Source organism: Nocardia uniformis NBRC 13702, from assembly GCF_001613345.1.
Taxonomy (GTDB): Bacteria; Actinomycetota; Actinomycetes; order Mycobacteriales; family Mycobacteriaceae; genus Nocardia; species Nocardia uniformis.
This window is the reverse complement of the sequence record NZ_BDCE01000043.1, coordinates 1-49789: the sequence shown is the minus strand read 5'-3', so window position 1 is coordinate 49789 and position 49789 is coordinate 1. Positions and strand designations below refer to the sequence as shown.

The following is a 49789-nucleotide window of genomic DNA, read 5'->3' as shown; positions in this document are numbered from 1 at the left end:
AAACACTGCCGCAGACGAATCCGTGCCGCACTCCGGAGAGCCACTCCGTGCCGGGATCGAAACCAGCATCGGACAGATATGGCAACAAATACTGGGCGGCGCTGTGCCCGGCCGAGACACCGGCTTCTTCGGCGTGGGCGGCGACTCGCTATCGGCCACCCGGCTGGTGAGCCGCCTCGAACGCGAACTCGGCATCACGGTGACCCTGCGCGAATTCTTCACCACCCCAACCATCGCCGGAATCACCCACAACCAACCTCAATCCGGAATCGATCTCGAAGAAGGTGCTTTGTGAACGTCACCGAACTGGTAACCGACCTGCGACAGCGCGGAGTTCACCTGTGGGTCGACGGTGAGCAATTGCGGTTCCGCGCCCCCCAGGGCGTGCTGACCGACGAACACCGTGCACAGTTGGTGGCGCACAAGCCCGCGGTGCTGGAATATCTCACCCGGGACCACGCGGCGATCCGTATCACCGCCGACACCGCCTCCGCGTACGAACCATTCCCATTGACCCCGGTGCAATCGGCGTACCTGATCGGACGCGACCCCACCTACCCCTTCGGCGGCGTCGCCTGCACCAGCTACCTCGAAATCTCCTACCCCGGTATCGAACCCGACAGCGTGGAGCGGGCGTGGAACGAACTCGTGCGCCGCCACGACATGCTCCGAGCCACCGTGCACAGTGACGGCTACCAGCAGGTTGCCGCCACCGCACCCTGGTACCCGATCCCGGTGACGGATGTGCGCGGCGCGGATACGGCAGGTATCGATGCCGTACGCGACCGGCAACGAGACGACCTGCTCGGCCCGTCCGGCTCCACCGAAACCTGGCCGCTGTTCGCCCTGCGCATCACCCGCACCGATCCCGGCTGCATTCTGCACCTGCTGCTGGAACTGCTGGTGCTCGACGCCGCGAGTGTGCAACTACTGCTGGCCGAACTCGGCGAACTCGTCCACGCACCCGGCGATGAGCCACGGCCCACGCCTGAAATCGGCTTCCGTGACTACGTTCTCGGTGTCCAGCGGCTACGCAACGGATCGCGGTACGACCGGGATCGCGACTACTGGCAGAACCGGCTCGACACCCTGCCCGCGGCACCCGAACTGCCCGTCGAGGCGGCCGACACCGCCGACCCCGCCTTCGACCGGCTGCACCATTGGCTACCCGCCACCGAGCTGGCCGGATTGACCGGCACCGCGAAAGCCAACGGACTCACCGCATCCGGCGCGGTGCTGGCCGCCTACGCCGAGGTCATCGGGCGCTGGAGCCGCAACCGCCGATTCACGCTCAACCTGCCGGTATTCAACCGGCTCCCGGCCCACCCCGATATCGATGCGGTACTCGGCGATTTCACCTCGGTCAACCTGCTCGGTATCGACCTCGACGAGCAGCACACCTTCCTCGACCGCGCCCGCGCCATTACCGCGCAGCTGTTCACCGATCTCGATCATCGACTGTTCGACGGTGTCGACGTACTCGGTGAACTGACCCGCCGTGCGGGCAGCCCGGTCCTCATGCCGGTGGTGTACACCAGCACCCTCGGCGCCGACGATGCGGGCGCGCGTACCGACCGGGGCCGCATTCTGCGCGGTATGACCCGCACCCCACAGGTGTGGCTCGACTGCCAGGTGACCCCGTACGAAGACGGATTGATGCTGTCCTGGGATGTGCGCCGCGGCGTGCTGGCCGACGGTGCCGCCACCGCCGCCTTCGCCGCCTTCACCAATCTCGTCTCCCGGCTCGCCGCCGACCCCGCCGCCTGGACCGAGCAGTATCCGGTGCCACTGCCGCCCGCACAGCGCAGCCGCCGCGACACCTACAACGACACCGCCGTCGCCATTCGACCACGACTGCTGCACCAGCCGATCCTGGATCGGGCCGACACCCATCCGGACGCCCCGGCCGTGCTCCACCGCGACGGCGCGCTGAGTTTCGCCGAGCTACGTCGCCGCGCAGCCGCCGCGGCGGTCGCTCTCCGTACGGCCGGAGTCCAGCCCGGCGACCTGGTCGGTGTTCTCATGGAGAAAGGTCCGGAACAGGTCGTAGCCGTACTGGCGGCACTGCTGGCCGGAGCGGCGTATGTGCCGATCGAGGCCACCCAGCCGATGGCGCGCAGGGAGCGGATCATCGACCGCGCCGGGATCGACGTCGTGCTCACCCAGCCCTGGCTACGTGACGCCGGTGAACTACCCGCGAATGTGCGCCCGGTCCCCGTGGACCTGGTGCCGGGCCCACCCGAATCCCCGACAGACTCCGCACCCATCTCGTCCAATGACATTGCGCCGCAGACTGATCCGTCGGCCCCGGCGTATGTCATCTACACCTCGGGTTCGACCGGAGAACCGAAGGGCGTCGTCATCGCCCATCACACCGCCGCGAACACCATCGACGACATCAACCAGCGCTTCGCCATCGGGCCCGGCGACCGGGTACTCGCCGTGGCGAGCCTGGCCTTCGACCTGTCGGTATGGGACATCTTCGGGGTACTCGCGGCCGGTGGTGCGGTGGTGCTCCCCGAGCAGGACCGCGCGGCCGACCCCTCGCATTGGGGTGAACTGGTGCAACGGCATTCGGTCACCCTGTGGAATACCGTGCCCGGGCAATTGCAGATGCTGCAGGACTTCCTCGACACCACGCCCGCCCGTACCGCCGACTCATTGCGGCTCGCCCTGCTGTCCGGTGACTGGATCCCCCTGGATCTGCCCGACCGGGTGCGCGCCAACCATCCGAACCTCGACGTGATCGGCCTCGGCGGTGCCACCGAGGCCGCCATCTGGTCGATCCACCATCCCGTGCGGCAAGTCGATCCGGCGTGGCGCAGTATCCCGTACGGCACCCCGCTACACAACCAGACCGTGCACGTGCTGGACAGCGCACTACAGGATTGCCCCGAATCGGTCACCGGCGAGCTCTATATCGGCGGCACCGGCCTGGCCGAGGGCTACCTGCGCGACGAGGAGTTGACGGCGCAGCGGTTCATCCACCATCCGCGCACCGGTGCCCGGCTGTACCGCACCGGCGACCTCGGCCGCTTCCACCCGGACGGCAGGCTCGAATTCCTCGGCCGCGAAGACACTCAGGTCAAAATTCGCGGACACCGGGTCGAACTGGGCGAAATCGAGTCGGCGCTGCGCCGCCATCCCGCCGTCGCCGACGCCGCGGTACTGATCGATAGTCAGGGCCCCGCCGCCCGATTGCTCGGATTCGCCGAAATCGCGACCGACGGGGTCACCGGCGACTCGACCGCGCGCGACGTGCTCGCCATCGCCGAGGACACCGTGGCCGCGGTACAGCGGGAACTCGATGGCGAGTCGTTCGTCGCATTGATGCGGGCGGTCGATGAGATGGCGATCGCGTCCATCGCGGCCCGGCTGCGCGCCGACGGCGTATTCGGCGATCGCACGCGCACGCACGACCTCGCCGAGATCGCCGCGGCCACCGGAGTTTCCGAGCGCCAGCACGGACTGCTGCGGCGCTGGCTGTCCGCCCTGGTGCACGCGGGAGCGTTGGTCCAGGATCCGGCAAGCGGGCATTACCACGATCTGATCGCCGCAGGACCCGACGCGGTCGCGAACGCGTGGCGGCGCATCGATGAGCTGGACGGCATCGTCGGCTACGGCAGTGAAACCCTGGCCTACATTCGCAGCTGCAGCAGCCGACTCGACGACCTGCTGCGCGGCGATCTCGATGTGCGCGAATTACTGTTCCCGGCAGGGAAACCCGGAGCGGCGCACGCCGTCTACCGGACCAATCTGGTCGCGCGCAGCGTACATCGCGTCGTTATCGACACCGTGCGTACGGTGGCCCGGCAGTCCCCGCACCGGCTGCGGCTGCTCGAGGTCGGCGGCGGTATCGCGGGCACCAGTACCGACCTGATTCCCGCGCTCGCCGAATTCGAACCGGACTACCACTTCACCGACATATCGGAATTCTTCCTCGGCGAAGCCCGCCAGAAATTCGCCGACCATCCGTGGGTGCGCTACGGCCGCTTCGATATCAACGCCGACGCGCTCGAACAGGGGTTGCGGCCGAACTCGGTCGACGTGATCGTGTGCGCGAACGTGCTGCACAATTCCCACAATGCCGACGAGGTGCTGGCACGGCTGCGTGACCTGCTCGCACCGGGCGGCTGGCTGGTATTCCTCGAACCGACCCGGCAGCACAACTACGCGCTGCTGGTATCGATGGAGTTCGAGTTCTTCAGCGAGCTCACCGCTTTCACCGATGTTCGAGCGGGTACCGGGCAGGCCTTCTTCACCCGTGACCAGTGGTTGCGGCAGCTCGACGACGCCGGTGCCGATCAGGTTCGCGTACTGCCCGCCGAAGACGACCCCCTTGCTGCCTCCGGACAGGGTGTCTTCCTCGCCCGATTCAAGGGCGAGCGACGCAGCGTCACCGAACAGCAGCTCACCGAGCACGTCGCGACACTGCTACCCGGCCATATGGTGCCCGACGACATGTCGCTGCTGGACGCGCTACCGCGATCCGCGAACGGAAAAGTGGACCGCGCCGCCCTGGCCGCTCGCGTTGCCACAACACCGTCCGAGGCCGTGGATCCCGCCTTCACCCCGCCCGCCGACGAGATCGAGCAGCGGATCGCGCAGCTGTGGCAGGAGATGCTCGGCGTACCGCGAGTGGGCCGCGACGAGAATTTCTATGCCCTCGGGGGCGATTCACTGCTGCTGTCGCAGATGGTCGGTCGGCTGCGGGAGCGGGTGCCCGAGATCGCCGACGTCGAATGGCAGGAACTCCTTCGCGACATGCTGCGAAATCCCACCGTCGCCGCGCTCGCCGCCCACCGCAGTCGCACCGAGGCGGATCCGGCGCGGGCAGAGCAGCGGACAGCGGTGCGGGCACTCGGCGGCGAGCCCGGCCACAGCAGCGGCACATGGGTGCTGGTGCACGGTGGCACCGGCACCCTGACGCCCTACAACGCGTTGCTTCCGCACCTGCGCTCCGCACATCCCGGCGCCCTGATCGGCCTCGAGGTCGTCGACCCGGGACGGTATCTGAATCTGCCCCCGGAAGCCGTAATCACCAAGCAGGCCGCCGATTACGCGACCGAACTGCTCGCCCACGACCGCCGCTTCCGCATTATCGGATACTCGGTGGGCGGCCTGCTCGCCGCCGAGATCGCACGCACCCTCACCGAGGCGGGCGCCACCGTGGACGACCTCACGGTGATCGGCTCCTACCAGCCACCCGCGGTCCACGACGAACTGATGATCGACTACATCTTCGCCCAGTCCATCGGCATCGACCCGGCGACCATCGGATTCCCCACCGACACAGCGGCATTCGATATCGCGGTGCGCTCGATTCTCGACCGCACCCCGGACCGGATTCCGGTGGGCGCCCTGACCGGGCTGGACGGTGACTCCGCGCCGCTCGCGGCGAAATTCCGGGAACTGGCCGCCATCCCACGCGCCGATCGTGTCGCTGCCCTGTACGCGGCCGCCACCGGCGGGGCAGGCCCCTACCACTCCGGTGCCGGGTCGCTCGACGAATTCCGCAGCCAGCTCGACGTTTTCGCGCAGAATCTGCGTGCCATGGGCGAACACCGTGCCGAGCCCTATTTCGGGCCGCTGCGGGTATTGCGCAATAGCGATTCCGCGACGCTGTTCGGCAGTCGGGCTGAGGTGGATCGGTTCTGGTCGCGGGTCGGCCTCGGATCGCTCGCCATCGAGGACCTCCCCGGCGATCATCTCAGCAGTATGGCCGCGGCCAATGCCGCGGCACTCGCCGAGCGGATAACCGCCCCGTTCCCGGACACCGTCGTCGAGGCGCGGCCGTGACCGACGTGGCAGGGCCGGTGGCGGTGCTCGGCGCCACCGGCGTGGTCGGCCGAGCGGCGGTGCGGATGCTCACCCGGCTCGGCATCGGCGAGTTGCGGGTCGGGGCGCGACATATGGATATGGACCGAGGTGCGGTCGACGCACTGCCGCCCACCGCGCGGCGGTACCGGGTGGACGCCGACGATCCGGACTCGCTGGCGAAGTTCTGTGCGGGAACAAGACTCGTACTCAACTGCGCCGGACCGTCGTATCTGCTGCTGGACCGGGTCGCGCGGGCGGCACTGTCGGCGGGCAGTGACTATGTCGACGTCTCCGGGGACGGGCCCACACATCACCTGCTCGAGGGTTCACCGCTGCTGACGGCCGGGCGGACCGCGGTGTTGTCGGCCGGCATGCTGCCCGGTCTGGCCAATGTCGTTCCCCGGCTGCTGGCCGACGACCTGACCGGGGCCCGGCTGATCGTCTACGCGGGCGGTATCGAACCGTTCGCGGCGGCGTCGGCCGGGGACCTCGCCTTATCCCTCGACAGTTCGGACAGTTCCGGTGCGGGACACTGGTACGGCGAAACCCTGGCCGCGTGGTCCGGCGGCCGTCGTCGGCGCCGTGCCCTGCCGGTGGGGGAGAACGTCGAGATCGCCGGGTTTCCCGGCCGGGTGACCACCATGCCGTTCCTCACCGCCGATGCCGAACGGCTGGCCCGCACAACCGGACTCGACGATCTGCACTGGTACAACGTCTTCGTCGGCAGTGCGCTGCGGCTGACGCTCACTCGGCTCCGGGGTCACGTCCGCGGCAGCGGAGAATCGGATTTCAGCCGCGGCAGCGGAAACTCGGACTTCAGCCGCGGCAGCGGAACACTCGGACCGATCGTCGAGCGGATCCGTGCGGCGGCCGAACTCGATCTGGTCGGACTCGACCCGTTCTACCTGATGGCGTTCACCGTCGTCCGGCCGGACGGCACCGACACCGCGGTGCTGCGCACCCCGAGCAGCTTCGAGCTCACCGCCGCCACCGCCGCGTGCGCGGTCGCCGCCGTGCTGTCCGGCGCGGTGCCACCGGGCCTGCACTATGCCGACGATGTCCTCGAACCCCGCCGGTTGATCGACGGCGTGATCGAGCTCGGGGCATTGCCCGTATGGCAGACCCACCGGAACGCCCACGACGAACCGATGTTGGAAGGCAGCCTGTGAACGACTCGACACGGACGCGGAGTGTCCGTCCGACACAGCCGCGGAGCGTCCATCCGACGCCGCCCCCCGCGCTACCGAAGGTCGTCGTATGCGGTACTTCGTTCGGCCGGGTGTATCTGCAAGCCGCGCACGAAGATCCGAACGTCGAACTCGCCGGTGTCGTCTCCCGCGGCAGCGCCGCCTCACTGGATTGCGCGAAAACCTATGGGGTACCGCATTACACCGGTATCGATGCGCTGCCCGACGATATCGACATCGCCTGTGTCGCCGTGCGCGCCGGTGTCGCGGGCGGCGACGGGGCGGCGCTGGCCCAGAGCCTGCTGGCCCGCGGTATCCATGTGCTGCAAGAACATCTGCTGCACCCCGATGAACTCGCCGAGTGTCTGCGGACCGCCCGCGAATATGGGGTCCGCTACCGGCTCAACGCGTTCTATCCGCAGCTGCGGCCGGTACAGCTGTTCCTGCGTGCGGCCGAGCTCCTGCGGGAGCGGCAGCAGCCACTGCACGTGGATGCCGTGGCCGGTGGGCAGATGGTCTATCCGCTGCTGGACATGATCGGCCGAGCGGTCGGGCGACTGCGGCCCTGGGCATTGAGCGAACCCGCGCCGGTACCGCCGGAGCTGGCCGCACTGGCCGATCGGCCGATGCCCTACACCCACCTGACGGGGGTGATCGGGGGTGTTCCGCTATCGCTGCGGGTGCAGAACCAAATCCATCCCGCCGATCCGGACAACCACGCACTGCTGTTGCACCGGTTGGCAATCGCCTTCGACAGCGGGGTGCTGACCCTGGCCGACACCCACGGTCCTGTGCTGTGGAGCCCGCGGCTGCATACCGGCCGAGACGAGGCCGGACGGCTGATCATGGCCGGACCCGGCACCGAACGGTTGGCGGTGCCGACCACCGAAGTGCTGGAACCGGCGGATATTCCGACGTTCCGGACGGTTTTCGACGAGCTCTGGCCGCAGAGCGTGCGTACCGCGCTGGCACAGTTGCGTGCCGATATCGCCGACCCGCGCCGATCCATCGGCGCCGGACAGTGGGCGGTGACCGTGACCGCCATCTGGCAGCGGCTCACCACCGCGATCGGTCAGCCGGAGCTGATTCGGCCGCCGGCACCGACGCCGGTACCGCTACCGGAGTTGCTCGCCGCCAGCCGTAGCGACTGCTTGCGGGTCGCTCGAAATGGACAGGCCGCGATGATCGGTGACCTCGTATGAGCGAGCACAGTGAGGCGACAATGAACACGGCCGCGAGTGCGCTCGTGCCGGAACCGAACATCGGCGGTGCGGGTATGGGCGCGGCCCGATCTGCGCGTGAAATATCCGACCTACAGGCGTTCTCGACCGATCCCTATGCGGCGATGCAACGGCTGTACCGGGACAACGGTCCGATCTCCCTGCTCGGGACTGCCCCGATGAGGTTCTGGCTCACGCTCGGGACCGAGGCGTGCGAATTCATTCTCGCGAACAGTCACCTGTTCAGCTGGGAACGGGCCTTCTCCGCGCTGGCTCCGCTGACCGGTTCCGCCGCCCTACTGGTCAATGACGGTGACCGGCATCGTCACCTGCGCAAGCTGGTCGCCCCGGCCTTCACCGCCCGCCGGGTCGCCGATCACCACGCGACGGTCACCCGCCACGTCGAGACGGCCGTCGCCGGGTGGGCCCGCGGCGATATCGTCGACGTGTACAACGCACTACGTCCGGCATTACGGCTGGCCACGGTGGAGAGCCTGTTCGGCGTGTCCGCCATGGCCCGCTCCGACGGTTTGGACGACTGGCTGCACGACATCCACCGAGCCATCGACACCGATGTGCTCGGCGGCACGCTCGAACGCGGATCGGGCTCACCGATCTGGCGTCGGGCACTGCTCGCGCGCTCCTCGGTGCACCGCTGGGTCGTCGCGGAGATCGAGCGTCGCGGTACACGGGCAGAGCCGGGCGCGGATGTGCTGGGCGTGCTGCTCCGCGGTGTCGACGGCACCCGGCTCACCGACGACGAGATCACCGATCAGCTGGTCAGCCTGCTCGAGGCCGGGGCGGAAACGACTGCGGCGCAGCTGTCGTGGACGCTCTACTGCACACTGCGGGACCGCGCGGTGTGGACCGGCATCACCGCCGCGCTCGCCGATCGGCCACCGGCCGAGGAACTCGACCACATCGTCTCCGAAACCATGCGGCTCTATCCGGCCACGGCCGTCATCTCGCGCACGGTAGCCACCGAATTCACCCTCGCCGGACAGCGATTCGCTCCCGGCGATCTATTGATCTTCAGCCCGTTCCACACCCACCGGCTGCCGTCGGTATGGCCGGATCCGGAGCGGTTCGAACCTCGGAGATGGGACCCCGGTTCCGAGTGGTATCGCCGTCCGGCGCCGTTCGAGTTCCTGCCGTTCGGGGGCGGTCCGCACCGCTGTATCGGCGCGGGCTTCGCGACGATGGCGGTCAAAGCCGCCTTCGTCGCCGTCGCACGGCGCATCGATGGCGAGGTGTTGACGACGGATGCGCGTCCGCACGGTTTGATCGGCATGCATCCGCGCGACGGGATCAGCGTGCGCATCGACGAAAAACGCTGAGGCACAGGCGGATGCGGATGCGCCCGCAGCGAGGACCGCGGGCGCGACTGGTGCCGTTATCGGGTTCGATATCGCGATGTCGTGTGGCCGCACTTCGTCATTCCGGGATGACGGGGACTATGTCGGCACCGTGCGTTCGAGTTCAGCGGTCGCGGGGTTTGCGCAGCACGCCGGTCTGTGCGGTGAGCTGTTCGCCGACGAGTCCGGTCTCCTCGGCGAGGTCGTCGATGCCGAATGTGTGCCACTGGCTGACATTGCGCACCATCCTGGTGGGCGCCGCACCGCCGCTGACCCGCCATGTCGAGGTCATTCGAAGGAGGTCGCCGCCGATCGGCACGGCCTCGATCGAGCCCTCGTAGACCAGATCGCCGATCTGCTCGCGCGCCAGTTCCATCTTGGGCAGCGAGGTGGGCCGGTTGATTGGCAGCAGTTCGACCAGCACCGGCGCGCCCGGCGCCAACCGAGGCAGGATTCGATCCCACAGTGCCCGACGGTCTTCCAGCGCGATATGACCGATCACGCCGAACAGCACCAACGCCGAGATCGAGTCGGGCAGCACCACAGATTCCGCCGACTCCGAGACGATGGTGACCCGGCGCCGCAGGTCCTCGTCGGCGATCACGTCGTGGGTCAGGACCGCCCGCATGGCCGGTGCGGGTTCGCAGGCCAGGATCTTCGCCGAGGGGAGCACCTCGGCGATGATGCGGCAGGTCCGTCCGGTACCCGCCCCGATGTCCACCACCGGGCCGGTGCTCGGGTCGACCTCGGCCAATACCTTGCGCAGGGCCGATTCGCCCTCGGCGTGTGCGCGGGGAACGAGATCGTAGAACTCGGCGACGGGCGAGTAGAAGTCGGCCATGCACCTCTCCTTCAATTGTGGTGTTGCGGTGTCGAATACCCTCTTATTGAAAAAGGTTATCATTAAGCCCGTTTGGTCGGGTAGCGGTAGAAGGGTTTGCGATGCCGTCGTTTCTGGAGTTGTCCATGCATTTCTTCCTGCAGATGGCGGTGATCCTCGTTCTCTGCGGGCTGCTGTGGCCGGCGTTTCGGCGCCTGGGTCAGGTGCGGGTTGTCGCGATCATGGCCGTCGGATTTCTGCTCGGTCCCTCGGCGCTGGGCGCTGTGTGGCCGGCCGCGCAGGAGTGGTTGTTTCCCACCATGATTCGTATCGGCGGCGAGCAGGTGCCGCATCCATCGCTCACCGTCATCTATGTGGTCGGCCAGCTGGGGCTGGTGCTCTACATGTTCCTTGTCGGAATATCCTTCGACACCGGTACTTTCGTCTCGCATGTGCGAGCCGCGGGTGTCACCGCCGCGGCCGGGATTGTGGTACCGATGTTGCTGGGCTGCCTCACCGGGTACGTGCTCGTCGCGCAGGGTGGCTACTTCACCGATAAGGTGGACCCCTGGCAGGCCGGACTTTTCACGGCCGCCGCCATCGCCATCACCTCGTTTCCCATGCTGGCGTGGATCGTTCAGGATGCCGGTCTGTATCGCTCCCGGCTCGGGACCATGGCCCTGTCGTGTGCTGCCGCCGATGACGCCTGTGCCTGGATCCTGCTAGCCACCGTGGTCGCCGGTGCCGACGACAGCATGGGCGGCGCCGTACTCGCACTGGTCGGCGCCATCGGATTCGTGCTGTTCATGTTCACCCTGGGGAAGCGGTTGCTCGGCCTGCTCGATGGCTGGGCCGAACGCGAGACACGCGGCGGACGCGGCGACGAACTGCCGGTCGGTCCATTGGTCGCGATACTGCTCACGGTGCTGCTGTGCGCCTGGTTCACCGATTTCGTCGGTATCTACTCGGTATTCGGCGCCTTCATCGCCGGAGTCGTCATGCCCCGGGGGTGGCTGCTGGACCTGGTACGCGCCCGGATCGAACCGCTGGTGGCCTACCTGTTGCTGCCCGCGTTCTTCGTCTTCGCCGGTCTCAATACCGAACTGAGCCTGGTGTTCGAGCCGTCGGTGCTGCTCGCGGCCGTCGCGGTATTGGTGGTCTCCTTCGTCGGCAAGTTCGGCGCGATCGCCGTCGCCGCCCGCGCCCACGGGATGAGCTGGCGTGAGGCGGGTTCCATGGGCACCCTGGCCAATGCGCGCGGACTGATGGAGCTGATCCTGCTGAACATCGGCCTCACGCAGGGGCTCATCACGCCCGCGCTGTACACCATCCTCGCCGTGATGGCCTTCGTCACCACCTTCGCCACCACTCCGATACTCCGGCTTTTCCAGCGCAGCGCACGCAAGAACGGGATGACCTTCGGAGCCGACGGCGAGATGCCCATTCCCGCAATGGAATCGATGCCGAGTGGCCAGCGGGGCACTGCGGCGGTCGGCTCGTGAGGTACGAGGCCATGCCGACCAGGGCGGAGCTGGGGACGGTCGACGGTGACCCGCGTAGGTTCCGGAATGTGCTGGGGCGGTTCTGCACCGGCATCACCGTGATCACCGCCATTGGGCCCGGCGGCGCTCCGGTGGGGTTCGCCTGTCAGTCGTTCGCCGCTCTGTCCCTGGAGCCGCCGCTGGTGCTGTTCTGCCCGGTCAAGGGTTCGCGCACCTGGGCCGCGATCGAACGGGCGGGGAAGTTCTGCGTGAACATCCTCGCCGAGGAGCAGCAGCGGGTGTGCGCCCGCTTCGGCTCCCGCGAGCCCGACAAGTTCGACGGAACAGGCTGGCGCACTTCCGAACTGGAGCTGCCGCTACTGGACAACGCACTCGCTGCGATCCAGTGTTCGGTAATGAGTGTCGTCGACGGCGGCGATCATCTCATCGTCGTCGGCCGGGTGCTGGCGCTCTCGGAATCCACCGATTCCGGTCGGCCGCTGCTGTTCTACCGCGGCCGGTACACCGCCATCGAACCCGCCGAGACGCTGCCCGTGCCGTGGCGCGCCGACCTGGAGCACTTCCTGACCACCACGACCTTCGACTCCTGGCTCTGAGCCCGCCGAGGTGCTGGCTTCACCGACCCTTGGGGAGGCCTGCGACGAGTCCGTCGATGATGTCGGCGACCGCTGTCTCGGTATGGAATTCGGCGCGGACATCCGCCCACTGCGGGAGTAGTCGAGCGGCAGTGGGGAAATCGGCGAGCTGATCGGCGGTGATCAGATCCGACCAGTAGGGGAGGGCCGGCTCGCCTTCGGTGTCGTGATGCGCGGCGGCGGCGCGGCGACTCATCAGTTCGCCCACCACGAAACGCCACACGGTGAGGTACATGTACCCGGCCTTCCGGTCGGAGGCGCCCAGTTTGTTCGCGGCATCGATGAATTCGTTGAGCATCCACATGGCGGAGCGTCCGGCGCTCTGACCGGTGACGAGAATGTCGGCCACCCACGGCAATTGGTGCAGGGTGTCGATGAGGTAGCCCACGATGGCGATCAGGCGTTCCCGGGGCGCTTCGGGTAGCTCGGGGGGTCGCAGATCGTCGGCGATGACGCCGAGTACCACCGTGAAAAGTGCTGCCTTGGTGGGGAAGTGGTGGTAGATCGCGGCGGTGCTGACCCCGAGGTCGCCGGCCAGGCGGCGCATGCTGAACGCCTCTGCCCCCTCGGCGGCGAGCAGTCGGGTGGCAGCGGTGACAACCGCGTCCCGCGGCAACCGGATCGGGCGTCCACGTCTGCGGCTCGGGGTATCGGACATCCGGTGATTCTCCGTCCGGTAGCTCTCGACAGTCGGGGTAAGGGTGTGCTAACCATATTAAAAATACACGTTACTAAATTTGGAGGTCGTGGTGTCCGCACCGACTACCACCCACCGGGGCGCCACACTGGCCGTCGTCTTCCTGACGATGTTCCTGGTATCGCTGGACCTGTCGATCGTCAATGTCGCGCTACCCGCCATGGATGCCGCGCTCGATCTCGGCCCCACCGGCCTGGCCTGGGTGATCAACGCCTTTCTGCTGCCCTACGCCGGATTGCTGCTGCTCGGCGGCAGGCTCGCCGACCTGGTCGGACGCCGCACCCTGCTGCTCGGCTCGCTCGGCCTCTTCGCCCTGGCAAGTCTGTCGGGTGGCGCCGCTCAGGAGGGCTGGCAGCTGATCGCCGGTCGCGGGCTACAGGGTGTCGCGGCCGCCGTGCTGACGCCCATATCCCTGGCGCTGGTGACCGCCGAATTCGAGGAGGGGTCCGCCCGTAACAAGGCGATGGCCATCTGGGGCGGCGCGGGCGCGGCGGGTGGCGCACTCGGGGTGGTGCTGAGCGGGTTGCTCACCGATCACCTGAATTGGCGCTGGGTCATGTGGGTGAACGTCGTGTTCGTAGCCGCCGCCATGGTTGCGGTCCTGCGCGGGGTGGACAACAGGGTGCCCGCCGGGCACCGGCGGCCCGACATCCTCGGTGGACTGCTCGTCACCGCGGGTGTCACCGCACTGGTGCTGGGTGTGATCGGTACCGACGAGTACGGCTGGGGCGCACCGCGGGTGCTGGCCTGGTTCGTCGCGGGCGCGGTCGCCCTGCTGGCCTTCGCGGCCGTCGAGGCCCGGGTCGCCGACCCATTGGTGCCGCTGGGTTTCCTGCGGCGGCGTTCGCTGATCGGTGCCGCGGTCTTCGGATTCCTGCTGACCTCGGCGCAGATCGCCAGCTTCTTCTTCGTCTCCCAGATCATGCAGCGCGTCCTCGGCTACAGCCCGACCGAAACCGGTCTGGCCTTCCTGCCCTTCTGTGTCGGCATCATGGTCGGGCTGCGCGCCGCGCAGTTGTTCGCTCGCGACCGCGGACCCCGGCCGGTACTGCTCGCCGGCGGCCTGGTCGGTGCCGCCGGCCTGCTGTGGTTCGGGTTCACCGATCCGTCCAGCGGTTTCGTCACCGGAATTCTGGGGCCCTCACTGGTCTGCAGTGTCGGCGTCGGTGCCGCGATGGTGGCGATGGGCCTCGCGGCCGCCTCGGGGGTGCCCGCCGAACAGGCCGGGCTGGCCTCGGGAATTCTCAACAGCTCCCGCCAGCTCGGTGGTGCCCTGGGGCTGGCGGCCCTGGTGACCGTGGCCAGCTCCGTCACCGGTGACTCGATGACGCCCGATGCGCTGTCCGATGGTTTCAGCACGGCCTTGCGCGTAGCCGCCGCACTCCTCGCCCTCGGCGCCATCGCGGCCACATTGATCGTCCCGGGCACTCGCCCGGAAGCACCGACCCCGGACACCGGCGACGCGCTGCCGCCACACCCGTCGACCGCGGCTGCCGACCGCATGGCCGAGTAGCCGCTGCCGTAGCCGAATCGGCGTTGGCAGTCGGCTCGTCCTCCGTCATCCCGGCCAAAAGCGGCCGGAATGACGGGGAGCGCCGTTGCGGTGATAACCGGGCGTTGAAGCCTGTCTGGCAGGGGCAGGCAGTTCGCGGTTGCCTCGTCGCTGACCCCCGCAGCCGGAACGGGCGGGGTGTGGCCCGGCCGCGCGGTATGGGTTTCGCTCGGTGATCGCCGTCGTGGGCGGGGTGGCGGCACTTGTCACTCGCTCGGCTGATTGCAGTCACGACAGGTCCCGTACACGTCGAGGCGATAGTTGACGTCGGAGAACTGGAATCGCTGAGCCACCCGCCCGGTCTGGTGTCCGAGACTCTCGACGGTGAACCGTTCGGCGTGGCCGCACCCCCGGCAGACGAGATTGTGATGAGTCGCGCTGCCGTCGTAGGCGCGGTAGAGCAGCTCACCGCCTTCGCCCCGCTGCGTCTCCACGAGTTGCTGTTCCTCGAGTTTGTGCAGGATCCGATACAGGGTGGTTACGCCCATGGAGACGGCGGCGGCGGAGCGCATTTCATCGTAGATCTGCTGCGGCGTACGGAAGCGGTCGTTGCGTCGCAGTGCCTCGAGTACGGCTCTGGTCCGTGTGGTCCAGCGGTGCCGCACCGCGGCGTTTTCCGCGGATCGATCGGAAGTCGGCATCGTATTCGCCTCGGGTGTCAGAGGATTCGCGTTCGAGGATGGGCGGTGTGGTGGGGCGCGTAGTCACGTTCGGCGGATTGCCCACACACTCAGTTGCGGGTCGACCGCTTCGGTGTGCAAACCGTGCTCGGCGGCCTCCGCGGTCAGTTGTTCGGGGGTGAGTACGTACCAGATATCGGACGCGGTCAGCCGGTCGCGCACGGTGTCGCCGTCGTGCACGGTGTAGCGCATCGTCCAGGTGACCGCATCCGGCCCGGTGGGTTCGGCCGCTGCCGTACCGGTGTAGCGGAAGCGACCGACGGACGCCTCGCTCATCGGCGTTTCGGCGATGAGCTCCGGCCGGGTCGGCGGTGCGAGCGTGACGATCGCGCGTGCGCCGCCTGCCAGGCGAGCGGCGATCAACTCCCACAGGCGATATCGCTCGGCCGCGGTGAAATGGCCGAGCACATTGGCGAGGACGAATCCGGACACCGTTTCCGGGAGGTCGTCGATGCTGTCCAGGGCGGTGCGACCGATGATGGTGACACGGTCGGTCAGGGCCGGGTCCCGGCTCACTCGCACGAGCAGTGCGGTCCGCAGCGCCGGATTCGGTTCGATGGCGATAATCGGCACCTCGGGAAACGCCTGTGCGAGCGCGGCGGTGCCATCCCCGACTCCGGCTCCGATGTCTACGAGAGGGTGGGCCGGGTCGATATCCGACAGGGCAGCGGTCACTGCCGGTCCGAGCGCGGTCCAGACATCGCGGAGCAGGACGCCTACGTATTCGGCTGTGCGGTCATAGAATTCGTCACTGCGGGTCGCGGACGTCATGATCGATTCTCCTCGGTCTGTGTGGATCTGGGAGCGCACCGCGTCTCCGGTCGATGGTGCCGGAATGTCATGGGCTCGATCCTGTTCTGCTGTCACGGGTTGGGTGGTGTCGCGCAATGGCACGCGACGCTGCCGCTGCCGCTGTGTGGACGATCTCACAGCGTCGAGCGGGCGCGGGCGATCGCGGGAGGGAGGTCGCGCAGTAGCGGGAAGCGTTCGAAGACCGGCAGACTCGCGGCGAGTGGGCCCCGGGAAGGACCATACGAGCGGACCGACACCGCCATCGCGCGGGGATTCCACGCGCGCAATGTTGTCGGGACCTGGCTGCGTTTGATGCCCCATGGCATCGGCGGAGCGGTGTAGTTCCGGGTTCTGTGGAAGCCGCGCAGCGTCTTTCGAGAGAACCATGGCGGAATGGTGTCGAACATCAACTCGACATCAGCGAAGCGATCGAAGATCGCCGTGCATATCTCGCGCACCTCGTCGGCGTCGAAATACATGAACAGGCCCTGGGCGCTGACGAAAACGCCCTCGGCGGAATCGACTTCGTCCAGCCACGCCGGGTCCAGTGCGCTCATCGGCAGATATCGGCACCGCTGACTCGACGGCAGAAACCTCTCCCGTAAGTCGATGGCCTCGGGTACATCGATACACAGCCAGCGCACCGCCCCATCGTCACAGCGCTGGAACTGGGTCTCGAGCCCGGCGCCGAGCTCGACGACGACCCCACCGGGATGTCCGGCCCGCCACTGCCGTAACGCCGAATCGAATCGCGCCGACCGCACCGCGTGCGTGCCATCGGGTGCGCCGAACATCCCCAGGTAGTCGAAGTCGATGGAGTCGTAGATCCGTACACACTCCGGATCTGACAGAACGCCGTCGGCCCGTTTGGCCTCGGACGCTCGATTATGCAGCGTCCACAGCATGGTCAGCGGGATGCCCTGCAAGCCGAGATCGGAGTCCATATGCCTGCCCTTCGGATGCGATGTGGTGTGCCGTCAGGCTATCGAAAACGGTTTCCATTATCCACGAATCGCGCGCAATCCCGTGGCGGCGGTGGGAGTTTCATCGAACGTGCGGCGGCCTGCCATCCTGCAGCGGGAGTACGGAGTCGAGGCGGGGTTCGGTGAGGTCCGCACGGCGCGCCAGGAGCGGATCGTCGGCACAGGACACGCGCCGGAGGTGATGAAGCAGGACGGCAACGAGTTCCTGGCCACGATCCGGTTCGGGTGGAGTCTGTGTCGGTCGGGTCGGGTGTGGCGTTCGAGCTGGAATGCGAGCGCGGGTCGATGCCGCCCGCGTTCTTCGACGCGGTCGAGGCCACCGTCCGCCGCGAGCTGGCGCGCGGGCCGCTGCGGTGGCCGGTCCCGACGGAGCACACCCGCTTCGAGCCGCTGCGGCAGCCCGCCCGAACGTGACAACGGCCCGATGGCGCGGCCGGGGCGGCGAGGCGCCAGCCATTCCGATCCGCGTCGAGGAGGTCGACCCGTCGCGGGGTCATCGCGGGGTCAGCACGGCCACCGGGATGATGCGTCCGGACTTGTCCTGGTACTTCGCGAAGAACGGCGCCTGTCGGAGTACGACGTCATACCACAGCTGGTCCCGGCCGGTGGCCTCGGGGACCAGCACGATGGCCGGCGTCGCCGCGGCCGACACCCGATGGGACGACGCCGCACAGCTCTGCGCCGCCCGAGAGGCGCTCCTGACTCGGATCAGCGCCGAGCTGGCACCACTGGATCCCGCCGGCTACCGACGCCTCCTCGAGAGCATCGACGGTGCGCTCGGGGCCGAGGCCGTGACAGCGGCTCGATGGGCCGCCGACCAGATGCCCCTCGCCGCCCTCGTCACGACGGCGCGGGACCAGGCGCAGGCGTGATCGGCGAGCGTGCGCATGGGAGATGGGGAATGACACGCAAGCTACACGGGAGCACGAGAAGCGGCGACCGGCGCTGCATAGGGTCAGGAGACGAAAGTTCAGGTCAGTCGCCGTTTCGGGGCATCTCAGCAGGTTGCGGGGGACCGGCGATTAGATGTCGTAGCAGAGCTCGAAGTCGGACCTGATCGACGGCCGGTGCTGGCCGCGTTGGAATCGTTGGAATCCAGCGGTTTCTGCGTTGGCCAGCGCCGGTCGGTTGGGGCGGCGGTCGGCCCAGTGCACGCCCAGCAGCGCACCGTAGGACCAGCCCGCCAACAGCGGCCGAGCCACCCCTGTGGCAGTGAGGACCGCATCGAGATCCCGGACGGCGGCCTCGAACGAGTAGTCCACGGACCGCTTCGATGCGCCGCAGGCCTGTTCGTCGTAGGTGATGTGCCGGTAGCCGGGGCCGAGGTCGGCGATGACACGCCGCCAATGCTTTTGGCTGGCGAAGGCGCCGTTCAGATAGACCACGGGGGTACCCGGCCCACCGGTATCGATGACGGCCAGTTCGGTGTCCTCCACCGGCAGCACGCCGGTCCAGGCCGATTCCCCCCCGTCCGTCGCACCACGCGCGGCGGCCACGACAGCACCCTTACCGATTCCGCTCGGTGAACGGCACCTCGAACGCGCTTGCGCCAAGGTTCCGTAAAACCCGCACCGCGAATCTTGCTAGGAGAGACGGGATTCCGCTGGGATAGGACTATGTCTCCGTCGTACCCATATGAGTCGCTGCCATCAGCGCTCGAACGCTACGGGTGCGGTCACGATGACGAACCGCCGCAGCGTCGGTCACCGCTCGCTCGGCCGTGAGCCTCCGCTCCGGCTGAACCGGTTCGTCGTCTCTGGCTTCCCTATCGAATTCGCATGGCGGACAGGCATATCGGCCTGACCGCCGCCATGCCGTACCCACTGGTGGTTCAAACATGTCTGATTTCTCGCACCCCGCGCGCAGCGTGCTCGTTACCGGCGGCACCGACGGGATCGGCTTCGCGCTGGCCCGACGGCTCGTCGACGACGGTGCGACGGTCCTGCTGCATGCCCGCGACCAGGCCAGCGGTGATCGTGCCGTCGAGGACCTGGTCAAAGCCGGCGTGGAACCGTTGCGGCTGCGGTTGGTGGTCGCCGATTTCACCCGACTGGGTGAGGTGGCCGCGCTGGCCGAACAGGTCGCGCGCACCGTGACCGGGCTCGACGTCCTGGTCAACAATGCCGCGATCGCCGGGCCGGAACGACGCACCATCACCGAGGACGGCCACGAGGTGACGCTCCAGGTCAACTACCTCGCACCCGTCCTGCTCGCCACCGTCCTGGCGCCGGTCCTCGCATCGGTATCCGGCCGGATGGTGAACTTGACCTCGCGCACACATCGCGGCGGCGCCATCGGCTGGAACGATCTGGCGCGCAGGAACTTCTATCTGCCGTTGCCGATGTACGCGCAGTCGAAGTTGGCGCTCACCATGTTCACCCGCGACTATGCCGATAAGCATCATGGTGAGCTGACCGCGGTGAGTGTTCATCCGGGCGCGGTGGACACCCGCATGCTGCGCGTCTACGGCAGGCAGGGCATGTCGGCTCAGGATGCCGCCGATATTGTCGCCGACCTGTGCCCGCCGGAACGCTCGATCGTCAACGGCGGCTACTACGACGGCCGCGACATCGCCGCACCCGCCGCCCTGGTGGACAACGCCACCGCCCGTGCTCGCCTGGCGAGACTGACTGCCGAACTGCTGGGCATCGACTGAAAAGCCGGAGAACCGCGATGTCCGAACGTGTTTTCAGAAAGCGAGCCGCCACAATGATTCACCCCCTCCTCATCATGCTGCGTGAACACCTCGGGCATTGGCAGCGGCGGGATCGGATGACACCGCAGGAGCGAGCGAACCGCGCCGTCGGATACTCACCGCCGGCCGTGGTCAGCGCCTCGCTGGGATACCACTCACCCCGCCGACCCTAGCTCCAGCGCGGCCGATCCGTTCGGTGCCGGCCCAGGCACGGCGATGCCGGGTCGGTCCCCTCGGGAGTGTCAACAGACGGTCGCGGCCCCAACCGGGCGGGTATGCCTGTTCGGTGGCGATGCGTGGTGAGCGGCGTCACCGTATACAAAGCGTAAAGAAGTTCGGACTGGCTCGTTTCTGGGGTGACCGTATAGGGATCGTAAGGATTTCAACGCAGTACCAGACCGGGCAGCGACGCCCGGCCGACACCCGAAGGGGCCGCTTCGTGAGTACGACCATCGCCGAGGCGGTGCAGATACTGCCGCTGCTGGTGCACTGATCGCATGCCACGCACAGCACAACCGGTCGTGCGCCGTTTGGGTCCGCTGGGTCATCCGGCGCGGCTGACCGTCGCGGGTTTCATGGCGGTCAATCTGCTCGGTGCCGCTCTGCTGACGCTTCCGGTGGCTTCCGAATCCGGCGAGTGGACCGATCCGGTCACGGCGTTGTTCACCTCGACGTCGGCGATCAGCGTGACCGGTCTGGTGGTGGTCGATACCTCCAGCTACTGGTCCGGTTTCGGGGAAGCGGTAGTGCTCGCGCTCATCCAGGCTGGTGGGCTCGGCATCATGACCGCGGCGTCGCTGCTGGGATTGCTGGTCGCCCGGCGGATGGGGTTGCGGATGCAGCTGATCGCGCAGGCCGAAACGAAGGCGCTGCGGCTGGGCGAAACCCGTCGGGTGGTGCTCGGTGTCGTCATCATGAGCTTGACAATCGAACTCGTCACCGCGCTCATTCTTACCGCGCGGCGGCTGGCGACCACCGACGACCCTTTCGGTTCGGCGTTGTATCACGGTGTGTTCCATGCGATTTCGGCTTACAACAATGCCGGTTTCGCCCTACAGGAGGACAGCCTGGTCGGGTTCGCCTCCGACCCGTGGACGCTCGTTCCGATGATGGTGGCGTTTGTGCTGGGCGGCATCGGGTTTCCCGTGGTGTTCGAGGTGGTGCAGGTCCTGCGTTCCCGGCGGCGCGGTAGGCCGGTGCCGGGGTGGTCACTGCACACCAAGATCACCGTGGTCACCTATGCCGGTCTGGCCGCAGCGGGTATCGCGCTGGTGACAGCGCTGGAGTGGTCCAATCCGGCGACTCTGGGGCAGCTGCCGTGGCCGAGCCGTTTACTGGGCGGGCTCTTCCACGGCCTCACGCCGCGCACGGCGGGCTTCAACTCCGTCGATGTCGGTGCGATGCATCCGACCACCCTGTTGATCAATGACGTACTCATGTTCATCGGCGGCGGCAGCGCCGGTACCGCCGGTGGTATCAAGGTCACCACCTTCGCGTTGCTGGCGTTCGTCGTCTACGCGGAGGTGCGGGGGCAGCCCACCGTGCACGTCATGGGCCGCCGTCTGGCCGCATCGGTGCAGCGACAGGCCATCAGCGTCGTGCTGCTCGCCGTCGGAGTCGTGATGGTGGCGACCATGGTGCTGCTGCGGCTGTCGCATATGCCCCTCGATCAGGTGCTGTTCGAGGTCGTTTCGGCCTTCGGTACGGTCGGCCTGTCCACCGGCATCACCGCCGACCTCCCCGCCGCCGGTCATCTGCTGCTGGTCGCGGTGATGTTCCTGGGCCGGGTCGGACCGATCACCCTCGCGTCCGCACTCGCGCTGCGCGAACACGAACGACGCTATGAGCTACCCGAGGAGCGCCCCATTGTTGGGTAGGAACACCACCAGGTCCCCGAAGCATCCGACGACCCGGGTGGTCGTCATCGGGCTCGGCCGGTTCGGTAGCTCATTGGCCCAGGAGCTGGTGGAGCACGGCTCGGAGGTGTTGGCCATCGACTCCGATCCGCGCCTGGTGCAACAGTTCTCCAATGATCTGACCCATGTCGCGGTGGCCGACACCACCGACCCGGGGGCACTCGAACAGCTCGGCGTCCCCGATTTCCCGCACGCGGTAGTGGGTATCGGCACCGATCTGGAGGCGAGTATTCTCACCACCTCGCTGCTGGTCGAATTCGAGATTCCCCGGATCTGGGCCAAGGCCACCAGTCGGCAGCACGGCCGGATCCTGGAGCGGGTCGGTGCGCACCACGTGGTGCTGCCCGAACACGATATGGGTGAGCGGATCGCGCATCTGGTCACCGGGCGCATGCTCGACTACATCGAATTCGACGACGACTACGCCATGGTGCGCACCACTGCCCCGGCCGCGGTCATCGGCAACGCCCTCGCCGAAAGCGGTCTACGCGAGCGGTTCAACGTCACCGTCGTGGCTATCAAGCGTCGCGGTGGTGGATTCACCTATGCCACACCGGATACCGTGATCGCCGAGGGTGACCAGCTGATCGTCTCCGGCAGTATCGCCTGCGTGGAGTCCTTCGCCGATATCGTTTGAGGCTGTCGCCGACACCGGTCTCATCGCCAGGGGGATGTGTCATCGGACTGACAATCCGGTGTGGAAAGAGTCAGCACGCTGACATGGTGGCAGGCGCATCGACGCCGCACGCCGATGTCGTCGCGGCTGTCGAAATGCTCTGATACGCAGCGACTCTCGTCAGCTGAAGGTCCTTGCTGAGTTCGAGCGCGTGATGCTCCCTGCTCCCTGCTCCCCGCTCCCCGCTGATGGGAAGATCTTCGATCCGGTTTCGGGGCAGGATATGACAGGTCATCGATCGTATGAGGTTGTCGATCAATCTGCGTGGGAAGGGATTTGTCAAACGAGCTGTATGCTGCGGATTCGCCGAAGAGGCTTCTGTGAAATAGCTACCTTTTAGATTCGGCGCAAACTGCTCGACTATTTGAGTCATTGCAATTTCAGTTATCCCGTCCATGGATGCGCATTCTGTTGCCATTCGGTGGTCATCCTCCCCGCACGCCCCGTCGGTTCGGCGCGAAAAACGCTCGGGCTGTTGTGAATACCAGCGGGTAACTTCGTCTCGATATGCAATCGCAAAGGCGTGCAGCTAGTTTCGGTTACGGGTGATTTGCCCGAATTAATCGAGATCGTTTGCCGAGCCCATTCCCTGATGGAGGAAGTACGCGTGCGAATCCTGCTCGTCGCCAGCGCATTCAACAGTCTCACCCAGCGGATCCATGCCGAGCTGCGAATTCGAGGTCACCGGATCGGGGTCGAACTGGCACTCGGTGACGACCTGCTACGTGCACGAGTGGCGCGGTTCGAACCGGATCTGATTCTCGCACCCATGCTCACCGCGGCGATCCCCGAGGACATCTGGTCGCGGCACACTGTACTGATCGTGCACCCCGGCCCGAAGGGCGACCGCGGGCCGTCCTCGCTGGACTGGGCGATCAGTGCAGGGGCCGCGGAGTGGGGTGTCACCGTCCTACAGGCCGTGGCGGAGATGGACGCCGGGCCGATCTGGGCGTCGGAGCCCTTCCCGGTTACCGCGTGCGGCAAGAGCGAGCTGTACCGCAACGAGGTCGCCGACGCGGCCGCTCGGGCGGCGCTGCTGGCGGTGGAGCGGTTCGCCAGTGGTGAGTTCGTTCCCGAACCCCTCGACTACAGCCGCGCGGATGTGCGCGGACAGCTCCGCCCCTACCACGCGCAGGAGTTTCGCCGCATCGACTGGGCCGCCGATACCACCGCGACCGTGCTCCGCAAACTTCGCTCCGGCGACTCGCAGCCCGGTGTGCTCGACGAGCTGTTCGGCCGCGAATTCTTCCTGCACGGCGGGCATTTCGAGGATCGGCTGCGCGGCAATCCCGGCGCGGTGATCGCCACCCGCGACGGTGCGATCTGTCGGGCCACCATCGACGGCGCCGTGTGGTTACCGCAGCTGCGCGCCCGCCGCACACCGGGTGGACCGGCCACATTCAAGCTGCCCGCCACCGATGTCCTCGGCCCCCGGCTGCTCGCCGGAATCCCCGAGGTGCCGGTCGGTCTCGTCGAAGCCGCCACCCGCGACACCTGGTCGCAATTGCGCTACCGGGAACACGATGAGGTCGGCTATCTGGAATTCGCCTTCCCCAGCGGTGCCATGAGCACCGCCCAATGCGAGCGGCTGCTCGCGGCCTACCGGTGGGTGTGCGAGCGTCCGGTCAATGTGGTGGTGCTCGGACCGGTCCGCGACTTCTTCTCCAATGGCATTCACCTGAATGTGATCGAAGCGGCCGCCGACCCGGCGACGGAGTCCTGGCGCAATATCAATGCGATGGACGACCTGGTCGAGGCCATCCTGTCCACCACCGACAAGCTGGTGATCGCGGCGCTGGCCGGTAATGCCGCCGCCGGTGGCGTCATGCTGGCGCTGGCCGCCGATGAGGTGTGGTGCCGCGAATCCGCGGTCTTGAACCCGCATTACCGGCTGATGGGCTTGTACGGGTCCGAATACTGGACCTACACCCTGCCCCGCCGGGTCGGCGAGGAGCAGGCCGCCCGGCTGACCCGCGAGGCGCTACCGGTCGGCGCCCGGGCGGCCGAAGGGCTCGGGCTGGTGGATCGGGTACTGCCCGGTAGTGCGGCCGAGTTCTGGACGCGCGTGCGGCAGGAAGCCGAAACATTCTCCAGCGCACCCGAACTGGAGGACCGTCTGCTACTGAAGAAGCAGCGCCGCGCCGCGGACGAGCGAGTCAAGCCGCTGGCCGCGTACCGCGAAGCGGAATTGATCCAGATGTACCGGAACTTCTGGGGTGCCGACGAGCCGTACCACCGGCTCCGTCGAAATTTCGTACACAAGGTGTGCGCGCAGGCGACCCCGGCGCACCTGCTCGCCTGATCCGGCGGGCCCACCGGCCCGATCAGCCACTGATAGACCCTCTTCGAATGACGTGATCCCTTGTCCGCCAGGGGATCCGACGACCGTACCCGCGTCAGGAGTATGTCGATGCTCGAGATCGATCATTTCAGCCACGGCTGGGTGACCCCCGCCCTCGCCTACCTCATGTCCTTCATCGGTTCGGTGCTCGGCCTACGCTGCGCCGTGCATGCCCGCTCGTCGCGTTGGCCGGTCGGCTGGCTCATCGCGGCGGCCGTGGCACTGGGCGGCTGCGGCATCTGGGTTATGCATTTCACCGCCATGCTCGGCTTCGCCATCGAAGGTGCCCCGATCCGCTACAACGCGGAAATGACGGCGCTGAGCGCGATTATCGCGATCGTCGTGGTCTGGATCGGCCTGTCGATCGCGGTCCGGGTACGGCGCGAATTCATCGCACTGCCGTTCGGTGGCATCATCACCGGATTCGGCGTGGCCGCCATGCATTACCTCGGTATGTATGCCATGCACGCCGAGGCGCACATTACCTACGCACCCGGGCTGGTAACCCTGTCCCTCGTCATCGCCGTGGTCGCGGCAACCGCGGCGCTCTGGTTCATGCTGCACATCGAGGGCTTCCGATCGACCGTCGGCGCAGCCGTCATCATGGGTATAGCGGTATGCGGAATGCATTACACCGGAATGATATCCATGCACGCCCACCCCACCGACGATCCGTCCACCGGCGGAGTCGACCCGATCCAACTGCTCACCCCCATCCTCACGACCGTCACCCTCATCACCATCACCCTGATCCTCGTGGTCGGCCTGGCCGAGGCCGACGCCCCCTCCCGCCGCGAATTCAGTGGCTGGGAACCCGAACTCGCCCCGTCCGTCCCCGGCTCCGACTGGCCCCGCCTGACCCCCGATCGCGACCGCGGAGCCCCGGGCGTCACCGGCCTCCTCGCCTCCAGCCGCGCCACTGCTCGACGTAGTGGTTCGCCCGACTACACGCGAGATCGAGACTGATACGCGGGAGCCCAACCCGTCCAGGCGGTTTGGGCTCCCGATGTCGTTGATTTCCCTAACCGGCCGCCCTGTTCCACCGCCGGGAGATATCGATCGCGAATCTGCGGTCCACCCCACCTGGGCCGTCCGAGCGCGTTGCGGGAATGCCTGCGGAATTCCCTAGGGGTGCAGGTGCTCCGAGATGTGGTCGGCCAATACCTGTGGTGCCTCGAGTGATGGCCAGTGACCGATGTCGGCGAGAATGACCACTCGGGTCTTCGGCCGCAACTGTTGCAGCCGTTCAGGCATGGCGGTGATCGCGATCGGATCATGAGCGCCCCAGACCAGCAGCAGTGGGCCCGTGTAGTCGACTAGCCCTGCGGTCCAACGGGATTGGTGCTCTCGGCGTTCCAGGATGTACCGGTTCTGGCGCGGCAGCAGGCAGGCGCCGCCGCGCAGCTGGATCAGCTCGATGAGGGACTCGATCGCATCCGGCGGCGGGGGAGCGGCGGGGGTGAAGCTCTGCTCCAGTGCCCGCGACAGGATGCGGGCGGGTAGTGGGAACGGCAATGCCGCGGCGGGCAGCCGCAGCATGGCGCGCTGGCCGAGGGTCAGCTGCGCGAGGTCGATGAAGATCGAGCCATTCGTCAGGATCACCTGCTCCGGCGTGAAGCCGAGCTCGCCGGTGTTGTGCCGGTACAGCAGTTCGGCGACAACGGTGTCGCCCATATCGTGGGCCAGCACCGCGCACCGGTCGATACCCAGCTGCGACAGCACCGCTTCGACCAGGTCGGCCTGCTCGAAGAGGGAATAGCGTGCGGTGCGAGGCTTATCGGAGAATCCGAAGCCGAGCAGGTCCAGCAGCACCACCGGTCGTTGGTGCGAAAGCTGTTGCGCCACCGCGGCGAAATCATGCGACGAGCCGGGAAAACCGTGCACGACAACCAGCGGTGGCGGGCCGGAGGCGCCCATTTCCACCACGAAGATCTGGTGGGGGCCGACCGATAGGTAGCGGCCTCGCCGCCCCCACTGCAACACGGATTCATTCATGGTTGAGCATCATCCTCGAATGGTCCAGCCGGGGCGCATCCAGTGTCGAGGCCAGCGGTTCGCGGGCCGGTACCCGCGCGCCAGCGCATCGTCGGGGGCGGTCGTAAACGCTAGGGAGCTGCGTTCACAGCGGCACTCAGTGGACCGCATCGGCGCGACTCCAGGGCCGCGGCAACGAGATAGGCGCCGCCACCGGTCAGGGCCAGAGCCCAGTACATATTCGCTCCCTCGAGGAACAGGGCGGCCGAAGACATCACGGCAAGCCAGGTGCCGAGCGTGTATTGCAGGACATCATGAAGGGCGGCTCCGCCCGCGAGATAGATCATTCCGATGATAAGGCCGGATCCGGTCGGCCACAGCAGCGTCTGTACCTGCTCCTCGTTCAGCGCCGTACTCAGTGCGGTGATGAGGAGGGTCAGTGCGCCGAAGCCGACCAGCCACGAGACAGCCAGCAACTTGCCGACGACCGCCTCGCGACCGCGGACGCCGCGCTGCGCTCGGGCGATGACCACGCCGGTAATGATCAGGGCTGTCAGCAATCCCCCGCCGAGGAGGACCGCCGGGACGGCGGACGGCATCGGCAGACCGGGATCGTCGCCGTGGGACACGGCGAACGCGCCGTATCCGAGTAACCAGGCGACGCCGAAACTCAGGTAGGAGGGGCGGTTGTCGAGGACGGCACCTACGGTGGGCGTGCCGCCAGGATTGGGGTGGGGCATAAGGAAAGTACAGCCCGGCCCGGCGCGGCACTCCATCGACGAGACACTCGAGTCCATGCTCGGGCGTCTCGGGCGTCTCGGGCGCGTTCGGAAGGAACTGGGAAAACCACTCAGCTCGGCGGGTGAATGTGGGTCGCGTGTTGCAACCAGTCGGGTAGCTCCGCGATGTCGCACGGCAAATCACCGACCGGTTCGACATACACCCGAACCCGATGACGCGCCCCGAAGGAATGCGTAACGTCGGTGACCACGAAAACGGTTCCGTCCCAATCGGACTCGATGTGGTGTCCGATCGTCGGAATGGGCAGCGGGTGATGATCGGCGACGGTGACCGTCACGGTCTCCGCAGAGCCCGGACCGCCCACACGAACGTGAAGGTCATAGGAGGGAACGAGGAAAGGGTCGTTGGACGGCATGGTGGTTCTCCGTTCCGAATCGCGGCCGCTGTCGTCCCCACCCCGGCCAGGCGGGGGAGCAATGTGACAGTGGACAGGGGCCGAGCCGGACACTAACGGACCCGAATCCGCGTTGTCTATGCCGGCATTCGATGGCGCACCGGTAAGTCTCGGCGAGAGTGGCCACGAGCAAGGGGCGAATCCGCTCGAGGTGGCGACCACCCTGGGCTAGGGTCGGGCGAATGGATCTCGAGTGGCTGCGCGCCAATCCGCATCTGGTGGGGATATTCCTCGAGCATCAGCGGATTCGGGTGACCCCGGTGGTCGGCGGCGATATCTGTACCGCCGAGCGATTGACGCTCGACGACGGCAGCGACCTGTTCGCGAAACGTTTTCCCGGCACCCCGCCGGCCGGTTTCTTCGCGGCCGAGGCCGCTGGACTGCGATGGCTGACCGTCCCCGGTGGTCCGCCGCTGCCCGAGGTGTTCGTGGTGGACGCGCGGGTCCTTGTGCTGGAGTGGATCAACCATGGCGCGCCGACCGCCGCCGCGGCAGCGGATTTCGGGCGGCGGCTCGCGGTCATGCATCGCGCACCATGTGCCGGATTCGGCGCGGACTGGCCCGGATACATCGGCACCCAACCGCTGGACAACACCTTGGCGGCGGACGTTTCGTGGCTCGAATGGTATCGACGCCGCCGCGTCGAACCGTATCTGCGGCTGTCCCGGGATGCGGGCGCGATCACCGATTCCGATGTCGCGCAGGTGGAGTCGGCGCTCGACCGTAGCGAGGTGCCAGTCGAACCCCCTGCGCGGATACACGGGGATCTACACCCGGGGAACGTGCTCTGGGGCCGCAACCAGGTCTGGCTGGTGGATCCCGCCGCGCACGGAGGTCACCGTGAGACAGATCTGGCCACGCTGCGCCTGTTCGGCGGGACACCGCACCTGGACCATATATTCGGGGCGTATCGGGAAGTCCATCCCCTGTCGGACGGCTGGGAAGAGCGGGTGGGACTGCACCAACTCCATCTCGCGCTCGTCCACACCGCACTGTTCGGCTCCGGCTACGCGGCTCTCGTCCGCAGGGTCGCCCGCTGACGAAGGTATCCGCGAGTACCGGCCACGCGCCATGACCTCGTTGGCTCGACAAGGGCTACGTGATATGTAACACGGGCAATTATGTTGTGCACAACCAAATTGCTGTCTACTGTTTCGGTATGGCCGATGATTCGATGGCGCTCGAGCAGCAGGTGTGCTTCCCGCTCTACGAGGCGATGCGGGCGATTACCGCCGCCTACCGGCCGAAGCTCGAGGCGTTGGGTCTCACCTATCCGCAATACCTGGTGATGTTGGCGCTGTGGGAGCGCGACGATCGCACCGTCGGTGATCTGTGCGCGGAACTCGCGCTCGATTCCGGGACGCTGTCTCCACTGCTCAAGCGGCTCGCCACGGCCGGACTGGTCGAGCGTCGTCGTTCGGTCGCGGATGAGCGGCGGGTCGAGATCAGTCTGACCGAGCGTGGGCGCGGGCTGTACGGCAGCGCACGCGATATCCCGGCGCAGATGGCCGAAGCCACCGGACTGTCGGTGGAAGAGCTGGTGGCGCTGCGCGAAACACTGCGCCGCGTCACGCGGGCACTGAACAACGCGAAAGAGAGCTGAGATGAACATCCTGTACACCGCCGAGGCGATGGCGACCGGCGACGGCCGCAACGGTCACAGCCGCACCACCGACGGCAAGGTCGCTGTGCCCCTGTCCACTCCGAAGGAGTTGGGCGGCAGTGGTGAGGGCACCAATCCGGAACAGCTGTTCGCCGCCGGATACGCGGCCTGCTTCCACTCGGCGCTGCGCCGGGTCGGTACTCAGGCCAGGGCGAATATCGCCGATTCGGCGGTCGGCGCGAAGGTCGGCATCGGCTCCAATGACGCCGGAGGGTTCGCACTCGCCGTGACGCTCGAGGTGTCACTGCCGCACCTGTCGCGCGACGAAGCCCGGACCCTCGCGGACGCGGCGCACCAGGTGTGCCCGTACTCCAATGCGGTGCGCGGCAATATCGACGTCCACGTCCTTGTGGCCGAAGACTGAGAAGGAGCGGAATATGCGTGCAGTAGTTATCCAGCAGTTCGGCGAGCCGACCGAGGTCCTGGCCACGGCCGACCGACCGCTTCCCGCGCCCGGTCCGACCGAGGTGCGGCTCCAACTGATCCTCGCACCGATTCACAATCACGATCTCGCCATCATTCGCGGCGTATACGGCTATCGGCCGCCGCTGCCCGCCGTCCCCGGCACCGAAGCCGTCGGCCGCGTCGATGCCGTCGGATCCGAGGTCACCGGCCTGGAAACCGGCCAGCGTGTAACGGTTTCGGGCATTCAGGGAGCGTGGGCCGAATACTTCCTGGCTCCCGCCGCCGCGGTCGTCCCGGTTCCCGACACGGTGTCCGATGCCACCGCGAGCCAGTTGCTCGCCATGCCACTCAGCGCCCTCATGCTGCTGGAAGACTTGCGGGTGTCGTCCGGTGACTGGATTGCCGTCAATGCCGCCAACGGCGCGGTGGGCCGACTGCTGAACGTCCTCGCGCGGGACCGCGGGATCAATGTGCTGAATCTGGTCCGCAGCCCGGATTCGCAGAAAGCATTGCAGGACTTGGGATTCGATCCGGTCATCGACACCGAATCCCCCGACTGGCTCGAACAGGCCGCCGCCTCCACCCAGGGTGTTCCCATCGCCCGCGCCGTGGACCAGGTTGGTGGCCGCACCGCAAATGACTTGCTCGCGCTACTCGGTCCGCGTGGTGAACTGATTTCCTTCGGTGCCCTGTCCGGTCAGCCGCTGCTGATCGATCCAGGCAAGATGATCTTCAAACAGGCTGTTGTGAAGGGGTTCTGGGGCTCCAAGCGAGCCGAGGAGATCGGGGCTGGCGACCGCCACCGCCTGATCGCCGAACTCGTCGAACTCGCTGCCCGAGGCGTGCTGCGACTCGATGTAGAAACGGCATTCCCGTTGGAAGCCGCCGCCGAAGCCGCCGCCGCCAGCGAGCGCCCCGGCCGCAACGCCAAGATCGCGCTGGACTCGACGCGACTCTGACGCCGAGGCGCCGACGGTGCCACCAAAGAGGATCCTGTCCTGGGATCGGTCGCTGCCGCATGGGTTTTCCATCCCGACCCTTGTCCTAGCCACCTATCGGTAGTAGTGTCCGGACACATGTCCATATCTTGTCTGGGCAGCTGATCCGGGAAGGACTTCCAATGACACTGGTCAAGCCGCAGCGAGTGTCCGGGGGCGGAGGCGAGCACGGGCATCTCGAGGAATTCCGCACCGATCCGATCGCGCTGATGGGCCGGGTCCGCGCCGAATGCGGTGATGTCGGGGCCTTCGAGCTCGCCGGGCGCGATGTGATTCTGCTGTCGGGCGCCGAAGCGAACGAATTCTTCTTCCGCGCCGGCGACGACGACCTCGATCAGGCCGCGGCCTATCCGTTCATGAAGCCGATCTTCGGTGAAGGCGTGGTCTTCGACGCCCCACCGGAACGTCGCAAGGAGATGCTGCACAACCAGGCTTTACGTGCGGAGCACATGCGCGGTCACGCGGGCACCATCGCCCGTGAGGTCGAGCAGATGCTCGCCCGATGGGGCGATGAGGGAGAGATCGATCTGCTCGACTTCTTCGCCGAGCTCACCATCTACACCTCCTCGGCCTGCCTGATCGGCGTCAAATTCCGCAACCAGCTCGACGGCCGTTTCGCGCAGCTGTACCACCAGCTCGAACAGGGCACCGACGCACTGGCCTATGTCGACCCCTACGCCCCGATCGAGAGCTTCCGCCTCCGCGATGAGGCGCGCGTGCAACTGGTCGAGCTGGTGCAGGCGATCATGGATGAGCGCGCGGCGAATCCGCCTGTGGGCAAGGACGATCGCGATATGCTCGACGTCCTGATCTCGGTCAAGGATGAGCAGGGGGTTTCACGATTCTCGGCCAGTGAGATCACCGGAATCTTCATCTCGATGATGTTCGCGGGGCACCACACCACCTCCGGCACCGCCGCTTGGACGACTATCGAACTGCTGCGCCATCCCGAACTGATGAGTGCCGTCGTCGCCGAACTCGATGAGCTCTATGCCGACGGCTCGGAGGTCAGTCACAATGCGCTGCGGCAGATTCCGAATCTGGAGGCGGCGCTGAAGGAAGCTCTGCGCCTGCATCCGCCGCTCATCATCCTCATGCGTATCGCGCGTGGCGAGTTCGAGGTATGCGGTCACCAGATCGCCGAGGGTGACATGGTGGCCGCGACTCCGGCCGTGTCGAACCGGATTCCGGAGGACTTCCCGAATCCCGACGCCTTCGATCCGGGCCGCTATCTCGATCCGCGGCAGGAGGACCTGGTCAATCGGTGGACCTGGATTCCGTTCGGCGCGGGCCGCCACCGCTGCGTAGGTGCGGCCTTCGCGCTCATGCAGCTGAAGGCGATCTTCTCGATTCTTTTGCGCGACTACGAATTCGAGATGGACCAGCCGTCGGATTCCTATCGCAACGACCACTCCAAGATGGTGGTGCAGTTGCAGCAGCCGTGCCGTGTCCGCTATCGCCGTCGGCGGCGATGACTCGTCGCGCCCACTCACGGTCAACAATGACGTCGACCTACCAGGAGGATGCTGTGTCAGCGCCGCCACTGCCCATCGGATTCGATCTCACCGACCCGGCCCTGTGGGAAACCCGCAATCCCGTCCAGGAATTCGCGCAACTGCGCCGTACCGCACCCGTGTGGTGGAACGCGCAGACCGATGAGGCCTCCGGCGGATTTCGTGACGGCGGATACTGGGCTGTCACCAAACACGAGGACATCAAGGAGATTTCACGTAAGCCCGAGCTGTTCTCCGCGCAGCGCAAGGGCGCGATCATCCGGCTGCCCGGTCAGGTGACCGTCGACCAGATCGAACTCACCGGCGCACTGCTGGTGAATATGGACCCGCCCAAGCACACCAAGATCCGCCGCATCATCTCGAAGGGATTCAGTCCACGCGCCGTAGAGGGGTTACGTGCGGCGCTGACCGAGCGGGCCGAGCGGATCGTGCACGCGGCCAAGCGGGAGGGCGGCGGCGATTTCGTCGAACAGGTGGCGTGTGAGCTACCGCTGCAGGCCATCGCCGAACTCATCGGTGTGCCGCAGGAGGATCGGCGCAAACTCTTCGACTGGTCCAATCAGATGCTCAACTATGACGACCCCGAATACGGCGACGCCACCACCACCGATGCCTCGACCAACGCGTCGGTGGAGATTCTCGGGTACGCCTGGAATATGGCCGAGCAGCGCCGCGCCAATCCGGTGGACGATATCGTTACCCAGTTGGTGAACGCCGACCTGGACGGCGAGGCCCTCGGCTCCGACGAATTCGGCTTCTTCGTCATCCTCCTCGCCGTGGCGGGTAATGAGACCACCCGCAATGCCATCACGCACGGTATGAAGGCCTTCGTCGACAATCCCGACCAGTGGGAGTTGTACAAGCAGCAGCGCCCACGTACCGGACCGGATGAGATTGTGCGCTGGGCGACGCCCGTCACGGCCTTTCAGCGCACGGCGACCACCGACACCGAACTCGGCGGGCAACTTATCCGTGAGGGGCAACGTGTCGGATTGTTCTACGGCTCGGCCAATTTCGACGAGGACGCCTTCGCGGACCCCTTTACCTTCGATGTGCTGCGCGACCCCAATCCGCATCTGGCCTTCGGTGGCACCGGCGCGCACTTCTGTGTCGGCGCGAATCTGGCGCGCCTGGAAATCGACCTGATGTTCAACGCCATTGCCGATGCCATGCCGAACCTGACCCAGATCGCCGAACCACAGCGACTCCGCTCGGGCTGGATCAATGGCATCAAACACTGGCAGGTCCGCTACGAGTAGTCGGTTGGCAACGCGACGCGGCCGGTGACGTTATGAACGACACCGGTACGCGGCGACTCCCGAATCAATATGCGATGAACAGAATTTCGTCGGGGGTGTAATCGTGGCCGGGGTGTTTCTCGGCGAGATGGTCCTGGGTCAGCGCGATGAGCTGGGCCTCGTCGGGAGCCGAAATATGTTCACCGCAGGGGCAGTTGAGTCGAGTTTTCATGGTCACACAATAGCGTTACAGCACAATGAGATTCGCGGTGAGCGGAAGGTTTGAAGTTCGATGAGTAGGCAGTATCGCAACCGATCGATCGCGGGCCGCACCGTCGCCGTCACCGGAGGCGCGCGCGGGATCGGCCGGGCCATCGCCGCGGAGCTGTCCGCACGTGGTGCCGCCGTCGTCATCGGAGATATCGACAGCGAGACCGCATCCGACACCGCCTCGGCCCTGGGTCTGGCCGGGGCCTTCCGGCTCGACGTCACCGACCCCGCCTCGTTCGCGGCGTTTCTCGATCGAACTCGGGATACGGTCGGCCCGCTCGACGTGCTGATCAATAATGCGGGGGTCATGCCACTCGGCCTGTTCACCTCCGAACCCGACGAGATCACCCGCCGAATCCTCGATGTCAATGTCTACGGCGTAATGCTCGGCACCAAAATCGTATTGCCGCACATGCTCGCCCGGGGCCGAGGACACTGCGTGAATATCGCGTCCCTGGCCGGAGAGAACCCGACCCCGGGGATGGCCACCTATTGCGCGAGTAAACAGGCGGTCCTGAACTTCACCGATTCGATGCGCCGCGAATACCGCGGCCGTGGCGTGCACTTCTCTGCGGTGCTGCCCACCTTCACCCGCACGGAAATGATCGCCGGCACCCGAGCGCCGTTCGGTCTACTGGCCGAGCCGGAGGATGTCGCCCGGGCGATCGCCGATCTCATCGCACGGCCACGTCGACGCGTCACCGTCACCCGGTCAGCGGGCTGGCTCGCCGCGGCGAATAAGCTCACCCCCCGCCCGATCGGGGAATTCATGACCCGCCGACTCGGTATCGACCACATCTTCCTCGAAGATGTCGACCAGACCGCGCGCCGAACCTACGACGAGCGGCTCCGCCGCACCCGATAACCACGACCGACCGGGTGACCGGGCCGCCAACGTCCCCGCCGTTGTCGTAGTGGATCCGTATTGTCCAGCGCATGACCGACATCGCCCCATTGGCCGCGTCCGAGCGAGCGAAATTCGGTGATCCCGGCGTACACGCCATCGTTCGCAATGGGCGCACCGTGCACGCGGTCAGTATGGGCAAGTGGATCGGGGCCGAGGAAGTGCCGGAGTTGTTGTGCCACACCGGCGTAGCCGGTTGGTCGCCTGCGGCCCTGCAACCGACCCGGGCGGGCGTCAGCTGTGTGCGGTGCCTGCGCAGCCTCAATAGCGACGGCGACAGCGTCTCTCCACAGCTGCCCTTGTTCGGCAGGGACTGGCAGTCGGACCAGCCAACGCCCTGACACGAGCGGCCGACAGCATCGACACATACCCGCGTGCTGGGTCGGCGATCACGTCCGGACAGGTGTCGGTAGTAGTATTCGGACATATGTCCGCCCCCTAATCGCCCAATATGGAAGCCACCCGTCGACGGTTGACCGGCAAACAGGCCGAAACCGTCGACCGGCTCACTACGGCAGCAGTGCAGGTGCTCACTCGTGAGGGCTTCGCCGGCACCACCATTCGACTGATCGCCGCCGAGGCGGGTGTCGGTACCGCCACCGCCTACACCTATTTCTCCTCCAAGGAGCACCTCATCTCCGAGGTGTACTGGCGACGATTGACCGCCCTGCCGCCCGCGGAATTACCCGACGCCGACGGTGCTACCCGCGCGCTCGCGGTACTGCGGCAAGCGGCCATGCTGGTCGCGGACGAGCCCGCGCTGGCCGCCGCGGTGGGCCAGGCGCTGCTCGGCAACGACCCCGACGTCGCACATCTGCGGCTGCGTATCGGCGGCGAACTTCGAACGCGCCTGACACACGCACTCGGAACGGATGACACCGAGGATCTGGAATGCCTCGAATTGCTGTTCTACGGCGCAATGCTGCAGGCCGGTATGGGCCATCTTTCCTACGCGGAAGTGGCCGATCGAATGGAGAAGTGCGCTCGCCGATTACTGGCGTGAGGCTAGGACGTCTTATGTGGCACGGCGGTAACCAGGCCGCCGTCCATCACGAATTCCGATCCGGTCGCATACGAGGACTCGTCGCTGGCCAGGAAGAGTACGAACGTGGCGACCTCTCGCGATTCGCCCGGACGGCCGAGGGGGATGGTCACCAGATCCTCGGGTAGCGCGGCGGTCATCGGCGTGCGAATCAGGCCGGGGTGGATGGAGTTGACGCGAATATTGTGCGGTGCCAGTTCCAGTGCCGCCGATTTGGCCAGACCGCGCACCGCCCACTTCGACGCCACATAGCCGTGTGCCCACGGTGCGCCGCGCAGGCCCTCGATCGAGGAGACATTGATGATCGAGCCGCCACCCGCGGCGATCATGGGATCAACGCAGGCCCGCATACCGAGGAATGTCCCGGTGAGATTGACGTCGATAATTCGACGCCACTTGTCGAGATCGAACTTCCGCAGTGGTCCGCCGTTGACAATGCCCGCATTGTTCACCAGCACATTCAGTGTTCCGAACTCATCCACCGCCTGTGCGACCGCAGCGTCCCAATGATCGGGTTCGGCGACGTCGAGATGGACGAAACTCGCTGCGCTGCCGAGTGATTCGGCCAGGGTGCGGCCCTCATCATCGAGTACGTCACCGATGATCACCCGGGCGCCCTCGGAAACCAGGAGCCGCGCGTGCTCGGCACCCATTCCGCGTGCGCCCCCGCTGATGAGTGCGACTTTTCCCTCTACACGTCCCATGTCGGTGACGCTAACATGCGACTGGAATCAAATCCAGACGCCTGTCTGGAGTACTGACCGGGAGGAATGTCGGGTGTATGCCCCGCACACCCTCCCGTATCCCCGGAGGAGAAATATGCCCATCCGTGTTGCCCATGTCGGCACTGGAAACGTGGGCCGTCTGGCCCTATCCGGCCTGATCGGCAGCCCGAACTACGAGCTGACCGGGGTATGCGTCTCGACGCCGGACAAAGTGGGCCGCGATGCCGGCGACCTCGCCGGTCTCGGGGTCGCGACCGGGATCGCCGCGGTGGGTGATCTCGATGCTCTGCTGGCCACCGAGCCCGAATGTGTCGTGTACTGCGCCATGGGTGACACCCGGCTCCCGGGCGCGATGGACGACTGTCGACGTCTGCTCACCGCCGGCGTGAATGTGGTCGGTTCAGCGCCCGGAATCCTCCAGTATCCCTGGCAGGTGCTCCCGACCAAGTACCTCAGCGCGGTGGAAGACGCTGCCGAGCAGGGGAAGTCGAGCCTGTTCATCACCGGTGTGGACCCGGGCTTCGCGAATGACCTCTTGCCGCTCGCGCTGGCGGGCACCTGTCAGACCGTCGAGCAGGTGCGCTGCATGGAGATCGCCGACTACGCCACCTACGACGGCGCGACCGTCATGTTCGATGTCATGGGTTTCGGAAAGCCGCTCGATGAGATTCCGATGCTGCTGCAACCGGGAATTCTCGGCCTCGCGTGGGGTCCCGCCATCCGGCAGCTGGCCGCCGGGCTCGGTGTGACCATCGACGCGATTACCGAAACGTACGAACGTGTCCCCGCGCCCAGCGCATTCGATATCGCCGCCGGTCATATTCCCGCGGGCGGGTTGGCCGCCCTGCGGTTCGAAGTGCGTGGCATGGTCGCGGACGAGGCCGTGATCGTCATCGAACACATCACCCGATTGCACGAGGATCTGTGCCCGCACTGGCCACGGCCCGCACGGGGTGGTGGGTGCTACCGCATCGAAATCGTCGGTGAGCCTTCCTATTCCGTCGATATCATTCCAGCCAGTCGGCATGGCGATCACAACCACGCGGCGATTGTCGCCGCGGCCGGGCGCATCGTGAACTCGATCCCCGCGGTGGTCGCCGCACCGCCGGGAATCCGGACGACCCTCGATCTTCCCCTGGTCACCCGCCCGGGGCTCTTCTCGACGCCGTCCTGACGGACAATAAGTGGCCGCGCGGTCCAGGACACCACACTGGACAACTGTTCGGAATGCATACCGATCGGTTCTCCGAAAGCATGTATACCTGCCGCTGTTCAGGTTTAGCCTTGTCGTGTGCCACTGGGTTTTTCGAGGCAAATGGCAAGGTCGGCCAAGGTTGCGCAGAGACTTGCGGGACTGGCCCTGATTGTTCTCATCGTGGGTGTCCTCACGCTGGTGCTGATGATGTACGGCGGGGCTTTCACCTCGTCGGCGACGGTATTCGTGCAGGCGCCGCGTAGCGGGCTGGTGCTCGATCCCGATGCGAAAGTGAAACTGCGTGGTGTGGATATCGGGCGTGTCGCGGAGGTGGACTATGACCCCGATTCGGTGCGCCTGCGGCTCGAAATCAATCCCGACCAGCTCACCTACCTGCCGGCTAATGTGACTGTCGACATCGAGTCGACCACGGTATTCGGCGCGAAGTATGTCAATTTTGTTGTGCCACAAAATCCTTCGAGTCAACCGTTGCGCGCCGGTGCGACGGTCGCCGCGACAGCGGTGACGGTGGAATTCAACACGCTGTTCCAAAAACTGTCCGATATTCTGGACAAGATCGACCCCGTGAAGCTCAATGCCACGTTGTCCGCGTTGGGAACCGCACTCGATGGCAGGGGTGCCCAAATCGGCGAGCTGTTGACTGCCTCGGATGAGATGCTCCGCGAACTCAACCCCAGTCTGCCCGCACTGCGCCGAGATCTGATCGCCACGGCCGACGTCACCGACCTGTATGCCGATACGGTTCCAGATCTCCTGCGGGTGACCGGCAATGCCGAGGTCACCGCCGGAACACTCGTCGACAGCGCGACACAGTTGGATGCGGTACTGCTCAGTGTGATCGGTCTCGCCGATACCGCGACACCCGTTCTGAATGACACCGAAGGTCCGCTGAGTACAGCCCTGCGCCTGCTCCGCCCGACCACCGGAACACTCAATGAGTACAGGTCCGCGCTGTACTGCACCATCGTCGGCCTGTCGACGGGCCTGCCGGTGATCTCGGATATGTTCGGCGGCGACGGTCCCTGGGTGAAGTTCAATGCCAGCCTCATGCCCGCTGGCGAACCGTACAAGTATCCGCAGGATCTCGCGAAGGTCAACGCCACCGGTGGCCCGCACTGTGAAGGGGTGCTCGATCGGAATCAGAGCGTGAACGCCAATTATCTGGTCACGGATACTTCGGAGGGCCACGTCTTCACCCCGCCGACCGCACCCCGCCCCGTCAGCGGAACCATCTTCCAGCTGCTCTTCGCCGGGCTGCCCGGAATGTGAGGGGTCGTCAGAACGGGCACAGGAAAGGGAAAGGAGAGTCCTAACTCCTTTCCCTTTCTAACGTATACCGCACCGGGGGGCTTGCGGCAAGACCCGGGTAGTGCTGCAGAATCGCCTGGGTCAAAGCCAGTACCTGCGGAGATGGGCTGCTGCCCGGAAAGCGAGGGCATGTGAAAACTCAGGGGTACGAAGCGGAATTGCGGTCCGAGCAGAGCTATGTGGCCGGGCTGTACACGCGCCTCGACGGCGAGCGCGCGCAAGTGAAGGGGCGATACTCCGCGGCGTTGCGGGGGAACGGCGGCTCACCGATGGAACGGGAGTTCGAGGTGCGCGCGCTGGCCAAAGAGGTGAAGCGACTGGATGTCGCGGATAACGGGCTGTGTTTCGGTCGGTTGGACACCCTGGCGGGTGAGCGGACCTACATCGGGCGGATCGGCCTTTTCGATGAGGCGAACGAGTTCGAGACGTTACTGCTCGACTGGCGGGCTCCGGCGGCGCGCGCGTTCTATGTCGCCACCGCCGCGACCCCGGAGGATATGCGTCGGCGGCGCCAGTTCCATACGCGTGGGCGGCAATTAGTCGATTTCACCGATGAGGTCCTCGGCCGTCCCGATGGTGGCGAGGGCGGGGACGCCGCCCTGCTCGCGGCGGTCAACGCGCCGCGCGGTGCGGGAATGCGCGATATCGTGGCGACGATTCAGGCCGAGCAGGACGAGATCATCCGGCTCGATCATCCGGGCGTGCTGGTCATCGAGGGCGGCCCGGGTACCGGGAAGACCGTGGTGGCGCTGCACCGTGTCGCGTACCTGCTCTACACCCAGCGCGAGCAGATGGAACGCCACGGCGTACTCGTGGTCGGGCCCAATCCGGCGTTCCTGAACCACATCGGCCGGGTGCTGCCGTCATTGGGCGAGACCAATGTGGTGTTCATGACCGCCGGTGATTTCGTACCCGGTCTGCGCGCCACCGCCGACGACACTCCGGAAGCGGCGCGGCTCAAGGGCTCACTGCGGATCCTGGATGTCCTCGCGGCGGCGGTCGCCGATCGGCAGCGTGTGCCGGAGGAGCCGGTGCATATCGAACTGGCGGATGTCACGGTGCGGATCGACGCCGCGACCGCGGACTGGGCCAGGGAGGAGGCGCGTACCAGCGGACTGCCACACAATGCGGCTCGTGAGGTGTTCATCGAGGTCCTCACCTGGGCGCTCACCGAGCGGGCGATTACCCGGATCGGCCAGGGCTGGCTGACCCGCGCGGACCGCGAAGCCTGGGAGAACCTGCGCACCGATCTGCGCGAGGAGCTCGCGGACCACGACGGGTTCACCGCCGCGCTCGACGAACTCTGGCCGATACTGACGCCGGAAACACTGCTGACACAGCTGTACTCGTCACCGGAGCGGCTCCGGGCGGCAGGCGCGGACCCGGCGCTCTTCCGTGTCGACGGCGACGCCTGGACGGTGTCGGACGTCCCGCTGCTCGACGAACTCGTCGACCTGCTCGGCCGCGATAAGCCGGTCGACCGGACCGCCGAGCGGGAACGCAGGGCCGAGGCCGCGTATGCCGCCGCGGTGCTCGACAATATGGTCGGCCGCGAGGACATGATGGACGACGAGGACCATCTGTTCGCCACGGATTTGCTCTACGCCGAGGATCTGGCGGATCGTTTCCTCGAGCGCGATACCCGTGAACTCGCCGAACGCGCTGCCGCCGACCGGGATTGGACCTACCGGCATGTGGTGGTCGATGAGGCCCAGGAACTGTCCGAAATGGACTGGCGGGTGCTGATGCGCCGCTGCCCGGGCAAATCCTTCACGGTGGTCGGCGATCTCGCCCAGCGCCGATCGGTGGCCGGAGCGACCTCATGGAGCACGATGATGGAGCCGTATGTGCCCGGCCGCTGGGTCTACCGGTCGCTCACCGTGAACTACCGCACCCCGGCGGAGATCATGAGTGTCGCCGCCGCGGTGCTCGCCGAGTTCGCACCCGAGGTCCAGCCGCCGGAGTCGGTTCGCGCCTGCGGTGTCCAGCCCTGGTCCCGGGAGGTCGGCGCGGACGAACTGGCCACTGCCATCGAGGAATTCGTCCGGGAGGAAGCGGGTCGCGAAGGGACCAGCGTCGTGATCGGGCCACCGGATGTACCGGGCACGGTACCGGCGTCGGAAACGAAGGGCTTGGAGTTCGATGCCGTCCTCGTCGTGGAACCGGAACGGATCCTGGCCGACGGCCCGCGCGGCGCGGCCGAACTCTACGTCGCCCTCACCCGCGCCACCCAACGTCTCGGCGTGCTGCACCAGGGCGCCTTGCCGCGGGCACTGACCGGGCTCGCCGGAATCGGGTCGCCCGTCCGAGCCGTGAGGTAGCCACCCGGTCGGATCATTGCGTTGCGCGGCACTGCGTTTCCACCGACGACGGCGGTTTACGACGTTCGTCGTCGGTGGCGCGGAATCCCGCGGCCACCCCGGCGCCGCACAGTGCGGCCGCTCCCAAGCCCAGCAGGTGACGCCGTGAGAGCGGTGCTGCGCTCACGGTCGCCTTGTCCTGGGGTCTACCGTCCGGCTCGGACACGATCGTTCCCCTTAGCGTGCCGCAGTTGAGTGGTGTGAGGTCTTCGCGCTCGGATATTAGCTGAAGATTTGCTGATGTATTGGAGGGTTGACAGCCGGGCGAATTTTCAAACATGCGGTTCGGTCTCGATCGGCGCGCAGAGTACCGACCAGTTTCTTTTGCTGACCGTGGCACCGCTACCCACGTACAAGGTGAGCTGGGCGTTCGGTGGATGTCCAGCCGATATTGAGTCGTGGGCCGGATGGTCGGTGCATGACCAACACTCATGAACTACCGAATATTCTGCTCGTCCACGGCGCTTGGGCCGATGGCTCGAGCTGGAGCAAGGTGATCGAGATCCTGCGGGCCGACGGGTTCGCGAGCGTAGTGGCCAGCCAGTTGGCCCTGCGCGGCTTCGACGACGATGTGGCGACCGTGGTGCGCGATCTCGAATTGCTCGACGGGCCTACGATTCTGGTCGGCCATTCCTACGGTGGTGCGGTGATCAGCCAGGCCGCTGTCGACCGGCCGCGGGTGGCCGGGCTCGTCTACGTGGCCGCGTACGCGCCCAAGGCGGGACAGTCCGCCTTCCAGATCAACCAGGAGTTCGGCGTCGAGCTGCCCAGCGGTGCCGATCTGATCAATATCGGCACACCCGAGGCCCCCGATTTCCTCATCGACCGGTCCCGATTCCACCAAGACTTCTGCGCCGATCTCACGACGGAGGAGGCGACCGTGCTGGCCGCGGTTCAGAAGCCGACCTCGGTGCTGGCACTGGCCGGAGCCGGAACCCGGGTGCCGGCGTGGGAGTCCCAGCGCGCCAACACGTGGTATCAGGTGTCGGGCAATGACGCCATGATCCATCCCGATCTGGAACGGCAGATGGCCGCTCAGATCACCGACGAGGAGCGCATCATCACGCTGGCGACCGGGCACGCTTCCATGGTCAGCAAGCCCGCCGAGATCGCCGATCTCATCGCGAAGGCCGCGCGCAACCGCTGACCGACCCCGACCCCCGCTGTCCGGCCGCTATCGGGCCGGGCAACGGGGGAGCCCGGTCAGGAGAGTAGCGATCGAGTCGAGATACCGTGCGGCTCCGAGGGATTCGGCGAGAACGCGCGCCTCCCACAGCAGGTTCCGGGCCCGCTCTGGCTCCTCGCAGACCTGCGCCAGATCCAATAGCGCCGGAATGAGTTCGACCGGGGACTCCGCGGTGCGGAGCAGGTCGACGGCCCGCTCGAGCAGCCGCACATCGGTGGCGTCCGGTGCGGCCAATGCCATGGCGCGCATTGCCCTTCCGACCGTGCTCGGGGTATTCCAGCGTTGCGCGAGAGCGAATTCGGCGGTGGCCAGCTCCAGCGCTCGATCTCGCTCACCCGAGCCCACCAGTTCCAGTGCCGCCGAACTGCGCCACGGGATGTGGGCGGGATTGCTGATTCCCGCCGCCGCGGTGCGGCGCCCACAATCGAGGAAGTGCGCGACCGCCTCCCGGGCGGCCCCGCGCGCGGCGCACACCCTGGCCCGGACGTGGGTGACCACCGTCAATTCCCAGGTCTCGGGGTTGGCACGGGCGGCGCGGCGGTCGAGCCACCGCGCGGCCTCCTCGACGCGGCCGAGTTCGATCAGGGCGTTTGCGTACTGGGCCACCAACGTGGTCGGCGGCGCGACGAGTTCGTCGTCGATCGCGCCGATCACGGGTCCGACCTCGCGCAGCACCCGCTCGTACGCGCCGGCCCGGATGAGGACCTCGGAGCGCACGATTACCCGGTAGGTGTCGATCGTGCCGAAATGCTGGTCGTCGCGCTGTTCGGTGAGATGCAGTGCGGTGGTGAGGTCGCCGGACCACATGGCCAGATGTGCGAGCAGACCGAGTAGTGGACCGGATAGCGTTGCGCTGTCGTGCTCGAGGCGCTGCGGGGACAGCCGGTCGAGCGCGGTACGCGCGCCGATCCGGGTGCTGAAGGCATCATCCCAGGTGAGCACGGCGGCAGTGATTCGGTCGGTGGGGTCTCCGGAACGTAGACCGGCGAAATAGTCACGCCACGTCGACGGAGCCAATGCGGCGACCATCCACGCGGACGCGCGCAGGGTATCGGCGGCCACCCGATCACGCTCCGCCGTCTCCGCGATCACGTTCGTCAGCAATGTCATTGCCGCCGCGGCGTCACGTCGTGATGCCATTGCCCATGCCAGGGGAATCAGCGCGGTCGGTGCGGTCGCCCTGGCGCGCTGACTGTCCAGCGCTTCCTCCAGATGCGCGCGGGCGGCGGCCGGGTTGGTCCACAGCTCCAACTGTCCGAGGCGAACCAGCAGGTCGTCGCGAATCTCCGGTGCGCAGATACGCAGCGCCGTCTCGAGCCAGTGCGTGGCCTCGGGAATCATATTGCGGTCCAGGCATTCTTCGGCCGCGTCGATCAGGACGACCGTCCACCGCGCATAGCGGACGCCGGTCAGATCGCGCAGATAGGCGGCCACCTGCCGCACCGGATATCCCGCCACCCGGGCCCGCGCCGCCGCGGCCGTCCGGAAGGCGTTCGCATCCTCGGCGGGGCACAACCAGCGAATCGTATTGGCGATCAAAGGGTGTCGGAACTCCGGCGGATCGGCCACGGCCAGCAGGCCGATCGCGGCGAGCAATTCGCAGCGGTGCCGCATGGTTTCGACAGGTTCATCGCACGCTGCCGCGAGGATCTCCACCGTCGGCCGGAATTCTTGCAGGACCGCGAGGGCGCGCAAGGTGCGCACACCCTCGGGTGAGTACCGGCTCAGCTGGCGTTGGATCGAGCGGGAGTAGCACCCCTCCGGCAGCCGATCCGGAACCCGGTTCTCGATATGAGCGGTGGCCAGGTCGGTGATCAGCGCACCGGCGACCAGCGGGATTTCTCCTGCGGCACGGTGGATCTCGGCGGCCAGTTCGGGTGGGGGAGTCGTGCCGATTCGCCGCCGGTACAGTCCGGCGATTCCGGCGACGGTCAGTCCGCCCGGTCGCAGTACGGCCGCGGCCAGCGGCTCCAGGCGATCGTGCAGGTCCAAAGACTGTTTTTCCCAGGATCTTTCGTCGAGGGTGAGGATTACCAGGGCGGGCAGCCCGCGCAGTCGCGGTGCGATCGCGGCCAGGGCTCGCGCCGAGCGATCGTCCATCCGGGTGCCATCGTCGATCAGGATCAGCAGCGCCTGGTCCGCCGAATTCCGGGCGATGGCCGCGTGCAACCGATCGGCCAGCGCCCGGTCCTCGCCGCCGATGTCACGGTCGCCGAGCCGCTCGAGGAGTTGGCCCACGAGATCGTCGTCGCCCGATGTCGAGGTCAGATCCAGCCGCACTGCCGAAGGGTGCTGTCGCGCAACCTCGTTCAGCAACTGGGTCTTACCGTGGCCCGGACGGCCCGTGATCACCACCAGACCACCCACCCCGGTGGTCGCGCGGCGTACGCAGGCGGCGACCCGGGTCAGCTCGCGCTCGCGGTCGAAGACGAGCGGTAGCGCCGAATCATCGTCGGGCACCGCATCGTTGGTAGCCCGCACCGCGACCACCTGCGGTGGGTGTTCGGGCTCGGCTCCGGTGAGTATCCGCTCGTGCAGCCGTCGCAGTTCCACCCCGGGTTCGACCCCGAGTTCGTCGACGAGTACGCGCCGGGTATCGCGGTAGACGTCCAGGGCCTCGGACCGACGGCCTCGCTCCGACAGCGCCCGCATCAGGACCGCACGCGACCGTTCGCGCAGCGGATGCTGTGCGGTCAGCATGCGCAGCGGATCTATCGCCGCGTCGGATCGGCCGCGCAGTACGGCGATTTCGAGGCTGTCCTCCAGCACCGCGAGCCGGCGCTCCGTCAAGGCCGCGCGCTGGGCCTCGGCGAACGGTCCCGGGACACCGGCGAGGGGTTCGCCGGAGCACAGCGCCAACGCCTGGGTGTAGTAGCGCTCGGCGCTCTCCAGGTCGGCGGCGTGCCGTGCGCGGGCGGCGTCGCCCACGAGGCGGTCGAAGACGCCGACATCGATCTGCTCGTCGTCGATCCGCAGCTGATACCCGCCGTGCCCGGACAGCAGTACGGTCGGGGGATTGCGCGGGGCGCGATCGGGTTCGAGGATGCGGCGCAGTGCGGCGACGTAGGTCTGGATCACGCCGGTGCCACTGGCCGGCGGAGCGTCGTCGTAGAGGCTGTCGAGCAGACCGGATGCCGAGATCCATTGCCGGCGTCGCAATGCCAGTGCGCACAGCACCGCTCGGCGTTGCGGGGGACCGAGCGGCTGCGACTGCCCGCCCCGGCGTATTTCGACGCCATTGAGCAGGAGCACCTGTATCGCGCCCGGACGATCCACTTGATCTTCACACCCTCTCGATACGGTCCGGAAGAAATCGTAAACAGCCGTGCGATGCCCGCGAATTCGGACATAGGGGAACTTCGCCGCAGGTACGGCTCGTCGGATCGGCCCAGAATCGATGCCTGTGCCCTACGAGCAGGGCAGATAGCAATCCTTGGGCAACTGCGAGGCGCGCCGGGCAGTGATGGAAGTCGCATCGGATCCGGTGCTGGTTATCCGGGCCCGACCGCGGGTCATTGCTGCAATCGTGGCCGCCAGCGAGTGTGCGAACACGGAGCTGAGCTGTGTGTTCGGTCGCTGTCCAGGGAATGTTGAGCGGTGCTGATCAGGGTGTGAATCAGGGCGGGAGCGAACAGGTCCCGCACATCTGATTCGAGGCGAGGGAATAATGAGCAACAAGAACACCGGTCGGACGCCGCGCACCGCGGGCGTCACCCTGCTTGCCGTGGCGACCTTGGCACTGGGTGTGACGATGACCGGATGTACGGCGAAGGCCGATACCGGTTCCGCCGCCGACCAGTCCGGCGACAAACCGTCGGTATTGCTGGTGCACGGTGCGTTCGCCGACGGCTCGAGCTGGAGCAAGGTCGTCGAACGCCTACAGGGCGACGGTTATCAGGTGACCGTCGCGGCGGTGCCGCTGCGCGGCCTCGCTTACGACTCGGCCTACATCCGGGGCGTGCTGGATGGGATGCCCGGCAAGACGATCATGGTCGGGCACTCCTACGGCGGTGCCGTAATCACCAATGCGGCAACAGGGTCCGATAAGGCTGCCGGTCTCGTCTACATCGCCGCATTCGCTCCCGATGAGGGCGAAACGCTCGGGGGGCTCGACGGCCGCTTCGGCGGTCCGGCCACCGTGATCGGCGTGCCGCGCGAATATCCACTGCCGGACGGAGCGGGCGTCGCACCCGAATTGACGGTGGCGACAGATAAATTCCCCGAGTACTTCGCTCAGGACCTGCCCCACGAGGAGGCCACCGCACTGGCCGCCGGGCAGCGCCCGATCGCGGCCGCCGCCTTCGCCGAGCCCACCGGTGTCCCCGCGTGGAGAACGCTGCCCAGCTGGACGCTGATCACTCGCGACGATCGGATGATCCCGGCCGCCGGGCAGCGTGAGATGGCCGGTCGCGCCGAGGCGACGGTTGTCGAGCAGTCCGCCAGCCACGCGGTCACCCTGTCGCAACCGCAGGCCGTCACCGATCTGATCGAAACCGCGGCGCAGGCAGCCAAGCCCTGATCACCCGGTCCGCTCTCGGATCAGCGCTACGACCGCCAGCGGTAACCGAATCCCCGGACCGTCGTAATCAGGCCCGGCGTACCGAGTTTGGCGCGCAGGGTCGAGATGTGGACGTCCAGCGTGCGTGACACCGCGCAGAAGGCATCGCCCCACACCCGGTCCATCAGGAATTCACGACTCACTGCGGTCCCCGGTCGCGCCACCAGCGCTTCGACCAGTTCGAATTCCTTCTGGGTGAGTATAACCGGGGTGCCCGCGACATCGACCTCCCGCGCGGCGAGGTCTACGCGGACATCGCCGGTGATGACTACGGTTGGACCGCTGGTGGATTCGAACGTGGCGCGGCGCAGCACCCGCTCGAGCCGTGCGACCAGTTCGCCGATGCGTGGGGGTTTGGCCAGGCAGTCGTCGGCCCCGCTGCGCAGTCCGCGCACGATGGTGCGTTCGTCGTCGCGGTCATTGAGGATCAGCACCGGAACCGAACTCACCTCCCGCAGCCGCCGCAGCGTGTGCAAGCCGTCGCCATCCGGCAGTCCGAGAATGACCGCGTCGTAGCGGCGGTGCCCCAGTAGCAGATCCGCACCGCGACAGGTGCGTTCGGCATCGAAACCCTGGCCCGTCATGATCTCGGCCAGGGTTTCGCCGAGTTCGTCGTCCTCCTCGACTATCAGCAACCGCACCCGTTGGTCCAGCCACGAATCCGTGGCCGGGCACTCGGTCATCGTGTCCATTCCGCCTCCCCGACACCGCGGCTCGACTCGATGGTACTGCCCGGCATGATCAAGAGATTAGGGTGGCCTTCCTCCCTGTGAGAGTGCCGTACGCGACATGTTCAGTAGCATGCGCGACATGGAGATCGCCGTATTCGTTGTCGATGGTGTCGCCGACTTCGGTTATGCGGCGTTGATCGAAACATTCACCATGGCGAGTGCGCTGCGTGACCAGTTGCCGACGCCGCCCCCGCCGTGGCGGGTGCGGACCGTCGCATTCGGCGACAGCGTTCGCTCCGGCAACGGGCATGCGCTCGCGACGACGCCGCTGGCCGAGGTGGGCGATGAATTCGATTTGATGATCGTCCCGGCGGTGAATGTGCTCGGCGCCGAGCCACTGGTGGAACTGGTGTCGTCACGGCGCGCCGGTCCGGTACTCGACCGCATTCGACGCGCACACGGCGAGGGGGCTCGACTCGCCGCGGCCTGTACCGGTACTTTCTTCCTGGCCGAGGCCGGTGTTCTCGACGGCGAACCGGCGACGACGAGTTGGTGGCTCGGGGCGAGCTTTCGCCGTAGATATCCGCGGGTCGCCCTGGACGAGAGCCGCCTGCTGTGCCGTGGCGGGCGCGTCACCACTGCCGGTGCGTCGCTGTCGCATATGGATCTGGCGCTGTCGCTGGTGCACTCGAGCTCGCCCGCGCTGGCGGAACTGGTAGCCCGATATCTGGCGGTCGGCAACCGGAAAACCCAGGCGGAGTTCGCCGTTCCCGAGGTGGTCGCGCGCGGTGATTCCCTGGTAGCTGCCTTCGAACGCTGGATTCGCGCGAATCTGACCGAGCCGCTGCCCATCTCGGCCGCCGCCCGTGCTCTCGGGACCACCGAACGCAGCCTGCAACGGGCCACCCGTGCCGAACTCGGCATGACTCCACGGGAGTTCGCCAACGACATTCGACTGGAGCGCGCCGGACAGCTGCTCCGCACCACCTCGCTCACCGTCGATGCCATTGCCGCTCGGGTCGGTTACACCGATGCGGCCACCCTCCGCAATCTGGTGCGCCGCCGCCGCGGTATGACCCTCGCCGAACTGCGCGACTCCCCGATGATCTGGTGATTCTCATAGGGATTCGCACTGTCCGATGCTGGCATGGACTGCGATGAACGGCTATACGCAAATCTCAAGCGAATGTAAAAACATGTTCGCGCGGTACCGAAGCGACGCGCGGCGATGGTGAACTGAGCGTATGACCGACCCGCGCCATTCGAACCCCGCCCACCAGCCCGGCGGTTGGCCGCCGCAACAGCACGGGGCGCGGCAACCGTACGGCGCGCCGCAGCAGCAGCAACAGTTCGGCGCACCACCGCAACAACCACCGTACGGCGCACCACCGCAGCAACCGCACGGCGCGCTCCAGCAGCCGTACGGTGTTGCGCCGCAACAACAACCACAGTTCGGTGCACCCCACGGCTACGGGCAGCAACCGCCGATGCCGCCGCAGTACGGCGGTCAGTTTCCGCAGCCGCCGCCGCAGCGCGGGAACAACGCGGTGCCGCTCATCCTCGGCGGCGTGGCGGTGGTGGCGATACTGGGTATCGGGGCCTGGTTCCTGCTCTCCGGCACCGGCGGCGGTGGCCTGGTCCCCGGTTCCAGCAATCCGAAAGACGTGGCAGCCGATTTCGTCAATGGCGGC

General features: G+C 66.7%; 45 protein-coding genes and 1 pseudogene. 31 read left to right on the top strand and 15 right to left on the bottom strand.

Annotated elements, in window-relative coordinates:
• The 5 genes from NU1_RS12910 to NU1_RS12890 all read left to right on the top strand — a co-directional run.
• A partial coding sequence (locus tag NU1_RS12910; protein WP_157552166.1) for a phosphopantetheine-binding protein occupies positions 1-295 on the top strand: 295 nt, incomplete at its 5' end.
• On the top strand, positions 292-5799 hold the full coding sequence (locus NU1_RS12905; RefSeq protein ID WP_067520791.1) for a non-ribosomal peptide synthetase: 5508 nt from the start codon (positions 292-294) through the stop codon (positions 5797-5799). The genes NU1_RS12910 and NU1_RS12905, both read left to right, overlap by 4 nt.
• Positions 5796-6989 carry a saccharopine dehydrogenase NADP-binding domain-containing protein gene (locus NU1_RS12900; protein WP_084521239.1) on the top strand — a complete coding sequence of 398 codons (1194 nt, stop codon included), beginning with the start codon at positions 5796-5798 and terminating at the stop codon, positions 6987-6989. The genes NU1_RS12905 and NU1_RS12900 overlap by 4 nt, the downstream gene beginning before the upstream one ends.
• Positions 6935-8209, top strand: a complete 1275-nt coding sequence (locus NU1_RS12895; RefSeq protein WP_084521238.1) for a Gfo/Idh/MocA family oxidoreductase — start codon at positions 6935-6937, stop codon at positions 8207-8209. The genes NU1_RS12900 and NU1_RS12895 overlap by 55 nt, the downstream gene beginning before the upstream one ends.
• On the top strand, positions 8206-9564 hold the full coding sequence (locus tag NU1_RS12890; RefSeq protein ID WP_084521237.1) for a cytochrome P450: 1359 nt from the start codon (positions 8206-8208) through the stop codon (positions 9562-9564). The genes NU1_RS12895 and NU1_RS12890 overlap by 4 nt, the downstream gene beginning before the upstream one ends.
• Before the next feature lie 142 nt (positions 9565-9706).
• Here NU1_RS12890 and NU1_RS12885 read toward each other — a convergent pair whose 3' ends face one another.
• Positions 9707-10423: a class I SAM-dependent methyltransferase gene (locus NU1_RS12885; RefSeq protein ID WP_067520782.1), complete on the bottom strand. Its 717-nt coding sequence runs from the start codon at positions 10421-10423 to the stop codon at positions 9707-9709.
• A 101-nt stretch (positions 10424-10524) separates the two neighbouring features.
• On the opposite strand from NU1_RS12885, the gene NU1_RS12880 reads away from it, so the two are divergent.
• Positions 10525-11904, top strand: a complete 1380-nt coding sequence (locus NU1_RS12880) for a cation:proton antiporter (RefSeq protein WP_067520779.1) — start codon at positions 10525-10527, stop codon at positions 11902-11904.
• Between the two features lie 11 nt (positions 11905-11915).
• Entirely contained in the window at positions 11916-12500 is a 585-nt protein-coding gene (hsaB, locus tag NU1_RS12875) for a 3-hydroxy-9,10-secoandrosta-1,3,5(10)-triene-9,17-dione monooxygenase reductase subunit (protein ID WP_067520824.1), read from the top strand.
• A 19-nt stretch (positions 12501-12519) separates the two neighbouring features.
• On the opposite strand, the gene NU1_RS12870 is transcribed toward hsaB, so the two are convergent.
• Positions 12520-13197, bottom strand: a complete 678-nt coding sequence (locus tag NU1_RS12870; RefSeq protein WP_067520776.1) for a TetR/AcrR family transcriptional regulator — start codon at positions 13195-13197, stop codon at positions 12520-12522.
• Positions 13198-13288: 91 nt separating this feature from the next.
• On the opposite strand from NU1_RS12870, the gene NU1_RS12865 reads away from it, so the two are divergent.
• Complete coding sequence (locus NU1_RS12865; RefSeq protein ID WP_245720097.1) at positions 13289-14749, top strand: MFS transporter; 1461 nt, start codon at positions 13289-13291, stop codon at positions 14747-14749.
• Positions 14750-14994: 245 nt separating this feature from the next.
• On the opposite strand, the gene NU1_RS12860 is transcribed toward NU1_RS12865, so the two are convergent.
• From NU1_RS12860 to NU1_RS12850, 3 genes are all read right to left on the bottom strand, one after another.
• Entirely contained in the window at positions 14995-15429 is a 435-nt protein-coding gene (locus NU1_RS12860) for a Fur family transcriptional regulator (protein WP_067520773.1), read from the bottom strand.
• A gap of 63 nt (positions 15430-15492) precedes the next feature.
• Positions 15493-16239: a class I SAM-dependent methyltransferase gene (locus NU1_RS12855; RefSeq protein ID WP_067520770.1), complete on the bottom strand. Its 747-nt coding sequence runs from the start codon at positions 16237-16239 to the stop codon at positions 15493-15495.
• 155 nt (positions 16240-16394) lie between these two features.
• Positions 16395-17204, bottom strand: coding sequence for a class I SAM-dependent methyltransferase (locus NU1_RS12850; protein WP_067520767.1), 810 nt, complete (start codon positions 17202-17204; stop codon positions 16395-16397).
• Positions 17205-17477: 273 nt separating this feature from the next.
• Here NU1_RS12850 and NU1_RS12845 point away from each other — a divergent pair, with 273 nt between their 5' ends.
• The gene (locus tag NU1_RS12845; protein ID WP_067520765.1) at positions 17478-17657 is read left to right on the top strand and encodes a hypothetical protein; all 180 of its coding nucleotides are present in this window, start codon (positions 17478-17480) and stop codon (positions 17655-17657) included.
• A gap of 79 nt (positions 17658-17736) precedes the next feature.
• Here NU1_RS12845 and NU1_RS43785 read toward each other — a convergent pair whose 3' ends face one another.
• Positions 17737-17868: a hypothetical protein gene (locus tag NU1_RS43785; RefSeq protein WP_281221106.1), complete on the bottom strand. Its 132-nt coding sequence runs from the start codon at positions 17866-17868 to the stop codon at positions 17737-17739.
• A gap of 1 nt (position 17869) precedes the next feature.
• On the opposite strand from NU1_RS43785, the gene NU1_RS12840 reads away from it, so the two are divergent.
• Positions 17870-18115, top strand: coding sequence for a hypothetical protein (locus NU1_RS12840; RefSeq protein ID WP_067520762.1), 246 nt, complete (start codon positions 17870-17872; stop codon positions 18113-18115).
• 150 nt (positions 18116-18265) lie between these two features.
• Here the strand turns inward: NU1_RS12840 and NU1_RS12835 are convergent, their stop codons facing one another.
• Positions 18266-18739 (bottom strand): alpha/beta fold hydrolase, encoded by a 474-nt coding sequence (locus NU1_RS12835; RefSeq protein ID WP_245720096.1) that lies wholly within the window; start codon positions 18737-18739, stop codon positions 18266-18268.
• Between the two features lie 341 nt (positions 18740-19080).
• Between NU1_RS12835 and NU1_RS12830 the strand changes: the two genes are divergently transcribed.
• The 5 genes from NU1_RS12830 (at position 19081) to NU1_RS12805 (ending at position 25837) form a co-directional block, all read left to right on the top strand.
• Complete coding sequence (locus tag NU1_RS12830; RefSeq protein ID WP_067520759.1) at positions 19081-19899, top strand: SDR family NAD(P)-dependent oxidoreductase; 819 nt, start codon at positions 19081-19083, stop codon at positions 19897-19899.
• Positions 19900-20435: 536 nt separating this feature from the next.
• Positions 20436-21815, top strand: a complete 1380-nt coding sequence (locus NU1_RS12820) for a TrkH family potassium uptake protein (protein WP_067520752.1) — start codon at positions 20436-20438, stop codon at positions 21813-21815.
• On the top strand, positions 21808-22491 hold the full coding sequence (locus NU1_RS12815) for a potassium channel family protein (protein WP_245720095.1): 684 nt from the start codon (positions 21808-21810) through the stop codon (positions 22489-22491). The genes NU1_RS12820 and NU1_RS12815 overlap by 8 nt, the downstream gene beginning before the upstream one ends.
• Before the next feature lie 646 nt (positions 22492-23137).
• Positions 23138-24832, top strand: coding sequence for a hydrogenase maturation protein (locus NU1_RS12810; RefSeq protein WP_067520816.1), 1695 nt, complete (start codon positions 23138-23140; stop codon positions 24830-24832).
• Positions 24833-24940: 108 nt separating this feature from the next.
• Entirely contained in the window at positions 24941-25837 is an 897-nt protein-coding gene (locus NU1_RS12805) for an MHYT domain-containing protein (protein ID WP_245720094.1), read from the top strand.
• Between the two features lie 159 nt (positions 25838-25996).
• On the opposite strand, the gene NU1_RS12800 is transcribed toward NU1_RS12805, so the two are convergent.
• The 3 genes from NU1_RS12800 to NU1_RS12790 form a co-directional block, all read right to left on the bottom strand.
• Positions 25997-26866, bottom strand: coding sequence for an alpha/beta fold hydrolase (locus tag NU1_RS12800; RefSeq protein WP_067520743.1), 870 nt, complete (start codon positions 26864-26866; stop codon positions 25997-25999).
• Between the two features lie 110 nt (positions 26867-26976).
• Positions 26977-27585 (bottom strand): ABC transporter permease, encoded by a 609-nt coding sequence (locus NU1_RS12795; protein WP_067520740.1) that lies wholly within the window; start codon positions 27583-27585, stop codon positions 26977-26979.
• A gap of 110 nt (positions 27586-27695) precedes the next feature.
• Positions 27696-28001 (bottom strand): hypothetical protein, encoded by a 306-nt coding sequence (locus NU1_RS12790; protein ID WP_067520737.1) that lies wholly within the window; start codon positions 27999-28001, stop codon positions 27696-27698.
• A 221-nt stretch (positions 28002-28222) separates the two neighbouring features.
• Between NU1_RS12790 and NU1_RS12785 the strand changes: the two genes are divergently transcribed.
• The 6 genes from NU1_RS12785 (at position 28223) to NU1_RS12760 (ending at position 33879) form a co-directional block, all read left to right on the top strand.
• On the top strand, positions 28223-29080 hold the full coding sequence (locus NU1_RS12785) for a fructosamine kinase family protein (RefSeq protein ID WP_067520734.1): 858 nt from the start codon (positions 28223-28225) through the stop codon (positions 29078-29080).
• A 119-nt stretch (positions 29081-29199) separates the two neighbouring features.
• Positions 29200-29643 carry a MarR family winged helix-turn-helix transcriptional regulator gene (locus tag NU1_RS12780; RefSeq protein WP_067520731.1) on the top strand — a complete coding sequence of 148 codons (444 nt, stop codon included), beginning with the start codon at positions 29200-29202 and terminating at the stop codon, positions 29641-29643.
• Between the two features lies 1 nt (position 29644).
• Complete coding sequence (locus NU1_RS12775; protein WP_067520727.1) at positions 29645-30067, top strand: organic hydroperoxide resistance protein; 423 nt, start codon at positions 29645-29647, stop codon at positions 30065-30067.
• 13 nt (positions 30068-30080) lie between these two features.
• Positions 30081-31067, top strand: a complete 987-nt coding sequence (locus tag NU1_RS12770) for a zinc-binding dehydrogenase (RefSeq protein ID WP_067520813.1) — start codon at positions 30081-30083, stop codon at positions 31065-31067.
• Positions 31068-31228: 161 nt separating this feature from the next.
• Positions 31229-32581 (top strand): lanosterol 14-alpha demethylase, encoded by a 1353-nt coding sequence (gene cyp51, locus NU1_RS12765; protein ID WP_067520725.1) that lies wholly within the window; start codon positions 31229-31231, stop codon positions 32579-32581.
• 53 nt (positions 32582-32634) lie between these two features.
• On the top strand, positions 32635-33879 hold the full coding sequence (locus NU1_RS12760) for a cytochrome P450 (protein WP_067520810.1): 1245 nt from the start codon (positions 32635-32637) through the stop codon (positions 33877-33879).
• Between the two features lie 64 nt (positions 33880-33943).
• Here NU1_RS12760 and NU1_RS12755 read toward each other — a convergent pair whose 3' ends face one another.
• Positions 33944-34090 carry a DUF1059 domain-containing protein gene (locus tag NU1_RS12755; protein WP_067520807.1) on the bottom strand — a complete coding sequence of 49 codons (147 nt, stop codon included), beginning with the start codon at positions 34088-34090 and terminating at the stop codon, positions 33944-33946.
• A 60-nt stretch (positions 34091-34150) separates the two neighbouring features.
• Between NU1_RS12755 and NU1_RS12750 the strand changes: the two genes are divergently transcribed.
• From NU1_RS12750 to NU1_RS12740, 3 genes are all read left to right on the top strand, one after another.
• Entirely contained in the window at positions 34151-34993 is an 843-nt protein-coding gene (locus NU1_RS12750) for an SDR family oxidoreductase (protein ID WP_067520722.1), read from the top strand.
• A gap of 71 nt (positions 34994-35064) precedes the next feature.
• The gene (locus NU1_RS12745) at positions 35065-35373 is read left to right on the top strand and encodes a hypothetical protein (RefSeq protein ID WP_067520720.1); all 309 of its coding nucleotides are present in this window, start codon (positions 35065-35067) and stop codon (positions 35371-35373) included.
• A gap of 110 nt (positions 35374-35483) precedes the next feature.
• The gene (locus NU1_RS12740) at positions 35484-36035 is read left to right on the top strand and encodes a TetR/AcrR family transcriptional regulator (RefSeq protein ID WP_067520716.1); all 552 of its coding nucleotides are present in this window, start codon (positions 35484-35486) and stop codon (positions 36033-36035) included.
• A gap of 2 nt (positions 36036-36037) precedes the next feature.
• On the opposite strand, the gene NU1_RS12735 is transcribed toward NU1_RS12740, so the two are convergent.
• Positions 36038-36778 (bottom strand): glucose 1-dehydrogenase, encoded by a 741-nt coding sequence (locus tag NU1_RS12735; protein WP_067520713.1) that lies wholly within the window; start codon positions 36776-36778, stop codon positions 36038-36040.
• A 115-nt stretch (positions 36779-36893) separates the two neighbouring features.
• On the opposite strand from NU1_RS12735, the gene NU1_RS12730 reads away from it, so the two are divergent.
• From NU1_RS12730 to helR, 3 genes are all read left to right on the top strand, one after another.
• Positions 36894-37973, top strand: coding sequence for an NAD(P)H-dependent amine dehydrogenase family protein (locus NU1_RS12730; protein WP_067520710.1), 1080 nt, complete (start codon positions 36894-36896; stop codon positions 37971-37973).
• A 141-nt stretch (positions 37974-38114) separates the two neighbouring features.
• Positions 38115-39284 (top strand): MCE family protein, encoded by a 1170-nt coding sequence (locus NU1_RS12725; RefSeq protein ID WP_067520708.1) that lies wholly within the window; start codon positions 38115-38117, stop codon positions 39282-39284.
• A gap of 170 nt (positions 39285-39454) precedes the next feature.
• Complete coding sequence (gene helR, locus NU1_RS12720; protein WP_170264162.1) at positions 39455-41644, top strand: RNA polymerase recycling motor ATPase HelR; 2190 nt, start codon at positions 39455-39457, stop codon at positions 41642-41644.
• 13 nt (positions 41645-41657) lie between these two features.
• Here the strand turns inward: helR and NU1_RS41350 are convergent, their stop codons facing one another.
• Positions 41658-41810, bottom strand: coding sequence for a twin-arginine translocation signal domain-containing protein (locus NU1_RS41350; RefSeq protein ID WP_157552162.1), 153 nt, complete (start codon positions 41808-41810; stop codon positions 41658-41660).
• A gap of 291 nt (positions 41811-42101) precedes the next feature.
• Between NU1_RS41350 and NU1_RS12715 the strand changes: the two genes are divergently transcribed.
• The gene (locus NU1_RS12715) at positions 42102-42830 is read left to right on the top strand and encodes an alpha/beta fold hydrolase (protein WP_067520705.1); all 729 of its coding nucleotides are present in this window, start codon (positions 42102-42104) and stop codon (positions 42828-42830) included.
• A gap of 27 nt (positions 42831-42857) precedes the next feature.
• On the opposite strand, the gene NU1_RS12710 is transcribed toward NU1_RS12715, so the two are convergent.
• Positions 42858-46145, bottom strand: coding sequence for an ATP-binding protein (locus tag NU1_RS12710; RefSeq protein ID WP_067520702.1), 3288 nt, complete (start codon positions 46143-46145; stop codon positions 42858-42860).
• Between the two features lie 391 nt (positions 46146-46536).
• On the opposite strand from NU1_RS12710, the gene NU1_RS12705 reads away from it, so the two are divergent.
• Entirely contained in the window at positions 46537-47388 is an 852-nt protein-coding gene (locus NU1_RS12705) for an alpha/beta fold hydrolase (protein ID WP_245720092.1), read from the top strand.
• 26 nt (positions 47389-47414) lie between these two features.
• On the opposite strand, the gene NU1_RS12700 is transcribed toward NU1_RS12705, so the two are convergent.
• Positions 47415-48068, bottom strand: coding sequence for a response regulator transcription factor (locus NU1_RS12700; protein WP_067520800.1), 654 nt, complete (start codon positions 48066-48068; stop codon positions 47415-47417).
• Positions 48069-48237: 169 nt separating this feature from the next.
• Between NU1_RS12700 and NU1_RS12695 the strand changes: the two genes are divergently transcribed.
• Both NU1_RS12695 and NU1_RS41345 read left to right on the top strand, forming a co-directional pair.
• A complete protein-coding gene (locus NU1_RS12695) occupies positions 48238-49212 on the top strand; it encodes a GlxA family transcriptional regulator (protein WP_067520797.1) in 975 nt (324 codons plus the stop codon).
• Between the two features lie 130 nt (positions 49213-49342).
• Positions 49343-49789: pseudogene (locus NU1_RS41345) on the top strand (hypothetical protein); the annotation flags it as partial.

Coding starts and splice junctions, on each gene's coding strand:
- NU1_RS12895 (WP_084521238.1), top strand. CDS start 6,935: ATGGCAGACCCACCGGAACGCCCACGACGAACCGATGTTGGAAGGCAG.
- NU1_RS12890 (WP_084521237.1), top strand. CDS start 8,206: ATGAGCGAGCACAGTGAGGCGACAATGAACACGGCCGCGAGTGCGCTC.
- NU1_RS12885 (WP_067520782.1), bottom strand. CDS start 10,423: ATGGCCGACTTCTACTCGCCCGTCGCCGAGTTCTACGATCTCGTTCCC.
- NU1_RS12880 (WP_067520779.1), top strand. CDS start 10,525: ATGCCGTCGTTTCTGGAGTTGTCCATGCATTTCTTCCTGCAGATGGCG.
- hsaB (WP_067520824.1), top strand. CDS start 11,916: ATGCCGACCAGGGCGGAGCTGGGGACGGTCGACGGTGACCCGCGTAGG.
- NU1_RS12870 (WP_067520776.1), bottom strand. CDS start 13,197: ATGTCCGATACCCCGAGCCGCAGACGTGGACGCCCGATCCGGTTGCCG.
- NU1_RS12860 (WP_067520773.1), bottom strand. CDS start 15,429: ATGCCGACTTCCGATCGATCCGCGGAAAACGCCGCGGTGCGGCACCGC.
- NU1_RS12855 (WP_067520770.1), bottom strand. CDS start 16,239: ATGACGTCCGCGACCCGCAGTGACGAATTCTATGACCGCACAGCCGAA.
- NU1_RS12850 (WP_067520767.1), bottom strand. CDS start 17,204: ATGGACTCCGATCTCGGCTTGCAGGGCATCCCGCTGACCATGCTGTGG.
- NU1_RS12840 (WP_067520762.1), top strand. CDS start 17,870: ATGGCCGGCGTCGCCGCGGCCGACACCCGATGGGACGACGCCGCACAG.
- NU1_RS12830 (WP_067520759.1), top strand. CDS start 19,081: ATGTCTGATTTCTCGCACCCCGCGCGCAGCGTGCTCGTTACCGGCGGC.
- NU1_RS12820 (WP_067520752.1), top strand. CDS start 20,436: ATGCCACGCACAGCACAACCGGTCGTGCGCCGTTTGGGTCCGCTGGGT.
- NU1_RS12805 (WP_245720094.1), top strand. CDS start 24,941: ATGCTCGAGATCGATCATTTCAGCCACGGCTGGGTGACCCCCGCCCTC.
- NU1_RS12800 (WP_067520743.1), bottom strand. CDS start 26,866: ATGAATGAATCCGTGTTGCAGTGGGGGCGGCGAGGCCGCTACCTATCG.
- NU1_RS12795 (WP_067520740.1), bottom strand. CDS start 27,585: ATGCCCCACCCCAATCCTGGCGGCACGCCCACCGTAGGTGCCGTCCTC.
- NU1_RS12790 (WP_067520737.1), bottom strand. CDS start 28,001: ATGCCGTCCAACGACCCTTTCCTCGTTCCCTCCTATGACCTTCACGTT.
- NU1_RS12785 (WP_067520734.1), top strand. CDS start 28,223: ATGGATCTCGAGTGGCTGCGCGCCAATCCGCATCTGGTGGGGATATTC.
- NU1_RS12780 (WP_067520731.1), top strand. CDS start 29,200: ATGGCCGATGATTCGATGGCGCTCGAGCAGCAGGTGTGCTTCCCGCTC.
- NU1_RS12775 (WP_067520727.1), top strand. CDS start 29,645: ATGAACATCCTGTACACCGCCGAGGCGATGGCGACCGGCGACGGCCGC.
- NU1_RS12770 (WP_067520813.1), top strand. CDS start 30,081: ATGCGTGCAGTAGTTATCCAGCAGTTCGGCGAGCCGACCGAGGTCCTG.
- cyp51 (WP_067520725.1), top strand. CDS start 31,229: ATGACACTGGTCAAGCCGCAGCGAGTGTCCGGGGGCGGAGGCGAGCAC.
- NU1_RS12755 (WP_067520807.1), bottom strand. CDS start 34,090: ATGAAAACTCGACTCAACTGCCCCTGCGGTGAACATATTTCGGCTCCC.
- NU1_RS12750 (WP_067520722.1), top strand. CDS start 34,151: ATGAGTAGGCAGTATCGCAACCGATCGATCGCGGGCCGCACCGTCGCC.
- NU1_RS12745 (WP_067520720.1), top strand. CDS start 35,065: ATGACCGACATCGCCCCATTGGCCGCGTCCGAGCGAGCGAAATTCGGT.
- NU1_RS12740 (WP_067520716.1), top strand. CDS start 35,484: ATGGAAGCCACCCGTCGACGGTTGACCGGCAAACAGGCCGAAACCGTC.
- NU1_RS12735 (WP_067520713.1), bottom strand. CDS start 36,778: ATGGGACGTGTAGAGGGAAAAGTCGCACTCATCAGCGGGGGCGCACGC.
- NU1_RS12730 (WP_067520710.1), top strand. CDS start 36,894: ATGCCCATCCGTGTTGCCCATGTCGGCACTGGAAACGTGGGCCGTCTG.
- NU1_RS12725 (WP_067520708.1), top strand. CDS start 38,115: ATGGCAAGGTCGGCCAAGGTTGCGCAGAGACTTGCGGGACTGGCCCTG.
- NU1_RS12715 (WP_067520705.1), top strand. CDS start 42,102: ATGACCAACACTCATGAACTACCGAATATTCTGCTCGTCCACGGCGCT.
- NU1_RS12705 (WP_245720092.1), top strand. CDS start 46,537: ATGAGCAACAAGAACACCGGTCGGACGCCGCGCACCGCGGGCGTCACC.
- NU1_RS12695 (WP_067520797.1), top strand. CDS start 48,238: ATGGAGATCGCCGTATTCGTTGTCGATGGTGTCGCCGACTTCGGTTAT.